Consider the following 56,798-nt stretch of genomic DNA (forward strand, 5'->3'; position numbering starts at 1 on the left):
CGCCGAGGTCACCGTCGACCTGGTGCACCGCGAGGTACGCGCCCAGGGCATCAAGGCCGCATTCGAGCTGGACGAGAACGCCCGTTGGCGACTGCTGGAGGGCCTGGACGACATCAGCCTCACCCTCCGGGAGGAAGACTCCATCGCCGCCTACGAAGCGAACAGGCCGTCCTTCAAGCCGCGTACAGTAGTGGCCTGACCTCGGGGTTTTCTGGCTGAAAGACATCTTGCATACGATGCGCTCCTTGCCACTTGGCAAGGGGCGCATCGTCTTGTTGAGTGGCGTGTTGAGGCCCCGTGAAGCGACAACTCACCGCAGATGGCACAATTAGCGCATGGAACGCGACGGCCAACTGGAGCTCTACGGTCTCGTCGCCGACCGTCTCAAGGCCGCACACACACGAGTGCGGACACTGCAAGTCCCGGAGGGCGTACGGATGGCGCTGACCCGGAAGCTGCTCGTCATCACGGCTGCGGCAAAACACGATCTCGCCGGCGCGGCGCGGCGTCTGGAGCGCTTCATGAACGACCTCGACGAAGGGCGTTATCCCGAAGACGTGGATGCCGACGGAACTCCGTGACGGTCGAGTTCGTTGCGGCACAAGGGTGATTAGCCCGTTTCGTGTTTGATTTGCGGTATATATCTGCCTAACGTGCGAAAAAGCTTGAACACATACGTTCCAGCAATGTCTCCGAAGGGGAAGACGTGAACAAGGCGCAGCTCGTAGAAGCCATTGCCGACAAGCTCGGCGGACGTCAGAACGCCGCGGACGCGGTCGACGCGGTCCTGGACGCCATCGTCCGTGCCGTGGTCGGCGGCGACCGCGTTTCGGTCACCGGATTCGGCTCGTTCGAGAAGGTCGACCGCCCGGCCCGTTACGCCCGTAACCCGCAGACGGGTGAGCGGGTGCGGGTGAAGAAGACCTCCGTGCCGCGTTTCCGCGCCGGACAGGGCTTCAAGGACCTGGTCAGCGGCTCGAAGAAGCTCCCGAAGAACGACGTGGCCGTCAAGAAGGCCCCGAAGGGCAGCCTTTCGGGCGGCGCTTCCACCCGTACGACCGCCAAGGCCGCGGCCAAGAAGGCCACCGCCAAGAAGTCGGCGGCGAAGAAGACCACGGCCGCCAAGAAGACCACCACCGCCAAGAAGGCGACGCCGGCGAAGAAGACGACCGCCGCCAAGAAGGCCACCACGGCCAAGAAGGCGACGCCGGCGAAGAAGACCGCCACGGCCAAGAAGGCCACGCCGGCCAAGAAGGCCACCACGGCGAAGAAGACCACGGCCAAGAAGACCGCCCCCGCCAAGAAGACCACGGCGAAGAAGGCCCCGGCCAAGAAGGCCACCGCCCGCAAGACCACCGCCAAGAAGACCACCGCCCGCAAGCGCTGACCGTCCGGCGGCGAACCTCGCGACGGGCCGGGCTCCCCTGGGGAGCCCGGCCCGCGGTGCGTTGCCCGGCCCCCTCCCGATTAGGCTCTGACCATGCAGGCCACCGCATACACCTACGACGCCGACAGCCGCACGGGCAGCGTGCTGCTCGACGACGGCACCCCGCTGCCCTTCGACACCGCCGCCTTCGACGCGGGCGGCCTGCGGCTGCTCCGGCCCGGCCAGCGGGTCCGCATCGACGTGACCGGCGAGGGCGGCGACCGCCGCATCACCCTCATCACCCTCCAGACGTTCTGAGAGGCGCTCCGGGCCCCCTCAGGCCCCCGGAGCACCCAGCGCCGCGATTCCCGCCGAGATGGCCGCCGTATGGCGGGCCGTCCGCGCCCCCACGCCCAATTCCAGCGCCACCCGCAGATCCTCCGGAGTGTCCACGTCCTGCCGCACGGACCGCACGTCGGACAAAGTGATCTCCTGAGCGCCGGAAGCCGCGTGCCGGGCCCGTGAGGCGCCGCCGAAAGCCGGGGACAATTCCGCCCCCGGCGCCGCGGTCAGCAGCGTCGTCCCTATTTCCGCCGCATCCGCGAGAAATGCACGCGGAAATTGCGCGGCCGCGGCGAGCACCCGTTCCAGTTCCGCCGGACGCAGCGCCGGGAGATCCGCATTGAGCGCCGCCACCGCCGCACCGGGACGGTACGCCCGTACGGTGTGCGCCCCGTACGCGATTGCGGGATTCAGCCCCGCCGCCGGTACATCGGCCACGATGCGCGCCCCGAGGCCCGCGAGCGCCTCACCGGCCTGCGGATCATCCGTGACAACCACCACATCGCGCACCACCGGACATTCCAGCGCCGCGGCCACCGTGTCCAGGGCGAACGCCAGTGCCAGCCGGGGCCGGAAGCGCGCGTCCGCCGCGGCGGACAGCCTGCTCTTGGCCCGCACCAGCGGTTTCAGAGGCACCACCAGGCTCCACACCGCATCCGCTCCTTCTTCTCGCATCGGCAGCATTGTCACCCGCTGCCGCCGCCCGCAGCAGGGCGCGGGGATACGGTGTCCTCGACAGACCGGGTACCGGGGGCGACACTTGTGCGGCTGCCGGGTCGCCGCAGCTCAGCAGGTCCCATTAGGAGGGTGTCCGAGTGTCCCGCCACAGAATCGGCTTCTGGTACCGCCTCGCAGCGGTCATCGCAAAACCGCCGCTCGTGGTGCTGTTCAAGCGGGACTGGCAGGGAATGGAGCACATTCCCGCCGAGGGCGGATTCATTACCGCGGTCAACCACAACTCGTATCTCGACCCGCTCTCCTACGCGCACTATCAGTACAACAGCGGACGCGTCCCGCGATTCCTCGCCAAGAGCGGCCTCTTCAAGGGCGGCTTCGTCGGCGCCATCATGCGCGGCACGGGACAGATCCCGGTCTACCGCGAATCCACCGACGCGGCCACCGCGTTCCGCGCCGCCGTGGACGCCATCAACCGCGGCGAATGCGTCGCCTTCTACCCCGAAGGCACCCTCACCCGGGACCCCGACATGTGGCCCATGCAGGGCAAGACCGGCGCCGCCCGCGTCGCACTGCTCACCAAGGCGCCCGTCATCCCGGTCGCCCAGTGGGGCGCCAACGAAGCGATGCCGCCGTACGCCAAGGAGAAGAAGCTCCGCCTCTTCCCGCGCAAGACGCTGCGCGTGAAGGCGGGCCCGCCGGTCGACCTGGCCGAGTTCTACGGCCAGGAGCCCACCGCCGAGGTGCTGCGCGCCGTCACCGACCGCATCATGGCCTCGGTGACCGCCATCCTGGCCGAGGTCCGCGACGAACCCGCGCCGGCCGAGCCGTACGACCACCGCAAGGCCCGCGCCGAACAGCGCCGGAAGAACCAGCAGATGCGGCGGCGGGACAAGACGCCCGGCGCCACTCAGGAGGATGAAGGCAAGTGACGCGCTGCGCCGTCTACGGCACGGGGTCGTGGGGCACCGCATTCGCGATGGTGCTGGCCGACGCGGGCTGCGAGGTGACCCTGTGGGGCCGCCGCGCCGAGCTCGCCGAGGCCATCAACACCGGCCGCACCAACCCCGACTACCTCCCGGGCGTGGAGCTGCCGCAGACCGTACGGGCCACCACCGATCCCGCCGAGGCCGCCGCCGGCGCGGAGTTCACCGTCCTCGCCGTACCGTCCCAGACGCTGCGCACCAACCTCGCGGACTGGGCGCCGCTGCTGCCCTCCGACACCGTCCTGGTGTCCCTGATGAAGGGCATCGAGCTCGGTACGGCCAAGCGGATGAGCGAGGTCATCGAAGAGGTCGCCAAGGTGCCCGCCGAGCGGGTGGCCGTGCTGACCGGCCCGAACCTCGCCAAGGAGATCGCCGCCCGGCAGCCCGCCGCCGCCGTCGTCGCCTGCACCGACGAGGCCGTCGCCACCCGCCTGCAGGCCGCCTGCCACACCCCGTACTTCCGCCCGTACACCACCACCGACGTGGTGGGCGCGGAGCTGGGCGGCGCGGTGAAGAACGTCATCGGCCTCGCGGTGGGCATCGCGGGCGGCATGGGCCTCGGCGACAACGCCAAGGCATCCCTCATCACCCGCGGCCTCGCGGAAACCATGCGGCTGGGGCTCGCGCTGGGGGCCGACCCGGCCACGTTCGCGGGGCTGGCGGGCATGGGCGACCTGGTCGCCACCTGCTCCTCGCCGCTCTCCCGGAACAACACCTTCGGCCAGAACCTCGGCCGCGGCATGAGCCTCGAAGAGACCATCGCCGTCACCAAGCAGACCGCCGAGGGCGTGAAGTCCTGCGAATCGGTGCTGGACCTGGCCCGCCGGCACGGCGTCGAGATGCCCATCACGGAGACGGTCGTGAGCATCGTCCACGACGCGAAGCCGCCGCTGGTGGCCCTGAAGGAACTGATGTCGCGGTCGGCGAAGCCGGAGCGGCACTGAACGGGCGGTTGTCCACAGGCTCCCGACGGCCGCAAGCCGTGAACCGCCCGTTGTCCACAGGCCCCGACGGCGATGAGCCGTAGGCGTTACCTTCGCGGCATGCCGCTTCTGGGCGGCATGTGTGGTGGAGGTGGGGGAGGGGCCTTGGCCACGGTACGGAAGTTCCCCGAAGTTCTCCCGCTGGTCTGGGGAGAGGGAGGGGCCCTGCCCAGGAACGCGGGGGCGTGGCCCATTGAAGCGCCCCACACCCCCCAAGACATTCGCATCCGCCGTACCAACAGGTAGTCTCGGTCCGATATGAGCAGCGAGACCTCCTCCCAGAAGCCCCGCGTCGCCGTCGTGTTCGGCGGGCGCAGCTCCGAGCACGCCATCTCCGTGGTCACCGCGGGCGCCGTCCTGAGCGCCATCGACCGTGAGAAGTACGACGTGCTGCCGATCGGCATCACGACGGACGGCCGCTGGGCGCTGACCGCCGACGAGCCGGAGCGGATGGCCATCACGGACCGGAAGCTGCCGAGCGTGGCGGAGCTGGCCGAGTCCGCCGACGGCGCCGTGGTCCTGCCGGTCGACCCCACCAGCCGTGAGGTCGTCTACAGCGAGCCCGGCCAGGTACCGAAGGCGCTCGGCGACGTCGACGTGGTCTTCCCCGTCCTGCACGGCCCGTACGGCGAGGACGGCACCCTCCAGGGCCTCCTGGAGCTGTCCGGCGTGCCCTACGTGGGCTCCGGCGTGCTCTCCTCGGCCGTCGGCCAGGACAAGGACTACATGAAGCGGGTGTTCGCCTCCTTCGGGCTGCCGGTCGGCCCGTACGAGGTCATCCGCCCGCGCGAGTGGGAGCAGACCGGTCCGAATGGAGAAAAGGGCGCGGCGGCGCGCAAGAAGATCGTGGACTTCGCCGGTGAGCACGGCTGGCCGCTGTTCGTGAAGCCCGCCCGCGCCGGCTCCTCCATGGGCATCTCCAAGGTGGACGACCTCGCCGGGCTGGACGAGGCCATCGAGGAGGCCCGCCGCCACGACCCGAAGATCCTGGTCGAGTCGCTGCTGAGCGGCCGGGAGATCGAGTGCGGCGTGCTGGAGTTCGAGGACGGCCCGCGGGCCAGCGTCCCGGCCGAGATCCCGCCGGTCACCGCGCACGACTTCTACGACTTCGAGGCCAAGTACATCGACTCCGCCACCGGACTGGTGCCCGCGCCGCTCACCGAGGAGCAGACCGCGCGCGTCCAGGAGCTGGCCGTCGAGGCGTTCGAGGCGGCGTCCTGCGAGGGCCTGGTGCGCGCCGACTTCTTCCTGCAGGACAACGGCGAGTTCGTCATCAACGAGATCAACACGCTGCCGGGCTTCACGCCCATTTCGATGTACCCGCGGATGTGGCAGGAGTCCGGGGTGAGCTACGCCGAGCTGGTGGACCGGCTCATCCAGGCGGCGCTGCGGCGCTCCACGGGCCTGCGCTGAGCCCGGCCGGGCGGACGGTCGGGGCGTGTCCTACACGACCCCGACCGGGACGGTCTTCTTCACCGCCGACGCCAGGTCGGTGAGTACATCGACCTCGGGCGCGTACTTCCCCGGTACGGTCACCTCGACGTGCGCGCGGCGCAGCACGGTCGTGAAGCGGTAGCCGTCGTCCTGTTTCTCGAAGAGCCACTCGACGCCGTTGATTTCCGCGGCGTCCTGCAGCGGGTTGTAATGTTCATTACCAGGCTTCAGTACGTCGGGCTCCGGCACGCCGCAGCGCAGCTGTACGGCGGGCTCGCCCCACACGGCGGTGAAGTCGGAGACGGGATCGGCGGTCCGCCGCTTCAGACCGTCCACGGCGTCGGGCAGTTTCCCGTGCAGCGCCCGGCAGAGCCGGGCCTGCTCCCCCTTCGGGGCGGGAACCGCCACGCTCGCCGAATCGTCGGACGGGGCACAGCCCGCCACTGCGATCAGTACGGCGAGCAGCGGCGGAGCGAGCGACCGGCCTGGCGAGGATTTCACCCGGCCGAGCATACGGGGGACTAGATATGAACCACCGGGCAGGTCAGCGTGCGCGTGATGCCGTCCACTTGCTGGACTTTGGCGACCACCATGCGGCCCAGATCATCGACCGTGTCAGCCTGGGCACGCACGATCACGTCGTAGGGACCGGTCACGTCCTCGGCCTGGATCACACCGGGCAGTTTGGCGATCACTTCGGCGACCGCGGACGCCTTGCCGACCTCGGTCTGGATCAGGATGTACGCCTGTACCACGGGACCTCCAGGGCGGCTTCGAGGATCATGTGGGAAGAAGGGACGCCACGGTACCGCGTCGCCGAGCGGAGCGGGGAGACCCGCGCGGCGGACGCGGTGAACAGTTCGCGGCCGCCGGCGCGGAACGCGTCACCCGGAGCGCGGCCGTCCGGGAAGGCGGCGCAGGCCGTGCGCGACGCGTCAGTGGAGTACGGAAGGTCCGTACGCATGGGAAGGGCAACAGCATGAAGGGCACCGTCGGCGAGTTGGGGGAGTTCGGCCTCATCAGAGAGCTGACCTCGCGGCTCACCTCCACCCCGGCCGTACGCATCGGACCGGGCGACGACGCCGCCGTGGTCACCGCGCCGGACCGCCGGGTCGTGGCCAGTACGGACGTACTCCTCGAAGGGCGGCACTTCCGCCGCGACTGGTCCACCGCCTACGACGTCGGCCGCAAGGCCGCGGCCCAGAACCTCGCCGACATCGCCGCCATGGGCGCGGTCCCCACCGCCATCCTGCTCGGCCTCGTGGTGCCCGCCGAACTCCCCGCCACGTGGGCGACGGAACTGATGGACGGGCTGCGGGACGAGTGCCAGGTGGCGGGCGCCGCAGTGGTCGGCGGCGACGTCGTACGCGGCGAGATCATCACCGTCGCCATCACCGCCCTCGGCGACCTGCGCAACGCCGAGCCGGTCACCCGGGGCGGCGCCCAGCCCGGCGACGTCGTCGCGGTCACCGGCTGGCTCGGCTGGTCGGCGGCGGGCCACGCCGTCCTCACCCGCGGCTTCCGCTCCCCGCGCGCCTTCGTGGAGGCGCACCGCAGGCCGGAGCCGCCGTACCACGCGGGCCCCGCGGCCGCCGGGCTCGGCGCGACCGCCATGACGGACGTCAGCGACGGCCTGGTCGCCGACCTCGGGCACATCGCCGAGGCCAGCAAGGTCCGTATCGACCTGCAGTCCCAGAAGATCGACGTGCCCTCGCAGATGGCCGACATCGGTACGGCGTGCGGCGTGGACCCGCTGCAGTGGGTGCTCTCCGGCGGCGAGGACCACGCGATCGTCGCGACCTTCCCGCCGGACGTGAAGCTCCCCGCCCGCTGGAAGGTCATCGGCGAGGTCCTCAACCCCTCCGCGCTGCCCCAGGTCACGGTGGACGGCGCGCCCTGGACCAAGGGCGGCTGGGACCACTTCGGCGACGACGACGTGGTCGGCTAGCCCGGGGCCGACATGGCCGGCCGGATTCGGCGGTCGATTAGATTCGGGGCATGCACACACCACCCCGCGTCCTGACCGTCGCAGGCTCCGACTCCGGTGGCGGCGCCGGCATCCAGGCCGACCTGAAGACGATGCTGGCGCTCGGCACGCACGGCATGAGCGTGCTGACCGCCGTCACCGCGCAGAACTCCCTGGGCGTCCAGGGCGCCTGGGAGCTGCCCGTCGAGGCGGTGACGGCGCAGTTCCGCAGTGTCGTGGACGACATCGGCGTCCAGGCGGTCAAGACGGGGATGCTCTCCTCGCCCGAGCTCGTCGAGACGGTGGCCGGGCTGCTCGCGGACCTGGACGCCCCTGTGGTCATCGACCCGGTCGGCGTTTCCAAGCACGGCGACTCGCTGCTCGCCGCCACGGCCCTGGACGCGGTCCGTACGAAGCTGCTGCCGACCGCGACCGTCGCGACCCCCAACCTGGACGAGGTGGCCCGGCTCACGGGCGTACAGGTCCGGGAAGAGGCCGATATGCGGGGGGCGGCCGCGGCGATCCTGGCCCACGGCCCGCGCTGGGCGCTGATCAAGGGCGGCCATCTGGCGTCCTCGGAGGAGGCGGTGGATCTCCTCACCGACGGTGATCAGGAGTACTGGCTGCGCGCCCCGCGCCACGACAACCGGCACACGCACGGCACGGGCTGCACGCTCGCCAGCGCGATCGCCGCCCGGCTCGCGCACGGCGACACCGTCCCGGAGGCCGTGGCGGCGGCGAAGGAGTACGTCACGGGCGCGATCGCGGCCGGCTTCCGGCTGGGCGGCGGCATCGGTCCCGTCGATCACGGGTGGCGGCTGCGCTGAGTACTGCCGCGGGGGCGGCCCCTCGTGGGTACGCCCCCGCCCGTGCGGCCCCCGGGCACCGAAAAGAACGACAGAAAAGCCGGCCCACCCTGAGGTGGACCGGCTTCAAGGCAACCGGCAGAGGCTGCGCCACGACGTAACGTCAGCGCGCGACCTTGCCGGCCTTGATGCACGAGGTGCAGACGTTGAGCCGCTTCGGCGTGCGCCCGATCACAGCGCGCACCGTCTGGATGTTGGGGTTCCAACGACGGTTGGTGCGGCGGTGCGAGTGAGAAACGCTCTTGCCGAAGCCCGGCCCCTTGCCGCAGACGTCGCAGTTGGCAGCCACGGGTCACTCCAAAGACTTCAGATGCACTTACGGTAATTCCCAGCGCGCCGAGTGCATTGAACGACAAGCGGTGCCGGGAGGGGAAAAACCCGATTCGCATCGGGCAACCGGAGCAGCATACAACGACCGCTCCCGCCCTACGAAACTACCATGACCGCCCGGGGGGCCCGGCCCGAGCACCCGTCCCGTCCGCCGCTACCCTGCGGTGCACTGCCTGCCCCGACCGGGGAGGACAGGACATACGGCGACCGAGGAGGACGCACGGTGCCCCGAGGACGCACGGTGCCGCACACGCTCGACGCTGCCGCGGTCCGCGCATGGTGCGAGCTGTCCCTGGAGGCACTCGGCCGGGACCGCGAGCGGATCGACGCGATCAACGTCTACCCCGTCGCGGACGGTGACACCGGCACCAACCTCTACCTGACCGTGGAGTCCGCCGCCCGCGCGGTCGACGCCGCCTTCGACGGGCACGCCGCCTCCGGTACCGCGCCGCCCGGCCTCGCCGACGCCATCGGGGCGATGGCGCACGGCGCGCTCATCGGGGCGCGCGGCAACTCCGGCACCATCCTGGCGCAGCTGCTGCGCGGCATGACGGAGGTGCTGGCGCCGGACCCGGGGCCGGACCCGGGGGACGGTACGGCGGAGCGTGACGGAGGGCACGGTCCGGCCGCGGTACTGGCGCGAGCGCTGCGGCGGGCCGCGGCGTCCACGTACGAGGCGGTGGCGCACCCCGTGGAGGGCACGGTCCTCACCGTGGCGACGGCGGCCGCCGAGGCCGCCGAGGGCGCCGTGCCGGGCGGTGACGTGGTGGCGGTGGCCCGCGCGGCCCACGAGGGCGCCAGGAAGGCGCTGGAGGCCACCCCGGGGCAGCTCGCGGTCCTCGGCAGGGCCGGCGTGGTCGACGCGGGCGGCTGGGGCCTGGTCGCCGTCCTGGGCGCGCTCGCGGACGCGCTGTCCGGGGAGCGCACGGCAGCGGCCGGAGGCGTACGGATCGCCGTGGGCGCCCCCGCCTCCCGGGGCGGCACGGAGCCCGCCACGGTCGTCACCGAGGCCGGCGGCTGCGGCCCCGACGAGCACGCGGCGGCCGACGGCCCCGCCTTCGAGGTGATCTACCTCCTGGAGGCCGGCGACGAGGCCGTGGCCCGGCTGCGCGCCCGGCTCGACGGGCTCGGCGACTCCCTGGTGGTGGTCGGCGGGGGCGGCCTGTGGAACGTCCATGTGCACGTGGACGACGCGGGCGCGGCCGTCGAGGCGGGCATCGAGGCGGGCCGCCCGTACCGGATCCGCATCACGCACTTCGCGGGCGCCGGGGCCGCCCGGGGCGCGGCCCCGGAGCGCGCGGAACGGGCCGTGGTCGCGGTGGTACCGGGAGACGGGCTGGCCGGGCTGTGCGCCGCGGCCGGCGCGACCGTGGTCTCCGTACGCGCCGGGGAGCCGCCCGCCAGCGGCGAGCTGGTCCAGGCGATCCGGCAGGCGCACGCCCGCGAGGTGGTGCTGCTGCCGAACGACGCCGACCTGCGGCACACGGCCGCCGCCGCGGCGGGGCAGGCCCGTACCGAAGGCGTGCGCGTCGCCGTGATCCCCACCCGGGCCGCGGTCCAGGGCATCGCGGCGCTGGCCGTCCATGAGTCCGGCCGTACGTTCGACGAGGATGTGGTGGCGATGACCTCGGCGGCGGGCGCCACCCGGTACGGCGAGCTGACGGTCGCCGAGCGGCAGTCCTGGACCATGGCCGGGGTCTGCCAGGCCGGGGACGTGCTGGGGCTGGTGGAGGGCGACGTCGCGGTGATCGGTACGGACCCGGCGGCCACCGCCCTCGACGTACTGGACCGGATGCTCTCGGCGGGCGGCGAGATGGTCACCCTCGTGCGCGGCGAGGGCTTCCCCGAGACCCTGGCCGACCGCCTCGAACGCCACGTACGCGAGCGCTATCTGGCCGTGGACACGGTGGTGTACGCCGGGGGCCAGCAGTCGTCGCTGCTGCTGATCGGCGTGGAGTAGCCGCCGGGGGAGGCCCGTTCGCCGGTCCTCCCGCCGGTTGTCAGTGGCGTGGTGTGCAATGGACCCGTGCTGGATGAACCACTGAAGAAGATCCTCGGCGGCACCACCGCGAAGGTGCTGGCCGAGCACCTCGGCCTGCACACGGTCGGCGATCTGCTGCACCACTACCCCCGCCGGTACGCCGAGCGCGGCGAGCTGACCACCCTCGCCGACCTCCCGCTCGACGAGCACGTCACGGTCGTCGCCCGGGTCGCCGACGCCCGGGTGCACACCTTCAACCACGGCCGTGGCCAGCGCCTGGAGGTCACGCTCACCGACGGCAGCGGCCGGCTCCAGCTCGTCTTCTTCGGCAAGGGCATCCACAAGCCGCGGCACGACCTCCTCCCCGGCCGCCGCGCGATGTTCGCGGGCAAGGTCTCGGTCTTCAACCGCAAGCTCCAGCTCGCCCACCCCGAGTACGAACTCCTCGCGGGCGAGGGCGGCGACGACGCCGTGGACGCCTTCGCGGGCCGGCTCCTGCCGATCTACCCGGCGGCCCAGAAGATGCCGTCCTGGAAGATCGCCAAGGCGGTGGACGCCGTACTGCCCAGCGCCCGGGAGGCGGTCGACCCGCTGCCGCCCACGCTCCGCGAGGGCCGCGGCCTGGTCCCGCTCCCCGAGGCCCTCCTCAAGATCCACCGGCCCGCCACCAAGGCCGACATCGCCGACGCCCGGGCCCGCCTCAAGTGGGACGAGGCGTTCGTCCTCCAGGTCGCCCTCGCCCGCCGCCGCTTCGCCGAGACCCAGCTCCCGGCCGTCCCCCGCCCGCTCACCGAGGACGGCCTCCTGGACGCCTTCGACGCCCGCCTCCCCTTCACCCTCACCGACGGCCAGCAGAAGGTCAGCCGCGAAATCTTCGACGACCTGGCCACGGACCACCCGATGCACCGGCTGCTGCAGGGGGAAGTTGGTTCGGGCAAGACGATGGTCGCGTTGCGGGCCATGCTTGCCGTGGTGGACACCGGTGGGCAGGCGGCGATGCTGGCGCCGACCGAGGTGTTGGCGCAGCAGCATCATCGGTCGATCACCGAGATGATGGGGGAGCTGGCCGAGGGCGGGATGCTCGGTGGGGCGGAGCGCGGTACGAAGGTTGTGCTGCTGACCGGGTCCATGGGGACCGCCGCGCGGAAGCAGGCACTGCTGGATCTCGTGACGGGCGAGGCCGGGCTGGTGATCGGCACGCATGCGCTGATCGAGGACAAGGTGCAGTTCCACGACCTGGGGCTGGTCGTGGTGGACGAGCAGCACCGGTTCGGCGTGGAGCAGCGGGACGCACTGCGCTCCAAGGGCAAGCAGCCGCCGCATCTGCTCGTGATGACTGCGACGCCCATTCCCCGGACGGTCGCGATGACGGTCTTCGGTGATCTGGAGACGTCCGTACTGGACCAGTTGCCGGCCGGGCGGTCGCCGATCGCCAGCCATGTGGTGCCGGCCAAGGACAAGCCGCACTTCCTGGCGCGTGCGTGGGAGCGGGTGCGGGAGGAGGTCGAGGGCGGGCATCAGGCGTACGTGGTGTGCCCGCGGATCGGTGACGAGGAGGAGCCGAAGGGCGCGAACGGCGCGAAGAAGAAGGCGCAGGGGGACGGGGAAGAGGCCGCGGAGGAGGCCGAGAAGCGGCCGCCGCTGGCCGTGCTGGACGTCGCCGAGCAGCTGGCCAAGGGGCCGCTCGCGGGGCTGCGCGTGGAGGTGCTGCACGGGCGGATGCAGCCGGACGACAAGGACGACGTGATGCGCCGGTTCGCCGCCGGTGAGGTGGATGTGCTGGTGGCGACGACCGTCATCGAGGTGGGCGTGAACGTACCGAACGCCACGGCGATGGTGATCATGGATGCCGACCGGTTCGGGGTCTCGCAGCTGCACCAGTTGCGCGGGCGGGTGGGCCGCGGCTCGGCGCCCGGCCTGTGCCTGCTGGTGACGGAGATGTCCGAGGCGAGCCCGGCGCGGGCCCGGCTGGGCGCCGTGGCGAGCACGCTGGACGGCTTCGAGCTGTCCCGGATCGACCTGGAGCAGCGGCGCGAGGGCGACGTCCTGGGGCAGGCGCAGTCCGGAGTGCGCTCCAGCCTCCGGATGCTCGCGGTCATCGAGGACGAGGACGTGATCGAGGCGGCCCGCGAGGAGGCGACGGCGACCGTGGCGAACGACCCGGAGCTGGCCGGACTGCCCGAGCTGCGGGTCGCGTTGGACGCCCTGCTGGACACCGACCGGGAGAGCTACCTGGACAAGGGGTGAGGGCGGGGCACGGGCGCTCCCGTGCGGGGGCCGATTGTCAGACCCCGCTGGGAGGATGGACACAGTCCGGGCCGATCCGGGAGTGGTTGGCCGCAGTTGGACCATTGGGGGGCTGTGTCATGGCATTCCGGCATCTGAACGAACTCCCGCTCGGCGACAAGATCTTCCGCATCGAGCTCGCCAGCGACGACGACGCGACCGTCACGCTCACTCTCACGGGCTGGCACGAGGACGCCCCCGAGACCCTCCTCGCCTCCGGCGCCCTCACCCTGCCCCTGACCGAGGTCCCGGCCCTGCGGATCGCGCTGAACCGCGCCCTGCGCGCCCTCGCGCTGGTCGCCGACGTGGCCGAGCCGATACCGGACCGCGATGTGCTGCGCGAGCTGTTCCCCGGGCACGGCGCGCCCTGGGTGCCGCAGCACGAGGAGGACCTGACGCGCCGGTTCCACGCGGGCGAGACCATCGCGCGGATCGCCGCCCGCTTCGGCCGCACGCCCGATTCGGTACGGACGAAGCTGCGCGAGCTCGGCCACGACCCGCGCCGCCCCGAGTACTGCCCGCCGGACGGCTGCCTGTCCTGGTCGCGGTACGCCTCGCCCGCTCTGGTGGGCGCGGTCGAGGACGCCGAGCGCGGCTGACCGGCGGGGGACGCCATATCGTGGTGGTACGGAGCCGGACTCGGCCCCGCACCACCACCGAACCGCACAGCTGAGGACGAGAATCGTATGACCCGCGTGATCGCCGGCGTGGCCGGCGGCCGGCGCCTGGCCGTGCCGCCCGGTACGGGCACTCGCCCGACCTCCGACCGGGCGCGCGAGGGCCTGTTCTCCACCTGGGAGGCGCTGGACGGCCCGCTGACCGGCGCCCGGGTGCTGGATCTGTACGGCGGCTCGGGCGCGGTCGGCCTGGAGGCGCTCTCCCGGGGCGCCGCGGCCGTACTGCTCGCCGAGGCCGACCCGAAGGCCGCCCGCACGATCCGCGAGAACATCCGCAGCCTCGGCCTCCCGGGCGCCGAATTCCGCGCCGCGAAGGCCGAACAGGTCGTCGCGGGGCCGGTCTCCGGCGAGCCGTACGACCTCGTCTTCCTGGACCCGCCGTACGCCGTCACCGACGACGATCTTCGCGAGATCCTCCTCACACTCCGCTCCCAGGGCTGGATCACGGGCGACGCGCTCGCCACCGTGGAGCGCAGCACCAGGGGCGGAGAATTCCGCTGGCCCGACGGATTCACGGGCCTGCGCTCCCGCCGCTACGGCGAGGCCACGCTTTGGTACGGTCGCGCCGCTTCGACGTGCGAGGACGCCGGTGGGGACGCCGGCGACCGCCCTGACGGGAACGCCACGTCGGCAAGCGAGTCATGACCGGATCGGAGAGCGAGGAACCTCAAGTGCGCCGTGCCGTCTGTCCGGGGTCGTTCGACCCCATCACCAACGGGCATCTGGACATCATCGCCCGGGCCTCCAAGCTCTACGACGTGGTCCACGTCGCCGTGATGATCAACAAGTCCAAGCAGGGCCTGTTCACGGTCGAGGAGCGGATCGAGCTGATCCGCCGGGCGACCGCCGAGTACGGCAACGTCGAGGTCGAGGCGTTCCACGGCCTCCTCGTCGACTTCTGCAAGCAGCGTGACATTCCGGCCATCGTGAAGGGCCTGCGCGCGGTCAGCGACTTCGACTACGAGCTGCAGATGGCCCAGATGAACAACGGCCTCTCGGGCGTGGAGACCCTCTTCGTCCCGACCAACCCGACCTACAGCTTCCTCTCGTCCAGCCTGGTCAAGGAGGTCGCGGCCTGGGGCGGCGACGTCTCCCACCTGGTACCGGACTTCGTCTTCGAAGCCCTCACGGAGCGCCTCGGGGAGAAGTGACGCGGGAAGCGGTGGAGGGCCGTCCGGCTGACGGTACGTCAGTGGGTGTCGGCGCCCGGGCGGGTGGCCGTACAGTCGGTCCCGTTCCGTCGTTTCATCCCCCAGAGAGTGGCGAGCCCCAGTGGACGTGCAGAAGAAGCTCGACGAGATCGTCGAGACCGTCGGCCATGCCCGGTCCATGCCCATGTCGGCCTCCTGCGTGATCAACCGCGCGGAGCTGCTGGCGATGCTCGAAGAGGTGCGGGCCGCGCTCCCGGGGTCCCTCGCGCAGGCGCAGGAGCTGCTCGGCGGGCGCGAGCAGATGGTCGAGGACGCCCGCGCCGAGGCGGAGCGGATCATCGAGAGCGCGCACGCCCAGCGCGGCTCGCTGCTCTCCGAGACCGAGCTCGCCCGGCAGTCCCAGGAGGAGGCCGACCGCATCCTCGCGGAGGCCCGCCGGGAGGCCGAGGAGATCCGCGCCGAGGCCGACGACTACGTCGACAGCAAGCTCGCCAACTTCGAGGTCGTACTGACCAAGACCATCGGGTCCGTGGACCGGGGCCGCGAGAAACTGCTCGGCCGCGGCCCGGGCCTGGACGAGGCGGGCTACGCGGACACCGAGGCGCCCGAGCGCAGCGCCGACCCGGAGACACTGCGGCAGCGCGCTGACGCGTACGTGGACGCCAAGTTCGGCGCCTTCGAGGCCGTGCTGACCAAGACCCTGGAGGCGGTCGGGCGCGGCCGCCAGAAGCTCCTCGGAGCGCAGCCCAGCGACGAGCTCGCCGCGGCCTTCGCCGCGCACACGGACCCCGCGACGGGCCTGCCGCAGTCCGGCGACGCCGAGTACCTCGCCGACCTCGCCGCCGCCCAGGCGCCTGCCGCGCCCCAGGCACCGCAGGCACCCGCGGCGCGGCCCGGCGACCAGACGGCGGGACAGCCGACGGGACAGCCCTTCGTGCAGCCCGGCCCGGAGCCCGCGGCGCCGCAGCAGCAGGACTACTACGCCACGGCGGGCTACGGCCAGGACGCGTACGGCTACCAGCAGCCCCAGCAGTACGCCCAGCAGCAGGACCCCTACGGCTACGGCTGGCAGCAGCAGGCCCCGCAGCAGGGCTACGACCCCGCCGCGTACGTCCCGCAGCAGGCCCAGCAGTTCCCGCAGGGCGAGCAGCCCCAGCACCACGGGCAGCCCCAGCATCAGGGACAGCAGCCCGCCGCCCTGGACGAGACCAGCCTCTTCGACACCAGCATGATCGACCTCGACCAGCTCCGGCAGTACGAGCAGGGGCACTGACGCGCGCGAGGTCAGCGGTGCCGGGGGCACCGGGCGCGGATTGGGTCAATCGCGACCCGTCCAGTATCCTGGCTGTTCGGTCGCGCATACGTCCGCGATCTGTGCTGCCCGACGACCGCCCCGTGCGGCGCCGGCGGCCGTACCGCCGTAGAAAGCAGGAAGCCATCAACGCCCGCCTAGACCACCGTTCCCCGCTCGTGTTCGATACACGCGAGCTGGGCCGGCGTCCCGGTGCGATGAAGAAGGTGTCCCGCTCCGTCGAGGCCCCCTCGGACCTCGGCAACGAGGTCATCGGAGTGCCCCAGGGCGCGCCGGTGGAGCTCGACCTCCGCCTGGAGTCGGTCATGGACGGGGTGCTTGTCACAGGCACCGCCCGTGCATCCGTGACAGGGGAGTGCGTAAGGTGTCTGGAGCCGCTCGAGCGTGAGCTCGACGCGGACTTCCAGGAGATGTTCTCCTACCCCGACGCCGATGCCCGGGTCCGCGAAGCGGACGCAGGCGACGACGCCGAGGACGAGGAGGACACCCTCTTCCTCGAGGACGACCTGTTCGACCTCGAACCCGTGCTGCGCGATGCGGTGGTGCTCGCACTGCCGATGCAGCCGGTGTGCCAGGACGACTGTCCGGGCCTGTGCTCCGACTGCGGAGCCCGGCTCGCAGACGACCCGGACCACCACCACGATGCCGTCGACATCCGTTGGGCGGCACTGCAGGGACTCGCCGGATCCATCCAGGACGGCGAGAAGGACAACATGGGCGGCGCCGATGCGGGCGTCGACGAGAAGCAGGAGAAGTAGCCGTGGCTGTTCCGAAGCGGAAGATGTCGCGCAGCAACACGCGCCACCGCCGGTCGCAGTGGAAGGCTGCGGTCCCCACCCTGGTGGCATGCAGCAGCTGCCACGAGCCGAAGCAGCAGCACATCGCGTGCCCCGCTTGCGGCACCTACAACAAGCGCCAGGTCCTCGAGGTCTGAGCGGCTGGTGACGGGCTCTATGTCAGACGCTGATTCGTCGAAGAACTCCTCGAAGACTCCGTCTGCGGACACGGCCTCGTCCCACACGCTTCTGGAAGGGCGGCTCGGGTACAAGCTCGAGTCCGCCCTTCTGGTGCGTGCGCTGACGCACCGCAGTTACGCATACGAGAACGGCGGGCTGCCCACCAACGAACGGCTGGAGTTCCTCGGGGACTCCGTCCTGGGCCTGGTGGTCACCGACACGCTGTACCGCATCCACCCCGACCTGCCCGAAGGCCAGCTGGCCAAGCTGCGGGCCGCGGTGGTCAACTCGCGTGCGCTCGCCGAGGTGGGCCGCGGCCTGGACCTCGGTGCCTTCATCCGGCTCGGCCGGGGTGAAGAAGGTACCGGCGGCCGGGACAAGGCATCCATCCTCGCCGACACACTCGAAGCGGTCATCGGCGCGGTCTATCTGGACCAGGGCCTCGACGCGGCCTCCGAACTGGTACACCGCCTGTTCGACCCGCTGATCGAGAAGTCCTCCAGCCTCGGCGCCGGCCTGGACTGGAAGACCAGCCTCCAGGAACTGACCGCAACCGAAGGACTCGGGGTCCCGGAATACCTGGTCACGGAGACCGGCCCGGACCACGAGAAGACCTTCACTGCTGCCGCCCGCGTCGGTGGTGTCTCGTACGGCACCGGCACCGGCCGCAGCAAGAAGGAAGCCGAGCAGCAGGCGGCGGAGTCCGCCTGGCGGGAGATCCGCGCGGCGGCGGACGAGACGGCCAAGGCCGCCACGGAAGCCACTACGGAATCCGCCACGGAAGCCGCCACCGGCGGTCCCGCGAGCTGAATGCGCGCCGCGTGCCTCGCGCACGCGGGTCCCCGCCCGACCACCCCTTCACAGGGGCAGGACGGGCGGGGTTTCCTTTTCCCGGCGCCTGGAACCCGCTCGGTCACAGCGCCCCCACCGGACACACCGCCCTCCCGAGGAGATCCCTTGCCCGAGCTGCCCGAGGTCGAGGTCGTACGGCGCGGTCTGGAGCGCTGGGTCAGCGGCCGCACGATCGACACGGTGGAGGTCCTGCACCCGCGGGCGGTGCGCCGCCACACGGCGGGCGGCGCGGACTTCGCCGCACAGCTGGCCGGCCACCGCGTGGGCGAGGCCCGCCGCCGCGGCAAGTACCTGTGGCTGCCGCTCGCCGGCGACCTCTCGGTACTGGCCCACCTCGGCATGAGCGGCCAGCTCCTGGTCCAGCCGCAGGACGCGCCCGACGAGAAGCACCTCCGCGTCCGGATCCGCTTCACGGACGCGGCGAACGTACCGGACGCGTCCCCCGCGGCACCCGGTGTCGCACCGGCCGACGACCTGCCGTCGGACACGATCGACACCGAACTCCGCTTCGTCGACCAGCGCACCTTCGGCGGTCTCTCCCTCCACCCCACCGTCCCCGGCGACCCCGACGGCCTCCCCGACGTGATCGCCCACATCGCGCGCGACCCCCTCGACGCGGCCTTCGACGACGCCGCCTTCCACGACGCGCTGCGCCGCCGCCGTACGACGATCAAGCGCGCGCTCCTGGACCAGTCCCTGATCAGCGGCGTCGGCAACATCTACGCCGACGAGGCCCTCTGGCGCGCCAAGCTCCACTACGACCGCCCCACGGCCACCCTCACCCGCCCCCGCACCACCGAACTCCTCGGCCACATCCGCGACGTCATGACCGCGGCCCTCGCCGTGGGCGGCACCAGCTTCGACAGCCTCTACGTCAACGTCAACGGCGAATCCGGTTACTTCGAACGCTCCCTGGACGCCTACGGCCGCGAAGACGAACCCTGCCGCCGCTGCACCACCCCGATCCGCAGACGGCCGTGGATGAACCGGTCGAGCTATTACTGCCCTCGGTGCCAGAGGGTGCCGCGGGCGCGCTAGCCGCTCCGCTGGGCCTCGAAAGCCGGGCAAACGGCCCGGTGGGCGGGGCGGACCAGCTCACCGGGGAGAGGGGCGAGGCCGCCGAGCCGCACGGCCACGGGGTCGGCGTAACCCGGGACGGTCACCAGCCGCCAGCGGTGCTGCGAGAGCACCTCTTTCGCAGGGCGGTCTTCCGTGTCCAGGTAGACCCATCGGTCGTAGTTGGTCGGAAGATGCGCGAGTGCGGCTCGGCAGTCGGGACAGCTCGGTGGCTCCCACCACTCGAAGCTGTCCGGGCCGAGGTCGGCCCGGGGCGGGGCAGTGGCGCCATCGGCCTTGGCGAGCGCGTTGGCGCAGACGTTCCAGCACTCCTCGCAGAGGACCGCCATGAGCTTGATGCGACCGCGTTCGTGCACGGTTGGACCGGCTCTGTGGCAGGTCTGACAGGTCTTTTCCCCCATGAACCGGAGAGTGAACGCCGACGTTCACAGGGCGGCAGGGCGCAAGCGGGGGCGCGTGGGTGCGCAGTGCCTGGCGTTCAGAAGCCGAAGTCCTGGGTCCACCAAGGGCCGGTCGGGGACTGGGTGAGGCCTACGCCGAGGGTTCGGTAGGTGCAGTTGAGGATGTTGGCGCGGTGGCCGGGGCTGTTCATCCAGGAGTCCATGACGGCCTGGGGAGTGGCCTGGCCTCGGGCGATGTTCTCGCCGCCGAGGCCGGTGATGCCGGCGGTCTTCGCGCGGTCCCAGGGGGTGGCGCCGTCCGGGTCGGTGTGGGCGAAGAAGTCGCGGCGGGCCATGTCCTCGCTGAAGGTCTGCGCCAGGTCGGTGAGGCCCGGGTCCGGGGTGAGCGGGGCGCAGCCCGCCTTGTCGCGTTCCTTGTTGACGAGGGAGAGGACCTGGGAGGTGGCCGAGGAGGGGGCGGGGGGTGAGGCCGTCGCGCGGGGCTTGGAGGGGGTGGTGTCGTCGGTGCCGGGGCGGGTGGTCTCGGGGCGGTCGCCGTCCTTGCCGGACGTACCGGCGCGGGGGGTGCCGGACCCGGACGTGCCGTCGGGTGAGGTGCCGTTGCCGGGCGCGCCGGCCGTCGGGCCGGATGACGTGCCCGCGGAAGGTGATGCGCTGGGGGCTGTGCCGCCGGGTGCGTCCGGGCGGGGGGCGCCGCGGTCGGCCGGGAGCGGGGAGCGGGCGCCCTGGGTGGTGGTCACGTCCGGCAGTGCGCCGGTGCTGATGCGGCCACCGGGGCCCTCCGCGCTCCCCGGGTCGTACGGGCCGCTCCCCGGCAGCAGACCCGCCGACACGGCCACGGCCCCCATCGCCAGCGCAGCCGACACGCCCAGCAGGCCGGTCCGTACGGGAGTGGTGCGGAGGATGCCACCGGGGCGGAAGGGGCTGGTGGGACGAAAGGGGCCAGAGGGAACAGGGGCAGGGGGGCCGGGCACCCGGGCGGAGTGCTGGGCGCCGCCCGAAGAAGGGCCCGCGGAGCTCAGCGGAGCCGCCGGGCGGTGGGCGCGGTGGCGGCCCGTGGCGGGTTCGGCGGCCGGCGCTCCGGGTACGGGAGCGGTGCGTCGGTGGCGGCCCATCCCGTGACTTCCTTCCGTTCACGAATGTCGTATGTGAATCACCCGTACGAGTGACCGGTGATGCCGAGTGACAGTACGGCACGACGTATGGGGCCGAAGTGCTTGCTGAGCAATTGGCCGGTTAGCGTGCACACATGAACGAAGATGTCCGTCTGACGGCCTGGGTGCGCGGCCGTGTGCAAGGTGTCGGCTTCCGATGGTTCACCCGGGCCAACGCGCTGCGCATCGGGGGGCTCGTCGGCTTCGCAATCAACCGGGAGGACGGCCGCGTCCAGGTCGTCGCCGAGGGCCCCCGGGAGCGGTGCGAGGAGTTGCTGGAGTGGCTGCGGACCGGGGACACGCCCGGCCGGGTCGACGGTGTGAGTGAGATTTGGGACACGCCGCGAGGCGGGTACGACGGCTTCGCGATCCGCTGACGGAGGGCGCCGACCCGTCGCCCGGGCCGCCCGCGACCCGTTCCATGACGTGCGGCAGGAACCTGCTGGAGGCAGAAACCGCCTGGTGGTTGCCAATTCCGCCGACCCGTGGAAAGCTGCGGCAGTAAGGATGATCTCCACGCCCCGGGGCCGTTTCCGGAGCGCCGCCGCGAGTCTTCAGCAGGCGTGTGCGCTCACGAGCCCTTGGATACGGGCTGTGATCGTGTTGACCGTCAATCCATTTGGTGAGACTCTGGAATCCCCGCGCACCTTAGCTGTTTGGCATTGCGTAGACCAAAGAATGCCAGACACCGCGGGTGCGATTCCCTCACGACCCACCACCGCTTCGGTCGGTCACTCAGTGTGGAGGACCATCCATCATGGCAAAGGCGCTTCTCGGTTACGTCGGCGGCTCCGACCCCCGAGTCCTCGCCGAGATGCGACGGCTTCAGCAGCGCGTTCAGGATCTGGAATCCGAGCTTGTCAGGATCCAGGCGGAGAACGACGCGCTGTCCGCTGCCGCACGTCACGGCGACCGGCTGCTCGACAGCATCGACGTACCCCAGGCGGAGCCGGCGCTCACCTGACCCTCGCCCCAAGGGACGGTCGGGCTGAAACGACAGCCACTTGAGGCACCGCTCTATGAAGATTCAAGGGACGCTTCGGCGTCCCTTCGTCGTTCACGCCCCCGCTTCCCGGTGGCCTCTTACCGCTTACCGTCTGATGTGCCCTGCACGTTCCGTGGCGAAACCGAAAAGGGCCGGGCACAGCCGGAGGCGCCGTCCGTGGACCGCTCGTACGAGCGCTCTCGGCGCGGCGCGCCAGGACCGGTCGGGACGACCACGGTCATAGGCGCGCGAAAGGTAGAGTCCAACGGCGTGCACCTCAAGAGCCTGACCCTGCGAGGATTCAAGTCCTTCGCGTCCGCCACCACGCTGCGCTTCGAGCCCGGCATCACCTGCGTCGTGGGCCCCAACGGGTCCGGCAAGTCGAACGTGGTGGACGCGCTCTCCTGGGTCATGGGCGAGCAGGGCGCGAAGTCGCTGCGCGGCGGCAAGATGGAGGACGTCATCTTCGCCGGCACCACGGGCCGCCCGCCCCTGGGCCGCGCCGAGGTCTCCCTCACGATCGACAACTCCGACGGCGCGCTGCCCATCGACTACGCCGAGGTCACGATCACGCGGATCATGTTCCGCAACGGCGGCAGCGAGTACCAGCTCAACGGTGACACCTGCCGGCTGCTGGACATCCAGGAGCTGCTGTCGGACTCCGGTATCGGCCGCGAGATGCACGTCATCGTCGGGCAGGGCCAGCTCGACGGCGTACTGCACGCCGACCCGATGGGCCGCCGCGCCTTCATCGAGGAGGCGGCGGGCGTACTGAAGCACCGGAAGCGCAAGGAGAAGGCGCTGCGGAAGCTGGACGCGATGCAGGCGAACCTCGCGCGTGTCCAGGACCTCACCGACGAGCTGCGCCGCCAGCTCAAGCCGCTCGGCCGGCAGGCCGCCGTCGCCCGCCGCGCCGCCGTCATCCAGGCCGACCTGCGCGACGCCCGGCTGCGGCTGCTCGCCGACGACCTGGTCACGCTGCGCGAGGCGCTCCGTGCGGAGATCGCCGACGAGGCCGCGCTCAAGCAGCGCCGGGAGGCCACCGAGGCCGAGCTGAAGGAGGCGTTGCGGCGCGAGGCGGCCCTGGAGGAAGAGGTACGGACGCTGACGCCGCGGCTGCAGCGCGCCCAGCAGACCTGGTACGAGCTGTCGCAGCTCGCGGAGCGGGTACGCGGCACGATCTCGCTCGCCGACGCGCGGGTGAAGAGCGCGCAGACCGCGCCCCCCGAAGAGCGGCGCGGCCGCGACCCGGAGGAGATGGAGCGCGAGGCGGCCCGCATCCGGGAGCAGGAGGCGGAGCTGGAGGCCGCGCTGGAGGCGGCGACCCGGGCGCTGGACGACATGGTCGAGCACCGCGCCGAGCTGGAACGGCAGCTCCAGGACGAGGAGCGCCGGCTGCGGGACGCCGCGCGGGCCATCGCCGACCGGCGCGAGGGCCTGGCGCGGCTGCACGGCCAGGCCACCGCGGCCCGCGGCCGGGCCGCCTCGGCCCAGGCGGAGATCGACCGGCTGGCCGAGTCGCGGGACGCGGCGCAGGCCCGCGCGGAGGCGGCGCAGCAGGAGTACGAGCAGCTCAAGGCCGAGGTCGACGGGCTGGACGCGGGCGACGAGGAGCTGGCGGGGCAGCACGAGCGGGCCAAGGAGGAGCTGGCGGAGGCGGAGCGCGTACTGACCGCGGCCCGCGAGGCGCTGACCTCGGTGGAGCGCAAGCGCGCCGCGACGGCGGCGCGGCACGACGCGCTGGCGCTGGGGCTGCGCCGCAAGGACGGTACGGGTGCGCTGCTGGCCGCCGCCGACCGGCTGGGCGGGCTGCTGGGCCCGGCGGCCGAGCTGCTGACCGTACAGCAGGGGTACGAGATCCCGGTCGCGGCGGCGCTCGGCGCGGCGGCCGACGCGATCGCCGTCGCCGACCCGGCGACCGCGGCGGAGGCCATCCGGCTGCTGCGCAAGCAGGACGCGGGACGCGCGGTCCTCCTCCCGGCGACGGCGGCGGACCGCCCGCTGACCGGGACGGCGGGGGAGCGGTCCATGGTGGGGACGCTGGGCGATACGTCTCTGCATGACGGGGCGACAGGGGCAGCTGTACCGGGTGGAGCTGACGGTACGTCGGACAGTGAGCGGACCGCCGGGAGGCCCGAGGGCACCCCGTACAACGAAGCGCACACCGACAGCGAGAACCCCGCGATTCCGGGTGCGCGTACCGGTCCGGACGCCGGTCCCGAAGTACCCCATGACGACAGCCCCGTCGTTTCCGTACCGGCCGCGCGCACCCCCGACGGGCCGCCCGCTGCCGCTGAACTGGTCGACGGGCCCGCCGAGTTGCTGCCCGCCGTGCGGCGGCTGCTGCGCGATGTCGTCGTGGTGAGCACGTTGGAGGACGCCGAGGACCTGGTCGCCGCGCGGCCCGGCGTGATCGCCGTGACCGCCGAAGGCGACCTGCTCGGGGCGCACTTCGCGCAGGGCGGGTCGGCCGGGGCGCCGAGCCTGCTGGAGGTGCAGGCGTCCGTCGACGAGGCGGCGGCGGAGCTGGCGGAGCTGGCCGCGCGCTGCGAGGAGCTGGCGGAGGAGCAGCGGCTGGCCACCGAGCGGCGGGCCGAACGGGCCGCGCTGGTCGAGGAGCTGGCGGAGCGTCGGCGGGTGGCCGACCGCGAGAAGTCGCAGGTCGCCCAGGCACTGGGGCGGCTCGGCGGGCAGGCCAGAGGTGCCGCGGGCGAGGCCGAGCGGTCGGCGGCCGCGGTCGCCAAGGCCGAGGAGGCGCTGGCCCGGGCCACCGAGGAGGCCGAGGAGCTGGCGGAACGTCTCGCCGTGGCCGAGGAGGACCCGGGGGAGGAGGAGCCGGACACCGCCGTACGGGACCGGCTCGCCGCCGACGGGGCCAACGCCCGGCAGACCGAGATGGAGGCGCGCCTCCAGGTCCGTACGCACGAGGAGCGCGTGAAGGGGCTCGCGGGACGGGCGGACGGGCTGGACCGGGCGGCGCGCGCCGAACGCGACGCGCGGGCGCGGGCCGAGCAGCGGCGCGCCCGGCTGCGCCACGAGGCGCGGGTCGCCTCGGCGGTCGCCGACGGCGCGCGGCAGCTGCTCGCGCATGTCGAGGTCTCGCTCGTGCGGGCCGAGGAGGAGCGGGCCGCGGCCGAGCGGGCGAAGGCCGAGCGCGAGCAGGCGCTGGTCGCCGAGCGCAACCAGGGCCGCGAGCTGAAGGACGCGCTGGACAAGCTCACCGACTCGGTGCACCGAGGCGAGGTGCTGGGCGCCGAGAAGCGCATGAAGATCGAGCAGCTGGAGACCAAGGCACTGGAGGAGCTGGGCGTCGAGCCGGCCGGGCTGGTCGCCGAGTACGGCCCCGACCAGCTCGTACCGCCGTCACCTGCCGCCGAGGGCGAGGAACTGCCGGAGGACCCGGAGCATCCGCGGAACCAGCCGGTGCCGTTCGTGCGGGCCGAGCAGGAGAAGCGGCTGAAGGCCGCCGAGCGCGCGTACCAGCAGCTCGGCAAGGTGAATCCGCTGGCGCTGGAGGAGTTCGCGGCGCTGGAGGAGCGTCACAAGTTCCTCAGCGAGCAGCTGGAGGACCTGAAGAAGACCCGCGCGGACCTGCTGCAGGTCGTCAAGGAGGTCGACGAGCGGGTCGAGCAAGTGTTCACGGAGGCGTACTGGGACACCGCCCGCGAGTTCGAGGGCGTCTTCGCGCGGCTGTTCCCGGGCGGCGAGGGCCGGCTCGTCCTGACCGACCCGGACAACATGCTGACCACCGGCGTGGACGTGGAGGCGCGGCCGCCGGGCAAGAAGGTCAAGCGGCTCTCGCTGCTCTCGGGCGGCGAGCGGTCGCTGACCGCGGTGGCGCTGCTGGTGTCGATCTTCAAGGCGCGGCCGAGCCCGTTCTACGTGATGGACGAGGTCGAGGCGGCGCTGGACGACACCAACCTGCAGCGGCTGATCCGGATCATGGAGGAGCTGCAGGAGAGCTCCCAGCTGATCGTGATCACGCACCAGAAGCGGACCATGGAGGTCGCGGACGCGCTCTATGGCGTGTCCATGCAGGGCGACGGTGTATCGAAGGTCATCAGTCAGCGGCTGCACTGAGGCGCTGTGCATGGGTGGGGACACGGGTGGGAACACGCGTGTGGGCCGCCGACCTGCAGCGTTCGCGGCAGTGTTCACAACATGAACTCAACATGAAGCTGCTTGCCGACAGTGACGGGTTAAATCAATTCCGTACCCCCTATTGACTTAGAAACTTGAAGGCATAGTCTCTGCAACGTTGCTTTTACCTTCAAGTGGTGCGTGCCGCGTTCGCAGCCGCCCCTGGAGGGCCAGCCCCCGACGCCCGGCAGCGCAGCCGGGCCACTGGAGTACACGTTGACCAGCACCGCGCAGCCGACGATGGCGGAAGGCCGCAAGGCCAAGCCCGACCACCTCGGCCATGTCATCTTCATCACCGCGGCTGCCGCGATGGGCGGCTTCCTGTTCGGTTACGACAGCTCCGTGATCAACGGTGCCGTCGAGGCGATCCGGCACCGCTACGACGTCGGTTCCGCCGGGCTCGCCCAGGTGATCGCCATTGCCCTGATCGGCTGCGCCATCGGTGCCGCCGTCGCCGGCCGCATCGCCGACCGCATCGGCCGCATCCGCGTCATGCAGATCGCGGCCCTGCTCTTCACGGTCAGCGCCGTCGGTTCCGCGCTGCCCTTCGCGATCTGGGACCTGGCCCTCTGGCGGGTCATCGGCGGCTTCGGCATCGGCATGGCTTCGGTCATCGGCCCCGCCTACATCGCCGAGGTCGCGCCGCCCGCGTACCGCGGCCGGCTCGGCTCCTTCCAGCAGGCCGCGATCGTCATCGGCATCGCCGTCTCCCAGCTGGTCAACTGGGGCATCCTGAACCTCGCCGACGGCGACCAGCGCGGTGAGATCGCCGGCCTGGAAGCCTGGCAGTGGATGCTCGGCGTCATGGTCGTCCCGGCCGTGCTCTACGGCCTGCTCTCCTTCGCGATCCCCGAGTCGCCCCGCTTCCTGATCAGCGTCGGCCGGCACGACAAGGCCAAGGAGGTCCTCTCCGAGGTCGAGGGCCAGGCCGTCGACCTGGACCTCCGGGTGAACGAGATCGAGCTGGCGATGCGCAGCGAGCACAAGTCCACCTTCAAGGACCTGCTCGGCGGCAAGGCGGGCTTCCTGCCGATCGTCTGGATCGGCATCGGCCTCTCGGTCTTCCAGCAGCTGGTCGGCATCAACGTCGCGTTCTACTACTCCTCGACGCTGTGGCAGTCCGTCGGCATCGACCCGAGCAGCTCGTTCTTCTACAGCTTCACCACCTCGATCATCAACATCCTGGGCACCGTGATCGCGATGCTCTTCGTCGACCGGATCGGCCGCCGCCCGCTGGCGCTGATCGGTTCGGCCGGTATGGCGATCGCCCTCGCGCTGGAGGCATGGGCCTTCGCCGCGAAGACCGCCGGCGGCACGCTGCCGGCCACCGAGGGCACGGTGGCCCTGATCGCGGCCCACTTCTTCGTGCTCTTCTTCGCCCTCTCCTGGGGCGTGGTGGTCTGGGTCTTCCTCGGCGAGATGTTCCCCAACAAGATCCGTGCCGCGGCCCTGGGCGTCGCCGCGGCGGCCCAGTGGATCGCCAACTGGGCGATCACGGCGACCTTCCCGAGCCTGTCGGAGTGGAACCTCTCCGGTACGTACGTGATCTACATGATCTTCGCCCTGCTCTCGATCCCCTTCGTGCTCAAGTTCGTGAAGGAGACGAAGGGCAAGGCGTTGGAGGAGATGGGCTAACCCCCCCGCCAGCCTTTCTCCTCACCACGGATCTGCCCCGGCTCCCCGATGGAGCCGGGGCAGCCGCATGTCCGGCGCCGGGCGTACCGTTTCACCCCACCCTTCCCCCATGGGGGAATGCAGGCCCCCTGCTCAGCACAGTACTGGGGGCCACTGACAATGCGGCCGGACCCGATGCGCGTCCTCAGCCCAGCTGTGGCAGCACCCGCTCAGCAAAGAGGTGCAGTGACCGCCAGCCCTCGTCGACGGGCATACCGCCGCACAACGGATGCAGGATCAGCGAGTCCGACGCCTCCGCCTTGCCCGCGTACGCCACGCACTCCTCGGGCGCCAGCACCCGGTACACGCCCTCCCGGCGCAGCGTCGCCACGTCCGTTGCCGCCGACCGCACGGCCGAGCGGATGCCGGCGACCTGCCAGCCCGCGTACGTCCGCGCCTCGTACAGGAAGTGCTCCCCGTAGCGCGCCCAGGCCCGGTCCGGGTCCTCCGCGACGTGCAGCAGCGCCGTACTGGCCGGCGGCTCCATCACCCAGCCCTCGTGGCCGTGCTCGGCGCACTGCTGGTGGTAGTACGCGGTGAGCTCGGGCAGGTGCGCGCTGGGGAAGAACGGCAGTCCGAGGCGGGCCGCGCGCCGCGCCGCGGGGCGCGAGCCGCCGCCGACCAGAAGGAGCGGGTGCGGTTTCGTGGCCGGGCGCGGGGTGATGCGGACCGTGCGCCCCCGGTACGTGAACGGCTCGCCCGTCCAGGCGCGCAGCAGCGTCTCCAGCACCTCGTCCTGGAGCGCGCCGCGCCGCCGCCAGTCCACGCCGTGCGCCGCGTACTCCTCGGGCCGGTAGCCCAGGCCCGCGACGGTCACCAGCCGGCCGCCGCCCAGGAGGTCCAGTACGGCCAGGTCCTCGGCCAGCCGCAGCGGGTCGTGCAGCGGGGTGATCAGCGCGGAGACCGTGACGGCGATCCGGCGGGTGGCGCCGAGCACGGCGCCGGCGAAGGTCAGCGGCGAGGGCATCCAGCCGTTGTCGGTGGCGTGGTGCTCCTCGGTCTGCACCGTCGTGATGCCCAGGTCGTCGGCGTACTTCGCCATCGCGACGGCCGCCTGATAGCGCGCCGCCAGGCCCTCCGGGGTGGGGGCCGGGTCGACCAGATTGAAGCGCAGGACAGTGACGGGCATGACAACGTCCCCTTCGCCGCTGAGGTGGCGAAGGGGACGTTAGCTGATGCTGTGTCAGTTGTGGAGAGGGTGGACGCGGCGGGCGCCCGGGCGGTTACCGCCCGGCCGGTACCGGCTCCGGCTTCGCGTCACCTTCCGCGGGGACGTTCTCGCGCGGCGCGGGGAGCACCGCGAAGACCACGGCCGCGACGGCGATCGTGACGGCCCAGCCCAGGCCGTGCGTGCCGAGCCAGGTGCCGGCCAGCGGGCCGGTGAACCAGTCGACCTTGGTCAGGCACAGGCCGAGCGCCAGCGCGACCGTCCACGCGGTCATCGCCTGCCAGCAGAAGCCCGCCTTGTACCAGTACCGGCTGGTGCGGGAGATGTCCATGAGCGCCTCGGCGTCGTACTTCACCGTGCGCTTGGCGCGGCGCACCATGTCGATCGCGTACACGCCGATCCAGGCCGAGAAGGAGACGCCGAGCAGCGTCAGGAAGGCGATGAACTGGCTGATGAAGCTGGTCGCGACCAGCATCATGAAGCCGCCGCCGACCAGGCTGATGATCGCGTTGACGCTGACCGCGAGCGGCCGGGGCAGCTTGACGCCCATGGTCTGCGCCGTGAAGCCGGCGGAGTACATCGACAGGCTGTTGATCAGCAGCATGCCGATCACGGCGGTGAGCAGGTACGGGACGGCCAGCCAGGTCGGCAGGATGTCACCGAGGAACGCGACCGGGTCGCTGGCCTTGGCCAGGTCCGGGGTCTTGGACGTCATCACCGCGCCCATGAGGACCATCGGGACCATGACCAGGCCCGCGCCGGAGACGGTGGCGCCGACGATCTTCTTGCCCGAGGCCGAGCCGGGGAGGTAGCGGGTGAAGTCCGGGCCCGAGGGGACCCAGCTCAGGCCGCCGGCCGCGATGGTGCCGACGCCCGCGATCATCATCGCCGTCGTGCCGGCCTTCTGCGCGAAGACCTCGTGCCAGTCCATCTTCGCGATCAGGTAGACGAGCACCAGCACGCTGAAGACGCCGAAGAGGTACGTCGACCACTTGTTGCAGATGTTGAGGACCTTGCGGCCCATGCCGCTCACCAGGAACGTGACCGCGACGAAGACGAGCAGCGTGACGAGGGTGAGGACCTTGTTGGCCTCGACGCCGAGGAGCAGCTTGAGGATCGTCAGCAGGGCGAACGCGCCGGTCACGGCGTTGATCGTCTCCCAGCCGAAGCGGGCGACCCAGAGGATCATGCCGGGGAAGTAGTTGCCGCGGACGCCGAAGGTGGCGCGCGAGAGCATCAGGCCGGGCGCGCCGCCCCACTTGCCGGAGACCGACAGCAGACCGGTGAGGCCGAAGGAGACCGCCGCGGCGATCACCGCGACGACCAGCACCTGCCAGAAGTTGAGGCGGTTGAAGACCACGAGGGCGGCGCCCATGGTCAGCAGCAGCACGCTGATGTTGGCGGCGACGTAGGTCGGGAAGAGTTCCCGGACCCGTCCCTGGCGTTCGCTGTCGGGAACGGGCTCGATTCCGCGGGTCTCTACGGTTCCTTGGGTCTCGGGGGAGGCCGTGGTGTCCATGGTGCAGGTGTCTCTCGTGCGCTGGGGCAGGGGCACCCCCACAGGGGGCAGTCGGCAGCGGCGGTGATGCCTGGCTGCGGGGCGCGGTGGCCGTCGAGGACTCTACGCGCGTTGCGCGGCCATTCCCATCGTACTTTGCACCAACTTCCTCCCGTAAGGTCCGTTGGACCCTCCGACGAGTCACTCGCGTCACACTCTTCGTCGGAGAGCCCAGGACCTGGAAGGACGCACTGGTCAGGCGGTGGGCTCCGGCATCGGCCGGCGCTGGCCCACGCGGTAGTCGGCCCGGCGGAGGATCTCCTCGGCGTCGTCGACCGGCGGGTAGATCCAGCTCTCGTTGATGGCGCGTTTGCGCGCCTTGGCGTACGCGACCGGCACCTCGCGCAGCGCCCGGTCCCAGCCGCTGGTCAGCACGGCGCCCGCGCCGCCCAGATCGAGGCAGGTGCTATAAGGATCGGTGGTGAACGGCGCCCGGTCCAGCCCCAGCAGATCGGCCGCGGCATTGTGCCCCGCAAACTTTCCCTGCGGCGTCGCGTGCTGGCAGCTCTGCGTGACGGTGTGACCGTCCTCGGCGGGCGCGGCCGCGGTGTCCCCGGCGGCGTACACCTCCGGCACCCCGCGCACCCGCAGCCACTCGTCCACCGCCAGCCGCCCCAGGCCGTCGCGCTCGGCGGGGAGCTGCGCGGTGAGGCCGCTGGCCCGTACACCGGCCGTCCACACGGCGGTACGGGACGGGATCGCGCTGCCGTCGGAGAGGTGGACGGCCCGCTCGTCGACGCGCTCGATCGTGACGCCGAGCCGGCACACCACACCCAGCTCGTCCAGCGCCCGCTCGATCACCGGCCGGGCCGCCTCGCCGAGCCCGCGCCCGACGACCGTGTCCCGCTCCACCAGCACGACCTCGACCTCGTTCGCCATTCCGTGCGGCGCGGCGACCGCCCGCAGCCGGCCGGTCAGCTCGGCCGCGGCCTCCACGCCCGTGAACCCGGCGCCGGCCACCACCACGGTGAACCGGCCGGGGCCCGCGGGCGCGTCCGGCAGCGCCTGAAGGTGCTTCTCCAGGGCGACGGCCGCGTCCATCGTGTCGATGTCGTGCAGCAGCCGGGCGCCGGGGAAGCGCGGGCGGACCAGCGCGCTGCCGGTGGCCAGCACCAGCCGCCGGTACGGGAGCTCGGCGGGCCCCTCGGGGCCGTCGGCGGTGACCACCCGGCGGGCGGCGTCGATGGCGGTCGCGGTCGCGGCGATGCGCTGTACGCCGATGGGGCCCAGGACGCGGTCGAGCGGGACCCGGTACGCGGCCGGGTCCGCCTCGTACAGCCGGGGGCGGATCGTGAGGTCGGGGTCCGGGGTGAGCAGCGCGACCGTGGGGGAGGCGTCGTGGCTGCGCAGCAGGCGGGCGGCGCCCGCGGCGGCCCACATCCCGGCGAAGCCGCCGCCCACAATCAGGATGTCCGGCATCCGGATTCTCCTTCCAGTGCCCCGCGGCTCGGTTCCGCGGGGAGTGAATCCGGATAGTACACATCCAGATTAATCCTGGACAGTGGACAACCGCATTCGCCGAATCTGTGGCGTGCGGCCCCGGGGGCGGTGCGTGCCCGATACTGAGGGAGTTATGGAAATCGTCATCCTTGCTGTAGTCATCGCTGTGGTCGCGCTCGGCGCGATCAGCGGGCTCGTCGTCAGCAGCCGTCGGAAGAAGCAGCTGCCGCCGCCCCCGCCGACCACCCCGTCCGTCACCGCGCCCCCTGCGGAACCGCAGGTCGGTGAGGACGCCGAGACCCCCCGCGACGAGGAACGTCGCACCATCGAAGAAGTGGGCCTGCCGGACTCCGGCGCCACGCTCGTCGAGGAAGCGCCGGTCGCCGAGCCGGAGGCGCCCGCCGCGCCCCCGGTCGAGGTGCCGGAGCCGACCGCCGGCCGGCTCGTCCGGCTGCGCGCCCGGCTCTCCCGCTCGCAGAACACCCTGGGCAAGGGCCTGCTCACGCTGCTCTCCCGCGAGCACCTCGACGAGGACACCTGGGAGGAGATCGAGGACACGCTGCTCACCGCGGATGTCGGTGTGCAGCCCACGCAGGAGCTGGTCGAGCGGCTGCGCGAGCGCGTTAAGGTGCTCGGCACCCGCACCCCCGACGAGCTGCGCGCCCTGCTCCGCGAGGAGCTGCTCACCCTCATCGGCACCGAGGCCGACCGCTCCGTGCACACGGCGAACGGCATCGGCCCGAACGGCGAGGAGATCCCCGGCGTCGTCATGGTCGTCGGCGTCAACGGCACCGGCAAGACCACCACGACCGGCAAGCTCGCCCGCGTCCTGGTCGCCGACGGCAAGTCCGTCGTACTGGGCGCGGCCGACACCTTCCGCGCCGCCGCTGTCGACCAGCTGCAGACCTGGGGCGACCGGGTCGGCGCCCGCACCGTGCGCGGCCCCGAGGAGGGCGACCCGGCATCGGTCGCCTTCGACTCGGTGAAGGAAGGTATCTCCGAGGGCGCGGACGTCGTACTGATCGACACCGCCGGCCGGCTGCACACCAAGACCGGCCTGATGGACGAGCTGGGCAAGGTCAAGCGGGTCGTGGAGAAGCACGGCCCGGTCGGCGAGGTACTGCTCGTCCTGGACGCCACGACCGGTCAGAACGGCCTGGTGCAGGCCCGGGTCTTCGCCGAGGTCGTGGACATCACCGGCGTCGTGCTGACCAAGCTGGACGGCACGGCCAAGGGCGGCATCATCGTCGCCGTCCAGCGCGAGCTGGGCGTGCCGGTGAAGCTGGTGGGCCTCGGCGAGGGCGCGGACGACCTCGCGCCGTTCGAGCCCGAGGCGTTCGTCGACGCGCTGATCGGCGACTGATCGGAGCGTGGACGGGTTAGCAGCCCGCGTCCGGGTCCCGCGCAGGGTCCCGGCACCGATACGGAGACACCGAGCCCCGCCGCACACGGAGTGCGACGGGGCTCGGTGCTTGCGTCCGGCGGTACGGCACGGGGATGACGCGCCCCTCGACCGGACGCGGGGCGGTGGTTTTCGGGCGGGTGCGGTGCGCGAGGGGGAGGGCGGGCGGCTGGATCGGAGCGGGGGCGGGTGGATGGATGCGGCGCGGCTGACGTGTTGTCTTCCCCTCGCGGACCGCAACCATCAATTGAGCAACCCCTACGGCGACCAGCCACGTCCGCGAGAGCGGCGCCGGTTTAGGCGCAAGGCGCTCGCCGGTTCAGGCGCAAAGGCGGTGGCAGACGTACGCCAAGGTGCCCAGCAGCAGCTTCGCCTCCGGAGGATGGCCCACGCCGTCCAGCGTCGGCGGCCGCAGCCAGCGCATCGGGCCCAGCCCCGCGAGGTCGCACGGCGGCGCGACGATGTGGTCGCCCGGGCCCAGCGGCCGCAGGTCCAGCGAGGCGTCGTCCCAGCCCATGCGGTACAGCAGCGTCGGCATCCCGGCGGCGGCGCCCGGCGCGACGAAGAACAGCGCCCGTCCGGTCGGGGTGGTGGCCACCGGCCCCAGGGGAAGCCCCATCCGTTCGAGGCGCACCAGGGCCGTGCGCCCCGCGGCGGCCGGTACGTCCAGGATGTCGAAGCTGCGGCCGACCGGCAGCAGTACCGAGGCGCCCGGCGTCTCCGCCCAGACCGCCGCCGCCTTCTCCAGCGTCGCGCCGGCGGGCAGTACGTCGGCGAAGGGCAGTGGGTGGGCGCCGGGACTGGCGCAGCGCGCCGCCCCGCACGAGCAGGCGGCCCGTCCGTCGCCGCGCCGCACCGCGCGGGCGCCGGGCACGACGTCCCAGCCCCACAGCCCGGTGTACTCCGCCACCGCCGTGGTCTCGGCTGAGCGGACCCGCCGCCTGGCGCCGTGGCGAATGTCGCGAAACTCCCGGATGCCGCCGATCGTGAAGCCCATGCCCCCTCCAACGGGTCCCGCAGGTCAGTGGTTACGTGCCGGAGTGTTGCCGTGACGCTCCGTTGCCAGTCGCGGTCGTTGACGGGGTGACGGAGCGCTGTGGGTTGTGCGGCGTGACACGCGCGCCCTTGAGTGCTCCTCTCCGCCCAACCCTTCTCGACCTGTGTCAAGTCAATCGCGCGGAGCCGCGGAGGAGTTCATTCGAAGGGGTGGCGAATGGTGGCGTTTCCTGGATCGGCCTCGCGGGAGGCGTGATCGTAGGATTACTTTCGGTGCACGAACCGGGAGGGGTATCCGCCACATGGGTATGCCAAAGGCAAGCAGAGTGACCGCTTGGCGGCTTTCCGGCGGCCGGAATCCGTGGTCGGCTGGGGTCACTCCAGGACAGGCGTCGCGAAAGAGCGGCATCCTGTCGGAGGTTCGTGACAGGACGACAGATCCGGATGGGGGCGTTCGAGTTGGGCGGCAACGGCGGCACGTGCGCTGACAAGCGCCCGAACGAGCAGTTGGGTTCGTGGTTCGTGCGCAGCGGCTGGTCCAAGGGCGAGCTCGCCCGCCAGGTCAACCGCCGCGCCCGGCAGCTGGGCGCACACCACATCAGTACCGACACCTCGCGGGTCCGCCGCTGGCTGGACGGCGAGCAGCCCCGGGAGCCGATCCCGCGCATCCTGTCGGAGCTGTTCTCCGAGCGCTTCGGCTGCGTCGTGTCCATCGAGGACCTCGGCCTGCGCACGGCACACCAGTCCCCGTCGGTCTCCGGCGTGGACCTCCCCTGGGCCGGGCCCCAGACGGTCTCCCTCATCAGCGAGTTCTCGCGCAGCGACCTCATGCTCGCGCGGCGCGGCTTCCTCGGGACCTCGCTGGCGCTGTCCGCCGGGCCCGCCCTCATCGAGCCGATGCAGCGCTGGCTGGTGCCCACGCCCGCCGGGACCGCGGACGAGGCCGGGCCCGAGACCGGGCGCCGCCGCGGCGGCCGGCTCTCGCAGCCCGAGCTGGAGCTGCTGGAGTCCACGACCATGATGTTCCGGCAGTGGGACGCCCAGTGCGGCGGCGGACTGCGCCGCAAGGCCGTCGTCGGGCAGCTCCACGAAGTCACCGACCTGCTCCAGGAGTCGCACTCCGAAGCGGTCTCCAAGCGACTCTTCAAGGTCGCCGCCGAGCTCGCCGAGCTGGCGGGCTGGATGAGTTACGACATCGGCCTGCAGCCCACGGCGCAGAAGTACTTCGTCCTCGCGCTGCACGCGTCCAAGGAGGCCGGCGACAAGCCGCTCGGCTCGTACATCCTCTCCAGCATGAGCCGCCAGATGATCCACCTCGGGCGCCCCGACGACGCCCTGGAGCTGATCCATCTCGCCCAGTACGGCAGCCGCGAAATGGCCACGCCGCGCACGCAGGCCATGCTGTATGCGATGGAGGCCCGCGCGTACGCCGGCATGGGCCAGCCCAGCAAGGTCAAGCGGGCCGTCCGGATGGCGGAGGACACCTTCGCCGACGTGGAGCCCGGCGCGCGGCTGGAGCCGGACTGGATCCGCTTCTTCTCCGAGGCCGAGCTGAACGCCGAGAACGCCCACTCGTACCGTGACCTCGCCTACGTCGCCGGTCGCAGCCCCACGTACGCCTCGCTGGCGCACCCGGTCATGGAGCGTGCCGTCGAGCTCTTCGGCAAGGACCCCGAGCACCAGCGCTCGTACGCCCTCAATCTCATCGGCATGGCCACCGTCCACCTGCTGCAGCGCGAGCCCGAGCAGTGCGCGGACCTCGCCCACCAGGCCATACCGTTCGCGAAGCAGGTGCGCTCGGAGCGGGTCAACACCCGACTGCGCAAGACCGTGGACACCGCGGCCCGGGAGTACTCCGAGGTCGCCGAGGTGATCCAGCTGACCGAAGAACTGCAGCACCACCTGCCGGAGACCGCCGCGGAGGCGGTCTAGCGGGCAGGCCCCCGAAAACCCCGGCCGCGATCACGCCCCGTACAGCCCGACTCGGCTCCCCCATCGCCAGGTCTGAGGACGTGATCGCGGTCGGCTCCGGGTTTCGGTGGCCCCCACAGGCGTTCATCCGGGCGTAACACCGCTGTCGCCTTCGTCACTACCGCGAAACACCGGGGCGCTTCTCCGGAAACGGCGCTGCGCCAACCTCGTGGCGAAAGCCGGCCCATCAGCACCACACCCGCACGGGCCGCATCGACGACGAGGAGACGCCGATGCCCCCAGGCATCCTGACGAACGCAGTGAGCCTCTCGGCAGAAAAAGTCGAGCTGAGCCCGGCCAACACCGGATTCATGCTGATCGCCACCGCCCTGGTGATGGTGATGACCCCCGCGCTCGCGTTCTTCTACGGCGGCATGGTCCGCGTGAAGAGCGTCCTGAACATGCTGATGATGAGTTTCATCAGCCTCGGCCTGGTGACCGTCCTGTGGGTGCTGTACGGCTTCAGCCTCGCCTTCGGCACCGACCACGGCTCGCTCATCGGCTGGTCCGGTGACTACCTCGGCCTCAGCGGCATCGGCCTCACCGAGCTCTGGGACGGCTACAGCATCCCGGTCTACGTCTTCGCGGCCTTCCAGCTGATGTTCGCGATTCTCACCCCCGCGCTGATCAGCGGCGCCCTCGCGGACCGCGTGAAGTTCTCCGCCTGGGCCCTCTTCATCGTGCTGTGGGTGACGGTCGTGTACTTCCCCGTCGCCCACTGGGTGTGGGGCGCCGGCGGCTGGCTCTTCGAGCTCGGCGTGATCGACTTCGCGGGCGGTACGGCCGTCCACATCAACGCCGGTGCGGCAGCCCTGGGCGTTCTCTTCGTCGTCGGCAAGCGGATCGGCTTCAAGAAGGACCCGATGCGGCCGCACAGCCTGCCGCTGGTCATGCTCGGCGCGGGCCTGCTGTGGTTCGGCTGGTTCGGCTTCAACGCCGGCTCCTGGCTCGGCAACGACGACGGCGTGGGCGCGGTCGCCTTCCTGAACACCCAGGTCGCCACGGGTGCGGCGATGCTCGGCTGGCTCGCGTACGAGAAGCTGCGGCACGGTTCGTTCACGACGCTCGGCGCCGCGTCCGGTGCGGTGGCCGGTCTGGTCGCGATCACCCCGGCCTGCGGCTCGGTCAGCCCCCTCGGCTCCATCGCGATCGGCATCATCGCCGGCGTCCTGTGCGCCATGGCCGTCGGCCTCAAGTACAAGTTCAACTACGACGACTCCCTCGACGTCGTCGGCGTCCACCTCGTCGGCGGTGTCGTCGGCTCCCTGCTCATCGGCTTCTTCGCCACCGGCGGCGTGCAGAGCGACGCCAAGGGCCTCTTCTACGGCGGCGGCCTGGCCCAGCTCGGCAAGCAGTCCGTCGGCGTGGTCTGCGTCCTGCTCTACTCCCTCGTGATCAGCTTCATCCTTGCCAAGGTCGTCGACCTGGTGATGGGCTTCCGGGTCAGCGAGGACGAGGAGCTGGCGGGCGTGGACCAGGCCGCCCACGCGGAGACGGCGTACGACTACGGCGGCACCGGCGGCGGCACGTCCCTGACCCGTACGGCGGCGCCGGCCGCGGGCTCCGGCTCCGGTGACACTTCGGCTCAGGAAGCCCAGGGAGACACGGCTCCGGCCTCGCAGGCAGGAACATCGGATCGGGCCCAGGGCGGGACTCCGGGCAAGGCGAAGAAGGTGGACGCGTGAAGCTCATCACGGCAGTAATCAAGCCGCACCGGCTGGACGAGGTGAAGGAGGCCCTGCAGGCATTCGGCGTGCACGGCCTGACGGTCACCGAGGCCAGCGGATACGGCCGGCAGCGCGGCCACACGGAGGTGTACCGCGGCGCCGAGTACACCGTGGACCTCGTCCCCAAAATTCGCATCGAGGTGCTGGTCGAGGACGCCGACGCCGAACAGCTCGTCGAGGTCGTCGTGAAGGCGGCCCGCACCGGCAAGATCGGCGACGGCAAGGTCTGGAGCGTCCCGGTCGACGAGGCGGTCCGCGTCCGCACGGGGGAGCGGGGACCGGACGCGCTCTGAGCGCGAGGCGCGTACCGGCCGGTTGTATGGATGCGCCCGGCCGGTTCGTTCCGCGGGAGATGGTGCCCCCCTCGCCCTGCCCTGCTGGGCGAGGGGGAAGCGTTCGGTTTGGCGGGTGCGGTCTTGTGGGGCCCGGCGGGCCGGCTCCGGTACTGCCGGGGCGCCCGGGGGACGCGCCGGTCCACTCGGGTTGTACGTCGGCTTGTACGGAGTCGGCTTGTACGGAGGGGACCAACGGGCTCCGGGGACCCGGCCCGTCTTCGGTCCGTCCTGTCGGCGGTTGGGCTCTGGGGACCCAGCCGCCGACGGCCTTCAGAGGCCCGGCCCCACCCGGCGTCACCCCAGCCCGTCCGGCGTTTGAGGACACCTTTGCGGGGTCCGGGGCCGCTGCCCCGGTTTCGGGAAGGGGTGGGTCCGGGGCACAGAACTCCACGGCAGCGGCGACCACCGGCCACCAACGGCACCGGCCGTCCCCACAACGGCCCGCCGTAACACCCGGCAGCCGACGCCACACCAGAACGAACAAGGAGCGCGCGAGGTGACCGACAGCGTCGAGGAGACAACAGGCGTCGGCCGGACGGCCGGCACCGGCCCGGACACGCCCGCAGCAGGGACCCCGGCCGGTCCCGGCGGGGACCGCCCCGGCTCGGCCCGCGCCGGCGCAGCCGGCCCAGGCGGCGCGGACCACCCCACCGCCGACCGGCGCACCGCCGCCCCGGACTACCCCGCCGCCCGTCTGCACCTCCTCCAGGACGAGACCACGACCGGCCCCGAGCGCCGCGCCGCCCTCGCCCGCCTCACCGACCACTGGCTGGCCGGACTCTTCGAGCGCGCCGCGGCCCAGAGCGGCGTGACCGGCGCCGCCCTGGTCGCCGTCGGCGGCTACGGCCGCGGCGAGCTCTCCCCCCGCAGCGACCTCGACCTGCTCCTCCTCCACGACGGCAAGGCATCACCCCAAGAGGTCGCGGCCCTCGCCGACCACCTCTGGTATCCGCTCTGGGACCTGGGCCTCGACCTGGACCACTCCGTCCGCACGCTCGCCGAGGCCCGCCGCACCGCCCGTGACGACCTCAAGGCCCAGCTCGGCCTGCTCGACGCCCGCCACCTCGCCGGCAGCCCCGACCTCACCACGGCCCTGCGCACCGCGAGCTTCGCCGACTGGCGCGAAGCCGCCCCCAAGCGCCTCCCCGAGCTCCACGCGCTCTGCCTGGACCGCGCCGACCGGCAGGGCGAGCTCCAGTACCTCCTCGAGCCCGACCTGAAGGAGGCCAGAGGCGGCCTGCGCGACGTCACCGCCCTGCGCGCGGTGGCCGCCTCCTGGCTCGCCGACGCCCCCCGGGCCGGCCTGGAGGCCGCCCGCGGCTGCCTGCTGGACGTACGCGACGCCCTCCACCTGGTCACCGGCCGGGCCACCGACCGGCTCGCGCTCCAGGAGCAGGACCAGGTCGCGGCGGCCCTCGGTCTGCTCGACGCGGACACCCTGCTGCGTCAGGTGTACGAGTCGGCGCGCACGATCTCGTACGCGGGCGACGTCACCTGGCGCGAGGTCGGCCGCGTGCTGCGCGCCCGCTCCGTACGGCCCTCGCTGCGCGGGCTGATGAGCGGCAGGAGCGGGCGGACCGCGGGCAAGGGCGAGCGGTCGCCGCTGGCCGAGGGCGTCGTGGAGCACGACGGCGAGGTCGTACTGGCCCGCACGGCCCGCCCCGAACGCGACGCCGTGCTGCCCCTGCGCGCCGCGGCCGCAGCCGCCCAGGCGGGCCTGTCGCTGTCCCCGCACGCCGTCCGCCGGCTGGCCGCCGCAGCCCGCCCGCTGCCGGTGCCGTGGCCCGCCGAGGCCCGCGAGGAGCTGCTCACGCTGCTGGGCGCGGGCGCGCACACCGTGCCCGTATGGGAGGCGCTGGAGGCAGAGGGGATCATCACGCGGCTGCTGCCCGACTGGGAGCGCGTGCGTTGCCGCCCGCAGCGCAACGCCGTGCACCGCTGGACCGTCGACCGGCATCTCGTCGAGACGGCCGTACGCGCCTCCGCACTGACCCGCCGCGTCCACCGCCCCGACCTGCTGCTCATGGCGGCCCTCCTGCACGACATCGGCAAGGGCTGGCCCGGCGACCACTCGGTGTCCGGCGAGACCATCGCCCGCGACGTGGCCGCCCGGCTCGGCTTCGACGCCAAGGACACGGACGTCATCGCCACCCTCGTACGCCATCACCTCCTCCTCATCGAGACCGCCACCCGCCGTGACCTGGACGACCCGGCCACGGTCGCGGCGGTCGCTCAGGTGGTCCGCTCGGCCGGCACGCTGGAGCTGCTGCACGCCCTCACGGAGGCCGACGCGCTGGCCACCGGGCCCGCGGCCTGGAGCCGCTGGCGCGAGGGGCTGGTCGCCGACCTGGTCCGTCGGGTCGGCGGACTGCTGGCCGGCGAACCCGACGCGACCACGCCCACCCCGTGGGAGCCCACAGCGGAACAGGAACGCCTCGCCATCGAGGCGTGGCGCACGGGCGAACCGGTACTGGCCCTCCACACTCGGGTCGAGCCGCCGCCCATGGAGGCGCCGGAGCCACCGCCGAGCGGCGCCGCACCCCGGTCGGCCGGCGGAGACGCGCCGACCCGCACACCGGGCCCCGCAGGCCGCCCGGATCCGGTTGAGCACCCGGAACCCGCCGGGCCCCAGGAGTCCGGCGGGTCGCAGGAACCGGTCGGCGTCGAACTCCTCATCGCCGTGCCGGACCGCCCGGGGATCCTCCCCGCCACCGCCGGCGTACTCGCCGTGCACCGCCTCACCGTCCGCGCCGCCGACCTCCGCGTCATGCCCCTGCCGGACGAGCTGTCCGGAGCGGCCGAGCAGGGGAGGGACGGCAGGGCGGCCCCGCGCGCCGAAGCCGAGCCCCGGCCCGTAACGGGCACGGGCTCCGCGGCCGCCCGCCGCCCGATGCTGCTCCTCAGCTGGCGGGTGGCGGCCGAGTACGGATCGCTGCCGCAGGCGGTCCGGCTCCGCGCCGACCTCGTACGGGCCCTGGACGGCACGCTCGACATCCCGGCCCGCCTCGCCGAGCGCGAACGCGCCTACGCACGGCGCTCGCGCCGGCTCCAGGCGCCGCCGCCCCGGGTGACGGTGGCGCCCGGCGGTTCCCGCTCCGCCACCGTCATCGAGGTACGGGCCCAGGACGCCCAGGGACTGCTGTACCGGATCGGCCGCGCACTGGAGGACGCGGGCGTCACGGTCCGCAGCGCCCACGTCAGCACCCTCGGCGCCAACGCGGTGGACGCCTTCTACGTCACGGACCCCGACGGCTCCCCGCTCCCGCCCGACACCGCGACGGAGGTGGCCCAGGCGGTGGAGCGAGCGCTGAAGTGACCCACGGCACCGCCGCCACCACGCAGGACCACTGCGCACTCCCGGCGCTTCCGGGCGGCCGGGAGGAGCGTCGTGCTGCGCCCGGCGCACGCGGTGAGCCCGTCCCTCTACGTCTCTTCGGGTAGGCCCGGACGTTCTGTACCGTGGGGCGGATACTCTAGAAGCCGATTGACTCCACCCCCGACCCCGAGGATCGACGACCGCCGTGTTCGATACGCTTTCCGACCGCCTGGCGAGTACTTTCAAAAATCTCCGGGGCAAGGGGCGCCTCTCCGAGGCGGACATCGACGCCACCGCGCGCGAGATCCGGATCGCCCTGCTCGAAGCGGACGTCGCGCTGCCCGTCGTCCGGGCCTTCATCAAGCAGGTCAAGGAGCGCGCGCTCGGCTCCGAGGTCTCCCAGGCGCTGAACCCCGCCCAGCAGGTCATCAAGATCGTCAACGAGGAGCTCATCGGCATCCTCGGCGGCGAGACCCGTCGCCTCCGCTTCGCCAAGCAGCCGCCGACGGTCATCATGCTCGCCGGCCTCCAGGGCGCCGGTAAGACCACCCTGGCCGGCAAGCTGGGCCGCTGGCTCAAGGCGCAGGGCCACACCCCGATGCTGGTCGCCTGCGACCTCCAGCGCCCGAACGCCGTGAACCAGCTCTCCGTCGTCGCCGAGCGCGCCGACGTGGCGATCTTCGCCCCCGAGCCGGGCAACGGCGTCGGTGACCCGGTCAAGGTCGCCCAGGACTCCCTCGAGTACGCCCGCGACAAGCAGCACGACGTCGTGATCGTCGACACCGCCGGCCGCCTGGGCATCGACCAGGAGCTGATGCAGCAGGCCGCGGACATCCGTGACGCGGTCAAGCCGGACGAGGTCCTCTTCGTCGTCGACGCCATGATCGGCCAGGACGCGGTCAACACCGCCGAGGCGTTCCGCGACGGCGTCGGCTTCGACGGCGTGGTGCTCTCCAAGCTCGACGGCGACGCCCGCGGTGGTGCCGCGCTCTCCATCGCGCACGTCACCGGCAAGCAGATCATGTTCGCCTCCAACGGCGAGAAGCTGGACGACTTCGACGCGTTCCACCCGGACCGCATGGCGTCCCGCATCCTGGGCATGGGCGACATGCTGTCGCTCATCGAGAAGGCCGAGCAGACCTTCAGCCAGGCCGAGGCCGAGAAGATGGCGGCCAAGCTGCAGAAGGGCCCGAAGGAGTTCACGCTCGACGACTTCCTGGCCCAGATGGAGCAGGTCCGCAAGATGGGCTCCATCTCCAAGCTGCTCGGCATGCTGCCCGGCATGGCGCAGATGAAGGACCAGATCAACAACCTCGACGAGCGGGACGTGGACCGCACGGCCGCGATCATCAAGTCGATGACTCCGGGCGAGCGCCATGACCCGACGATCATCAACGGCTCGCGCCGCGCCCGTATCGCGCGCGGTTCGGGTGTCGACGTCAGCGCAGTGAAGAGCCTGGTCGAGCGCTTCTTCGACGCCCGCAAGATGATGTCGAAGATGGCCCAGGGCGGCGGCATGCCGGGGATGCCGGGCATGCCCGGGATGCCGGGAATGGGCGGCGGCGCCAAGAAGAAGCAGCAGAAGAAGGCCAAGGGCAAGCAGCGCAGCGGCAATCCCATGAAGCGCAAGGCCGAGGAGGAGGCCGCCGCGGCCCGCCGCGAGGCGGCCCAGAACGGCAATCCGCTCGGCCTCCCGCAGGGCGGCCAGGACGCCCCGCAGAACTTCGAACTCCCCGAGGAGTTCAAGAAGTTCATGGGCTGACACGCGACCGCCAGTCGCCTTCCGCCCCTACAGCCCCGCCCGGACCCTTCCGGCCGGGGCCGTACGCGTACGGGGACTCCTGTACGTGTCCGGCTCCTGCCCCCGTCAGTGCGTGCGGCTCTCGGGGCCCGCAGCCTCCGTGGCACAGGCCAGGCGCGAGGGGTGTGCGGGCTCTGCGCTGCGTATAGGACACTCCAGGGGCAGTGGAGTGCCGCTGGCGAGGCCGGCCGGGCTCAGGCCCAGCGCGATGGCCGCGGTGACGCCCACATCCGCCAGCGACGCGGCGTCCGGCAGCCGCTCGGCGGCCGCAGCGCCGGGACGGTGGATCAGCACCGGCACGAACTCCCTGGTGTGGAAGGCGTGCCCGATCGTCGGGTCGTTGCCGTGATCACCGGTGATGATCAGACGGTCCCCGGGCGCGGTGAGCAGCGGCAACAACGCCGCGATTCCCGCGTCCACCCGCCGCAGCACGGCCGCGTACCGTTCCGGATCCTGCTCGTGTCCGGCCAGATCGGTCTCCTGCACATTGCTGACCACCAGCACCGCCCCTTCCGGCCCCGCGCCCTGGCCCCGCCCGGCCGTCCGCACCGCGTCCAGCGTGTGCCCCAGCACCTCCCCGGTGTCGACCGCCGGCCGTCGCACCGCCCCATCGCAGGCCAGGATGTCGGCGGCCTTGCCGACGAGCGTGACGGCCACGCCCGCCCGGGCCGCGGCCTCGGGCAACTGCCGGGTGTGGTCCAGCGGCGCGCCCAGATGCTGCACCTCCAGCCCGCCGTTGCGGTAGAAGCCGCTGGCCGGGGTGTCCAGCCCGACCGTGCCGCCCTCCCCGTGACGTACGAACCCGGGCAGCGGCCCGTCGGCGTGGCCGCCCACCGCGATCACCCGGGCGACCGGCGCGACCGACCTGACCACCCGCGCCACGGCCAGCACCTGCACGAACGGTGTCTCACCCAGCCGCGCCGAGGCGTTCCAGTTGATACCCGGATCGGCCTCCAGGTTGTCGTGCACCAGCACCCGCCCGTCGACCACCACCAGCGGCTTGCCGTCGAGCAGTTCCGTACGGTGCCCGGCCGCCCGCAGCGCCGCGGTCACCTCCTGGAGGTGCTCGGCGAGCCGGGCCACCGTCACCCGGCTGAAGTCGGCGCCCATCATCGTCTGATGCCCCGCGTACGTGTCCGCGCCCGGATAGCCCAGCGCCGCCCGGCCGGCCGCGACCGGCAGCGAAGGGCGCGGCGCGAGATCCGGATGAGGATGCACGGAACCCAGCCCGAGCGCGCCGAGCGCGGGCAGCTCCAGGGGGCGGTCGGTCGTCGCACGGTGGTGGTCGAGGAGGTGGCCGAGGGTGTCGGCCCGCACGTCGCCGGGGCGCAGCGCGCCGGCATCGGGCATCGCGCCGATGCCGAAGCCGTCGACGACGAGGATGACGATCTTGCTCATGGCGGTTCCTGGCGTCCGAGTCGGATGAAGCAGGTACGGATTACGGAGGGAACGACGGGGGAGCGGGGCCGCCTGCCGGGCGGCGATGGCTGGTCAGTAGGGCCTTCCGAGCGGGTCGTAGAGGCCGCTGAGCTTCGGCGCGCCCGAGGACAGCCCGGCGACGACGGCCACGCTGCTGCGGGTGACGAAGATCTGGGTGCGGAAGGCCAGCACGGCGGTATCACCCACCCGCGCGTCCCCGGGAGCGAGCAGCCGGTAGTAATCGATGTTCGCGGCGGGGGCGTCCTCGACCCGCAGCCGCGCCCCGGTACGCGGGATCAGCGCCTCCCTGGCACCACCCCTGGCGTAGAACCCGCCGCCGTACAACGCGGGCCGGCCGTCGGCGAGCATATGGGCGACCTCGCTCACGTACACGTATGCGGGCTGCTCCGGCTGCGCGTGGTCCACCGCGTGCAGCGGGGTGGTGCCGGTGAGGGCGTGGCCGGGCTCCCCGTGCGTCGCGCCCAGCCGCGCCAGCAGCGGCAGGGTGGCCATCGATGTGGCGCTCGGCGCGCTCAGCTTGAGGTCCGTGTAACCACGGGCGGCGAGCCGCTCCACGGCGGCACGCGCCAACGCGAAGTTGGGCGTGGGCCGAGGCTCGCCCGTATCCGGATCACACAGCACACACGGGAACGCCGTGACACCGGCCACCCGGATCCCCGACAGCCGCTCGGCCTCTGTGATGAACGCGTCCAGGCCGTCCGGGCCGCCCGCACGTCCCGGGGCTTCCGAGCCGTCGGTAGCCCCACCGAGCCGTACTCCGCCCTCCTGCCCCGGGTAGACCGCACCGGCCGCGCCCTCCAGCCGGATCAGAACGTCCTGGACGAATCCGAGCCGGGTGGCGGCGTCCGAGACGGCCCGGGCGTTCGCCAGGTCGTAGACGGTGACGGTCTCCGGACGCCAGGCGAGCATCTCGGGCAGTGCGCGGGAAGGGATCTGGACGAGGTGGCCGAGGTTTCCGGCCTGGGCGCCCGCGGCGTGCAGGACGCGGGCCTCGGGCGGATCGATGGCCGTGAACCGCGGGATGTGCCGCGCGATGGCCGCGATCAGCTCCGGATTACGGCCGATCTGCTTGACCACGAACCACAGCGACAGACCGAGCCGGTCCGCCTCCCGGGCCAGCAGCTCGGCATTGGACTCGATGGCGTCCAGGTCCATGACGTACGTGTCCGGCGGAATGGCCCCGGAGTCGTGCAACTCCGCCGCGAACGTGACCAGTTCCGGATTGCGGTGGAGGACGGCGTCGAGGAACACGGTCAGCCCCCTGTCTCACGAAGGTCGCGCAGCGCTCGGCGCAAGATGTCGAGCACGAGATCCGCGCCGGCGCGCATGGGATTGATCCGCACGGTCCACTCCGCGAGCTCCGGCGCGTCCTCCAGGGACGAGCTCGACATGCGGTAGAACAACGGGGCGATCTCATAACGGGAATTGGAACCGACGGGATAGGGCGCAGCGCCGTACCGCGCCGCCACGGTGGGCAGTTCGCGAGCCACCGGCCGGTCCAGCCGCACCAGCAGACAGCGGTCCTGGGCATTGGCGATACGGACCTCGGCGACGCCCGGCACCTCACCCGCCGCCAGCCGCTCCGCCACCTCCGAGCCCACCGCTGACTGGAGCGACCACATCACCGGTACGTGGGTCAGCGCGCGCAACGCGTCGAGCGCTTGGTGCCCCTGGACCTGACCGCCTCCCGAGTAGTTGTCCGCGTGCACGCGCGACACCAGGTCGGCCGAGCCCACCACGGCCCCGACGCCCTCCGGACCGTGCAGCTTGAAGAGCGAGAAACAGGAGGCGTCGGCGCCCAGTTCGACCCCGCTCTCCGGGACCCGCATGACCGCGTAGTTGTCGTCGACGACCGTGCGCACCCCGGCCGCTCGGCACGCCGCCAGCACCTCACCGGGATCGTAGGAGTCGGCGAGCCGCTGCCGGGTGTGCTGCACGTACGCCCAGGTGAACCGGCCGCTGCCCAGCGCCTCCGCCAGTGCCGATCGGTCGTTGAAGTCCACCTCCGTCACCGCCACGCCCAGGCCGCGCAGGGTCACGGCGGTGGTTCGGTAGACCGGTGCGCGGTGGATGAGGAGAGGATCATCCGCGCCGAGCACCGCGGAGAGCGCGGCGCGGATCGCTCCGGTACCCGCTCCCTGGACGAGAGCGGCGTCCTCGGCCCCGAAGAAGTCGGCGAGTACGGCCTCCACTCGGGCGGTCGTACGCGGCCGGCCGAGCCCGGGGACGACTCCGGCGTCCGCCTCGAAGAGCTGCTCTCCTTCGAAGTGCCGCGCAACGTACTCCAGCAGTCGGTGCTGCCGCGCGACGGCGTCCGCCAGCGGCACGGTCGGCAAGGGAAAGGTCATCGGCAACGAGGTCACTCCGGAGCCGAGCCCGGCCCCCGGCCGCTGCCCGGCGGGCCGTTCCTGTACGGGCATCTCAGGCCACCTCCTCTGGGCGCGCTCCGGTGAGGAAGCGGATCGGATTGCGGCGGGTCATCAGGTCGATCAGGCCGTCGTCCACCCCTGCCGCCCGCAGCCGCGGCAGGAAGGACCGGAACAGATGGCCGTACCCCTGTCCGCCCTCGTCCCGCAGATAGCCGTGCCGGGAGATGTCGCCACTCAGCAGCACTCGGTCCGCATGCCCGGCCGCCACCAGCTCCAGCAGCAGCCGCAGTCGGGTCGCGTCGCTCTGGTAACTCTCCTTGCCGACCGTGTCGAAGGCGACGTACGCCCCCTGCTCCGCCAGCTCCCGGTGCACACCCGAGTCGTCCAACAGGTCCTGATGGCCGATGCAGATCCGCTGTGGCGGCAGCCCCTCGGCGGTGAGCAGCGCCAGCTGCGCGGGGCCGCCCCGGCCGAGCTGGGCGTGGGTGGCCACGGAGAGACCGGTGGCCACAGCGGCCCGCGCGGCGGCCTTCAGCGCACGGACCTCCGGCTCGCTGGGGCGGTCACCGTGGCTGCCGACCTCTCCGATGACGCCGGGGAGTATGCCCTCCGGACCGATGCCTTCGGTGATCTCCCGCACCAGCATGTCGGTCAGCTCCTCGACGCCGGCGTCGCCGACCTCGGAGGGGTGGAACGGCTCGTAGTACCAGCCGGTGGCCGCGACGACCGGGACACCGGAGTCCTTGGAGATGCGGACCAGTGCGGTCACGTCGCGGCCCATGCCCCGGCAGCTCAACTCGATGACCAGCGACAGCCCGGACTCCTCGCGCAGCACGGCGAGTTCGCTGGTGACCGCGCCGGCGTGCCGACCGTCGAGCACCGCTGCCCGGTCGGTGCCCCGGCGCAGATCGAGCGCCAGGTGCTCGTGTGCGAGTACGGGGCCCCGCAAGGCGTCGGGGGCGAGGGGACCGGTGACGGTCCGGATGTCGTGCATGGTGCTGCCTTGCCTTCTTCCTGCCGGAGGGCCGGTCCTGCTGGAGGTCGGTGGCTCGCCCCGTTCCCGTACGCCGCCGGTCGGGCCTGCGTACGGACCGCGTCAGCCCTTGACGGGGGTGAACAGGTCCAGCCAGTACAGGAGGTTGAGGATGACGCCGCCGACGATCACGGCGGCGGGCGCCGCGGCCATGCGGACCACGACCCGGCCCATCGCCTCGTTCAGCAGGTAGAGCCCGCCGACGAGGAGGATGCCGAGGCCGCCGCCCATGGCGTTGGCCGCCATCAGGGAGCCGAAGAGGATGGCCAGTTGCAGCGAGTCGCTGATCGCGCTGCGCAGGTGCTCGGAGGAGTCACGCACCGACGGCAGCCGCCCGAGTATCCGGCCGATCCACGAGAGCGCCAGCACTTCGACGGCGAAGACCAGGGCTCCGCATATCAGTGCCAGCCAGGGGTTCGGCAGGAGATAGCCGATCGGGTAGACCAGCGTGAAGCCGGCGATGCCGTAGGCGCCCGAGGCCAGCGCCGTGGTGGCGATCAGCGGGATGAAGCCGAAGGCGCGATAGAAGTCCACCTGGGCCGCGCCGCTGTAGTCGCCCTTGGCGACCAGGAAGCTGGTCGCCTCGCCACCGCCGAAGATGTGCATCTGGGCCAGCAGGCAGACCCCCGCACCCAGCACCATGAACAGTGGCAGATGCTTGCGCAGCCGGGTCGCGCTCGCACTGAACAACGAGGCCATCGGGTCGTCGCCGCCCGACGCGTCCTCCGCCGGTCCGTCGGCTCTTCCGTCCTGCTCGGCCCGCTCCGCCCTGCGCTGCCGCAGATCCTTGATCACGGCGAACGCGATCAGCATCAGCACGCCCACTGCCATGGCGACGGCTCCGGGGAAGACGTCCGGCCACAGCTTCATCGTGGCGACGACCAACGCCAGCTCCACCACGCCCGCGATACCGCCGCGCAGCTTGCCGAACTGCTTGCTGATCGCCAGTACCGGAAAGAGCGTGAAGAGGAAGAGAATCGGCGTCGCCATCTGCTGCATCGCCGTCAGGAAGTCGACCGGCAGATCGTGCGCGATGCTGTTGGCGCCGTTCAGGCCGAAGACGACGACCGCGCCCCACGCGGCACCGAGGATCGGCGCCAGCCACTTCTTCGGCGAGAGGATGCCGAGGACGTCGGTGGGCAGGAAGAGCAGCCAGGGGTTCAGCACCCCCGTGGACAGCGCCATCGGCGCGCCCAGTCCGAAGATGAAGCCCGCGGAGAGACCGAAGGACACGGCCGTGGTGGCGCTGCGGGTCGTGCGCCCCTGGATGAAGTCCAGCATGAAGGGGCGTACGCCGTCATTGAAGACGGCCAGGGCCAGATGCGAGATGAAGGCCGTCAGGGCGCAGAGGGCGATGACAGTCAGCTGCTGTGTCACCGACAGGCTGAGGTCTGTGCTGCCGGCGGCTGCGGCGACGATGTTCCCACTCACGGCTCACTCCTCACTGCCTCGACCGGGTCAGGCGTTGCGGGCCGCGATGACGCGGGCGATGACTGGGGCGACAGCGTCGATCTTGTCCATGCCGAAGCCGAAGACCTTCTTGCCGTCGCCGATGAGGGCACTCACCTCGTCCTCGGTGGGGACGGAGCGGCCGAAGGTGTGGCAGGCGGCGCTGCCCATGAGGCCCAGCAGGACACCGAGCGAGGCGCCGGCGCCGGTGTGGCAGGTGCCCAGGTAGTAGTCGGCCTGTCCGGCGCGCAGCTTCATCGCCGCGTCCATGTCGCTGGAGACAGCGACGTCGACGCCGTCCAGGGACAGCTTCTTCACTGTCTCGGCGACCTCGAGCTTGCCGACGCCGCCGGTGAGGATCTTCGTCATGGCACGTCCCTTCTGAGCGCGTTCTTGCGGAGTACGGCGAGATGCATCGCCAGGAAATTGATCTCGGAGTCGGGCAGCGCGGCGCCCAGTTCCTCCTCGGCGCGCAGGGATATGGCGCGGGCCCGCTCGACGGCCCCGGGATGGTCGGCGAGCTCCGCCGCGACGTTCTCGTCGGTGAGGAACTGCTCGATGGGTTCGCCGTTCAGCAGCCGGGCGAGGGCCATCACGAGGTGACTGGTCAGCAGGCCGGCGGTGTCCTCGGTGACGGGATGGCCTTCGGCCGCCAGGACGGTCAGCTCGTCCTCGACGAATCGCGTCACCTGCGGCGGCGCCTGCCCGCTGTCCCGGAAGAGCTGGAGGCGGAGGGCGAGTCGGTCCTCCATGGGTCGTCCTTTCCTCGCGATGCCTGCGGTGTGACAGATATCGACAGTAACCAGGATTCTGGATATTGACGAGAGTCGTGGGCACTCTTTTTCGAATGAGTGAAGGCGTTTCTGCGGTTGACGATCGTTTCGGACATGGCGAAGCCGACGCGCGCGGCCGCTGGGGCGGGTTGCGGGCGAGTTCCGTGATCGGTTTCCCGGCGAGGGGGATCGGCGGCGTCTAGGTTTCTCCGGGGTGCTGCCGCTCCCAAGGTCAGTACGAGGGCATGCGCTCGCCGCGCAGTACCTCCCCCTGCAGATCGGTGACGACGGACAGGTCCAGTCCGTCTCGTACCGCAGTCAGGGCAGCGGCGCCCTGCGCCCGTCCTATGAGCGCGGCGCTGGAGTTGCGCAGAGACAGATCGCGGGTGATTTCGTCGCCCAGCGGCAGTACGTCGACGTCCGGCCCGAGGTGGTCCTGGACCTCGTCGAGATTCCATACCGTGGCGTCCACCTCGCCGCGGGCGAACAGGTCCCGCAGTTGCATGTACGACGCCTCCACCCACTGGATGTCGTCGCGTCCGGCGAACACCCGACCGGCCAGCATTCGCAGGTCCTCGGACGCGGAGTCGATGGCTACTCGAAGCCCGGACGTTTCCGGATCCACGCCGTGCCGCAACAGCAGGCCGTGCGCGCCGACGTACGTGGCCGGGCCGAGATCGGCGACCAGCTCCAAGGGGAGCTCGTCGAGGAACCGGTCGGCGGCGAAGCGGGAGAGCACGACCAGGTCGACCTTGCTCTCCAGCAGGGCCTCGACGCGGGTGGCTGCGCCCCGCATGAACGTGATCGCGAACGGGGCGCCGGCGCCCTCGAAGGCCGTACGCAGGCCGGTGGCCAGCCCTTCGTACCGCCGTGAATAGGGGAGAGGCATGGCGGCGAGCAGCGTGCCGAGCCCCGACAGGCGCCACAGTATGGTCCGGTCGGCCCGCACGAGGAACGTCCCGAGATGACCGCGGGCGACCGTCTCGATCGCACCGGCCTCCTCCAGCAGCTGAAGGGCGGCCTGGACCGTGCCGTTGCCCACGCCGAGCTCCTCGGCGAAGTCGCGGACGCGCGGGAGGCGGGTGTCCTCGTCATGATTGAGCAACAGGGCCGCGAGCTGCCGGGCAGCCAGTCCGTTGCGAGTGAGGAGCCGCTCGTCCACGCTGTTCATGCAAATGACAATAACCAGGATTCTGGATTTTGCCAAGGGATTTTCACGGACGAGCGAATGCGCGAGTGCACGAGGCGGAGGCGCGTGGAGGTGCAGAGCTCACGGACGCGGACGTCAACGAATGACGTCCGCGTCGGCGCCCGAAGGCTGAGGACTGCCGCTGAGTGCGCTCAGCGCGTCCGGGCGATCAGGTAGCGGAAGACATTCGGCATCCAGACCGTGCCGTCCGCGCGCTGGTACGGATGCAGTGCCTCCGACAGCTCCTTCTCCACCTGCGCCGGATCGGCGACCTGCAGCGCCGCGTCGAACAGCCCCGTCGACAGCAGCCCGCGCATCGCACTCGGAAGATCGGCGTACCCGAACGGGCAGGCCACCCGGCCCGAACCGTCCGGCCGCAGCCCCGCACGCTCCGCGAGCTCCTCCAGGTCGTCCCGGCTGCTGGGCCGCCAGCCGGCCGCCGCGGGCGACGTCGTCCGGTCGAGCGGGAGGGACGGATCCGCGAGCCGTTGCGCCACTCGGAGCACGCCTGCCGTGGCGCATCGCTCGACCGGGCCCCAGCCGCCCAGTACCACCGGGCTGCCCCGCTCGGCGAGGGTCGTCGCCGTCTGCAAGGAGGACGCCAGCCCGTCCACGGTGCTGACACAGCCCACCGGGTGGAACGCCGTCACCAGATTGAAGCGGTGCCGTTGGGGAGAATCCATGCACTCCGGTCCGCCGTGCGCCAGGCACGCGGCCGATTCCCCGGAGCTCCCGCCCGCTTCGGGCCCCTGCTCCGGCGCCAGCCGCTCCCGGGCCAGCCGCAGCCGCGGTTCGTCCATGTCCACCCCGCTGACCTGCGCCCCACGGGCCGAGGCCATCAGCAGGGCGAGGCCGGAGCCGCAACCCAGTGCCAGCAGTCGGGTGTGCGGGCCGACATCCAGCCGTTGATAAACGGCCTCATACAGCGGCACCAGCATCCGTTCCTGGATTTCGGCCCAGTCGCGGGCGCGCGCCCCCGAACCGGAGCCGTCCGGTGCAGGGTGACCGGAAGGGCCGGAACGCTGGAGGCCGTGCTGTACGAGCGTGGGTGTCATGGAAAGCGCCCCTATCCGCCGAGAGCCCGAGCTTAGGAAAATGGTCTTCCGCCCCCGATTTGTTGCGCTGTACCCCCCGGTCCAGACAACCCCCCATCCATCCCAGAGTCCAGGGGTTGCGCCCGGTTGTCTACCGCGCGCCCCCGTTTGCGCCGTCCGGGCGCCGGCCGGCCGTCGGCGGACCCGGAGGCGCCACGGTCCGGCGCCCTTCACAGGCTTCGAGGCACCCCTCACCCGGGTGGCGTACAGCGCTTCGCACCCCTGGCCGTAGGGCGTCCGCAATACGTGGACGGGGCGGCTTCGGGCGGTGGCGGCCTCGCCGGTACGATCACCATGATCGCGCGGCCTGCTCTGAGGCCGCGCCGTTCCTTCGGGGCCCGCGGGACACGATGTACGCAGGCGCTGCGCAGCGTCCGCCCTTCAGGTGCGCCGGACGTACGCGTCGATACATACCGGCTCGGCACCCGGTGCGCGTCTCGTCCACAGAAAGACGCACCTGCCCTCCACGGGCCGCATGAGGCGAAACTGACTGGTACGTGCAAATTATTTGGGATGCCCCGGAATCGGAACACTGAGCGGTACCGGCTCGTTGTCACGACGTGAGCACGACACCTGTTCTCGCCGCCGAGCTGGCGCTCGCTTGGGCCGACATTCAACGGCACCATCCCGAGCTGCCGGATTTGGCCGCGCCCGAATCCCTGATCGGAGAGTCCTCGTCCGCCTGCGGCGCCGAACTCTCCTTCGAACGGCTGCTTCATGAGGCAGTGCACGGCATCGCCGCGTCCCGCGGCGTCCGCGACACCTCACGCGCCGGTCGCTACCACAACCGCCGATTCCTGGCGATCGCCGAGGAGCTGGGCCTGGACCACGCCGACGAGCCGCACCCCAGCAGCGGCTTCTCCCTGGTCACGCTCAACCCCGAAGCCAGAAGGCGGTACCGCCCCACCATCGAGCGGCTCGGCAGAGCTCTCAAGGCGCACACCGTCGCCACCGCGGCCGACAGCAGCCGCAGCTTCCGTGGCCCGGCCGCGCGGCACGGCTCCTCCGGTGGCGGCGTAAGGGTCAAGGCTGTCTGCGACTGCGGGCGCAACGTCCGGGTCGTCCCCTCCGTGCTCGCCCAGGCCCCCATCATGTGCGGCGGCTGCGGCAAGCCGTTCCGCATCCCCGAGGTGGCCGCGGTCGGCTGACCGGGGCGCAGGGCCGGCCGCCCGTCCGGTCGCGGCCGGCCGTACGCCGGGCGGCGGGAGACGGTCTGCCCTCCTGGTCAGCGGTCGGACGCCCGAGGTCGGCCGCCCCGTGCTCGTATGGCACAATGGCTAGCTGTACTCGACAGTCGCATAGGACCCCTCTCTCCTCCGGCTGACGCGTCCATCGGGCACTCGGGTACCGCAACCCCACGTGGCATCTCGTTGTGCCCAACCACGTCAACACCAGGAGACACCACTCCCGTGGCAGTCAAGATCAAGCTGAAGCGTCTGGGCAAGATCCGTTCGCCTCACTACCGCATCGTCGTTGCCGACTCCCGTACCCGCCGTGACGGCCGGGCCATCGAGGAGATCGGCCTGTACCACCCGGTGCAGAACCCCTCGCGCATCGAGGTCGACTCCGAGCGTGTCCAGTACTGGCTGGGTGTCGGCGCGCAGCCGACCGAGCCCGTCGCGGCCATCCTCAAGGTCACCGGTGACTGGCAGAAGTTCAAGGGTCTGCCCGCCCCGGCCCCGATGAAGGTTGCCGAGCCCAAGGCCGACAAGCGCGCCCTCTTCGAGGCCGCCGCCAAGGACGCCGGTGACGAGCCGAAGGGTGAGGCCATCACCCCCAAGGCCAAGAAGGCTGACAAGAAGGCGGACGAGGCCGAGGCCGAGACGGCCAAGTCCGAGTCGACCGAGGCCTGAGCATGCTCGAGGAGGCTCTTGAGCACCTCGTCAAAGGCATCGTCGACAATCCCGACGACGTGCAGGTAGCCTCGCGCAACCTGCGTCGCGGACGCGTCCTGGAGGTCCGGGTCCACCCGGACGACCTCGGCAAGGTGATCGGCCGTAACGGCCGCACCGCACGCGCTCTGCGTACTGTTGTGGGTGCCCTCGGCGGCCGCGGTATCCGCGTCGATCTCGTCGACGTGGACCAGGTCCGCTGAGCATCGGAACACCGGCACGGGCCGGGGAGGGCTCCAAGCCTTCCCCGGCCCGTGTTGTTCGTCTGTGACCACGGCCGGACGATGGATCCAGGCGGCGAATCCCGGACCGTAACCACAAGCCGCCCACTTATGACCCCCACCATCAATTGAGAAACCACAACGGTGAGCAACCCCGTCCGCGAGAGCGGCGGTGGTTCAGCCGCAAAGAGGTGCATTTTGCAGTTGGTTGTCGCGCGGATCGGGCGCGCCCATGGGATCAAGGGCGAGGTCACGGTGGAGGTGCGCACGGACGAGCCGGAGCTGCGGCTCGCCCCGGGCGCGGTCCTGACCACCGACCCCGCGTCCACCGGCCCGCTGACCATCGAGACCGGTCGCGTGCACAGCGGCCGTCTGCTGCTGCGCTTCGAGGGCGTGAAGGACCGCACGGCCGCCGAAGCGCTCCGCAACACTCTTCTGATCGCCGAGGTCGACCCCGAGGAACTTCCCGAGGACCCCGAGGAGTTCTACGACCACCAGCTCATCGATCTCGACGTGGTGACCGAGGGCGGCGTCGAGGTCGGCCGCATCATCGAGATCTCCCACCTGCCGTACCACGACCTGCTGATCGTGGAGCGCCCCGACGGGAGCCAGGTCATGATCCCGTTCGTTGCGGAGATCGTGCCGGAGATCGACCTCGAGGAGCAGCGAGCGGTGATCACCCCGCCGCCGGGGCTGCTGGACGACACTCAGGCGGAGGTCGCCTCCAGTCGGGACGCGGAGGCCGATGCAGCGCGCGGTGAGGGTGCCTGATCATGCGTCTCGACGTCGTCACGATCTTCCCCGAGTACCTCGAACCGCTGAACGTCTCGCTGGTCGGCAAGGCACGCGCCCGGGGGCAGCTGGACGTCCGCATCCACGACCTGCGTGAGTTCACCCACGACAAGCACAACACCGTGGACGACACTCCGTACGGCGGCGGCCCCGGCATGGTCATGAAGCCCGAGCCGTGGGGCGAGGCCCTGGACTCGGTCATTGCGTCGGGCGAGGGGGAGGAGCAGCCGGTCATCGTCGTTCCGACGCCCAGCGGCCGGCCCTTCACCCAGCAGCTCGCCGTCGAGCTCTCCGAGAAGCCGTGGCTGGTGTTCACGCCGGCCCGCTACGAAGGCATCGACCGCCGCGTCATCGAGGAGTACGGCGACCGGCTGGACGTCCGCGAGGTCTCCATCGGCGACTACGTGCTGGCCGGCGGCGAGGCGCCCGTCCTGGTCATGGTCGAGGCCATCGCCCGTCTCCTCCCAGGAGTGCTCGGCAACGCCGCGTCCCACCAGGACGACTCCTTCGCGCCCGGGGCGATGGCCGACCTCCTGGAGGGGCCGGTCTACACCAAGCCCCCGGAGTGGCGTGGCCGCGGCATTCCCGAGGTGCTGCTCAGCGGCCACCACGGGAAGATCGCCCGCTGGCGCCGCGACGAGGCTTTCCGCCGTACGGATCAGAACCGCCCGGACCTGATCGAACGCGCCGACCCCGCCGCCTTCGACAAGAAGGACCGCGAAACCCTCTCCATCCTGGGGTGGGCCCCGGGGGCGGACGGGCGATTTGGGCGGACGACCGAGGCCGTGGAAGAATAGGCCGCTGCTGTGCGTCCGGCGCGCGCCCCTGCCACAGGGGGAACGACGCCCGCCCGACGGACCGGCACCCGGACTCCTCGTCCGGACTTCCGAACCATCATCACGAATTCCGCTGATGACCTGTGGCATCAGCGAAGAAAGCAGTAGGTCATGCACCTTCTCGACTCCGTCGACGCCGGGTCGCTGCGCAGCGACGTCCCCGCCTTCCGCCCGGGTGACACCGTCAACGTCCACGTCCGCGTCATCGAGGGCAACCGCTCCCGTGTGCAGCAGTTCAAGGGCGTCGTCATCCGCCGTCAGGGCGCCGGCGTGCGCGAGACCTTCACGGTCCGCAAGGTCAGCTTCTCCGTCGGCGTCGAGCGCACCTTCCCGGTGCACACCCCGATCGTCGAGAAGATCGAGGTCGTGACCCGCGGTGACGTCCGTCGCGCCAAGCTGTAC

At 71.6% G+C, this 56,798-nt stretch carries 53 protein-coding genes and 1 pseudogene (1 of these 54 running past the window's edge); 35 read left to right on the forward strand and 19 right to left on the reverse strand.

The annotated features are described in order from the left end of the window. From IF04_RS0133905 to IF04_RS0133920, 4 genes and pseudogenes are all read left to right on the forward strand, one after another. Positions 1-199 (forward strand): annotated as a pseudogene (locus IF04_RS0133905) (3-isopropylmalate dehydratase small subunit); the annotation flags it as partial. A gap of 136 nt (positions 200-335) precedes the next feature. Beyond that, positions 336-581 carry an SCO5555 family protein gene (locus IF04_RS0133910; RefSeq protein ID WP_030267010.1) on the forward strand — a complete coding sequence of 82 codons (246 nt, stop codon included), beginning with the start codon at positions 336-338 and terminating at the stop codon, positions 579-581. Between the two features lie 125 nt (positions 582-706). Then, entirely contained in the window at positions 707-1,387 is a 681-nt protein-coding gene (locus IF04_RS0133915; RefSeq protein ID WP_030267013.1) for an HU family DNA-binding protein, read from the forward strand. 93 nt (positions 1,388-1,480) lie between these two features. Next, positions 1,481-1,684 (forward strand): hypothetical protein, encoded by a 204-nt coding sequence (locus IF04_RS0133920; RefSeq protein WP_030267017.1) that lies wholly within the window; start codon positions 1,481-1,483, stop codon positions 1,682-1,684. A gap of 18 nt (positions 1,685-1,702) precedes the next feature. Here the strand turns inward: IF04_RS0133920 and cofC are convergent, their stop codons facing one another. After that, positions 1,703-2,392 carry a 2-phospho-L-lactate guanylyltransferase gene (gene cofC / locus IF04_RS0133925; RefSeq protein ID WP_030267021.1) on the reverse strand — a complete coding sequence of 230 codons (690 nt, stop codon included), beginning with the start codon at positions 2,390-2,392 and terminating at the stop codon, positions 1,703-1,705. Positions 2,393-2,523: 131 nt separating this feature from the next. Between cofC and IF04_RS0133930 the strand changes: the two genes are divergently transcribed. The 3 genes from IF04_RS0133930 (at position 2,524) to IF04_RS0133940 (ending at position 5,765) form a co-directional block, all read left to right on the forward strand. Next, positions 2,524-3,315 carry a lysophospholipid acyltransferase family protein gene (locus tag IF04_RS0133930; protein ID WP_030267024.1) on the forward strand — a complete coding sequence of 264 codons (792 nt, stop codon included), beginning with the start codon at positions 2,524-2,526 and terminating at the stop codon, positions 3,313-3,315. Further along, positions 3,312-4,313 (forward strand): NAD(P)H-dependent glycerol-3-phosphate dehydrogenase, encoded by a 1,002-nt coding sequence (locus IF04_RS0133935; protein ID WP_030267028.1) that lies wholly within the window; start codon positions 3,312-3,314, stop codon positions 4,311-4,313. The genes IF04_RS0133930 and IF04_RS0133935 overlap by 4 nt, the downstream gene beginning before the upstream one ends. A 297-nt stretch (positions 4,314-4,610) precedes the next feature. Next, positions 4,611-5,765: a D-alanine--D-alanine ligase family protein gene (locus tag IF04_RS0133940; protein WP_030267032.1), complete on the forward strand. Its 1,155-nt coding sequence runs from the start codon at positions 4,611-4,613 to the stop codon at positions 5,763-5,765. A gap of 30 nt (positions 5,766-5,795) precedes the next feature. Here IF04_RS0133940 and IF04_RS0133945 read toward each other — a convergent pair whose 3' ends face one another. Then, entirely contained in the window at positions 5,796-6,299 is a 504-nt protein-coding gene (locus IF04_RS0133945; protein WP_030267034.1) for a DUF3515 domain-containing protein, read from the reverse strand. A gap of 8 nt (positions 6,300-6,307) precedes the next feature. Beyond that, positions 6,308-6,541 (reverse strand): Lrp/AsnC family transcriptional regulator, encoded by a 234-nt coding sequence (locus IF04_RS0133950; protein WP_030267036.1) that lies wholly within the window; start codon positions 6,539-6,541, stop codon positions 6,308-6,310. A gap of 224 nt (positions 6,542-6,765) precedes the next feature. On the opposite strand from IF04_RS0133950, the gene IF04_RS0133960 reads away from it, so the two are divergent. Together IF04_RS0133960 and thiD are read left to right on the forward strand one after the other, a co-directional pair. Then, positions 6,766-7,734, forward strand: coding sequence for a thiamine-phosphate kinase (locus tag IF04_RS0133960; protein ID WP_030267042.1), 969 nt, complete (start codon positions 6,766-6,768; stop codon positions 7,732-7,734). 50 nt (positions 7,735-7,784) lie between these two features. After that, a complete protein-coding gene (gene thiD, locus IF04_RS0133965) occupies positions 7,785-8,579 on the forward strand; it encodes a bifunctional hydroxymethylpyrimidine kinase/phosphomethylpyrimidine kinase (protein WP_030267045.1) in 795 nt (264 codons plus the stop codon). 142 nt (positions 8,580-8,721) lie between these two features. Here the strand turns inward: thiD and rpmB are convergent, their stop codons facing one another. Continuing rightward, entirely contained in the window at positions 8,722-8,907 is a 186-nt protein-coding gene (gene rpmB, locus IF04_RS0133970) for a 50S ribosomal protein L28 (RefSeq protein WP_030267048.1), read from the reverse strand. A 282-nt stretch (positions 8,908-9,189) separates the two neighbouring features. Between rpmB and IF04_RS0133975 the strand changes: the two genes are divergently transcribed. From IF04_RS0133975 to mutM, 10 genes are all read left to right on the forward strand, one after another. Further along, positions 9,190-10,908 carry a DAK2 domain-containing protein gene (locus tag IF04_RS0133975; RefSeq protein WP_030267050.1) on the forward strand — a complete coding sequence of 573 codons (1,719 nt, stop codon included), beginning with the start codon at positions 9,190-9,192 and terminating at the stop codon, positions 10,906-10,908. 66 nt (positions 10,909-10,974) lie between these two features. Continuing rightward, complete coding sequence (recG, locus tag IF04_RS0133980; RefSeq protein ID WP_030267052.1) at positions 10,975-13,176, forward strand: ATP-dependent DNA helicase RecG; 2,202 nt, start codon at positions 10,975-10,977, stop codon at positions 13,174-13,176. 119 nt (positions 13,177-13,295) lie between these two features. Further along, positions 13,296-13,814: a hypothetical protein gene (locus IF04_RS0133985; RefSeq protein WP_030267054.1), complete on the forward strand. Its 519-nt coding sequence runs from the start codon at positions 13,296-13,298 to the stop codon at positions 13,812-13,814. Positions 13,815-13,901: 87 nt separating this feature from the next. Continuing rightward, positions 13,902-14,537, forward strand: coding sequence for a 16S rRNA (guanine(966)-N(2))-methyltransferase RsmD (rsmD, locus tag IF04_RS0133990; protein ID WP_051831808.1), 636 nt, complete (start codon positions 13,902-13,904; stop codon positions 14,535-14,537). Positions 14,538-14,563: 26 nt separating this feature from the next. Next, a complete protein-coding gene (coaD, locus tag IF04_RS0133995; protein ID WP_037801125.1) occupies positions 14,564-15,043 on the forward strand; it encodes a pantetheine-phosphate adenylyltransferase in 480 nt (159 codons plus the stop codon). Between the two features lie 121 nt (positions 15,044-15,164). Beyond that, a complete protein-coding gene (locus tag IF04_RS0134000) occupies positions 15,165-16,316 on the forward strand; it encodes a F0F1 ATP synthase subunit B (RefSeq protein ID WP_030267062.1) in 1,152 nt (383 codons plus the stop codon). Between the two features lie 197 nt (positions 16,317-16,513). Continuing rightward, positions 16,514-17,113, forward strand: coding sequence for a YceD family protein (locus tag IF04_RS0134005; protein ID WP_245654596.1), 600 nt, complete (start codon positions 16,514-16,516; stop codon positions 17,111-17,113). Between the two features lie 2 nt (positions 17,114-17,115). After that, positions 17,116-17,289 carry a 50S ribosomal protein L32 gene (rpmF, locus tag IF04_RS0134010; RefSeq protein WP_030267069.1) on the forward strand — a complete coding sequence of 58 codons (174 nt, stop codon included), beginning with the start codon at positions 17,116-17,118 and terminating at the stop codon, positions 17,287-17,289. 19 nt (positions 17,290-17,308) lie between these two features. Further along, positions 17,309-18,121 (forward strand): ribonuclease III, encoded by an 813-nt coding sequence (rnc, locus tag IF04_RS0134015; protein ID WP_030267072.1) that lies wholly within the window; start codon positions 17,309-17,311, stop codon positions 18,119-18,121. Between the two features lie 147 nt (positions 18,122-18,268). Next, the gene (gene mutM, locus IF04_RS0134020; protein WP_030267074.1) at positions 18,269-19,201 is read left to right on the forward strand and encodes a bifunctional DNA-formamidopyrimidine glycosylase/DNA-(apurinic or apyrimidinic site) lyase; all 933 of its coding nucleotides are present in this window, start codon (positions 18,269-18,271) and stop codon (positions 19,199-19,201) included. Here mutM and IF04_RS38540 read toward each other — a convergent pair. Both IF04_RS38540 and IF04_RS0134030 read right to left on the reverse strand, forming a co-directional pair. Further along, positions 19,198-19,596, reverse strand: coding sequence for a DUF6083 domain-containing protein (locus IF04_RS38540; protein ID WP_245654597.1), 399 nt, complete (start codon positions 19,594-19,596; stop codon positions 19,198-19,200). The two genes, mutM and IF04_RS38540, sit on opposite strands and share 4 nt — an antisense overlap. Positions 19,597-19,718: 122 nt before the next feature. Next, positions 19,719-20,756, reverse strand: a complete 1,038-nt coding sequence (locus IF04_RS0134030) for a CAP domain-containing protein (protein WP_030267080.1) — start codon at positions 20,754-20,756, stop codon at positions 19,719-19,721. A gap of 134 nt (positions 20,757-20,890) precedes the next feature. Between IF04_RS0134030 and IF04_RS0134035 the strand changes: the two genes are divergently transcribed. The 4 genes from IF04_RS0134035 (at position 20,891) to IF04_RS0134050 (ending at position 27,555) form a co-directional block, all read left to right on the forward strand. Further along, complete coding sequence (locus IF04_RS0134035; RefSeq protein ID WP_030267085.1) at positions 20,891-21,172, forward strand: acylphosphatase; 282 nt, start codon at positions 20,891-20,893, stop codon at positions 21,170-21,172. A 380-nt stretch (positions 21,173-21,552) separates the two neighbouring features. Next, positions 21,553-21,759 carry a hypothetical protein gene (locus tag IF04_RS0134040; protein WP_030267089.1) on the forward strand — a complete coding sequence of 69 codons (207 nt, stop codon included), beginning with the start codon at positions 21,553-21,555 and terminating at the stop codon, positions 21,757-21,759. 291 nt (positions 21,760-22,050) lie between these two features. Continuing rightward, complete coding sequence (locus tag IF04_RS0134045) at positions 22,051-25,860, forward strand: AAA family ATPase (protein ID WP_030267092.1); 3,810 nt, start codon at positions 22,051-22,053, stop codon at positions 25,858-25,860. Positions 25,861-26,160: 300 nt separating this feature from the next. After that, positions 26,161-27,555: a sugar porter family MFS transporter gene (locus IF04_RS0134050; RefSeq protein ID WP_425428486.1), complete on the forward strand. Its 1,395-nt coding sequence runs from the start codon at positions 26,161-26,163 to the stop codon at positions 27,553-27,555. A gap of 184 nt (positions 27,556-27,739) precedes the next feature. Here the strand turns inward: IF04_RS0134050 and IF04_RS0134055 are convergent, their stop codons facing one another. The 3 genes from IF04_RS0134055 to IF04_RS0134065 all read right to left on the reverse strand — a co-directional run bounded on the left by IF04_RS0134055 (position 27,740) and on the right by IF04_RS0134065 (position 31,739). After that, on the reverse strand, positions 27,740-28,723 hold the full coding sequence (locus IF04_RS0134055; protein ID WP_030267097.1) for an LLM class flavin-dependent oxidoreductase: 984 nt from the start codon (positions 28,721-28,723) through the stop codon (positions 27,740-27,742). A 94-nt stretch (positions 28,724-28,817) separates the two neighbouring features. Beyond that, a complete protein-coding gene (locus IF04_RS0134060; RefSeq protein WP_030267099.1) occupies positions 28,818-30,281 on the reverse strand; it encodes a purine-cytosine permease family protein in 1,464 nt (487 codons plus the stop codon). Positions 30,282-30,515: 234 nt separating this feature from the next. Further along, on the reverse strand, positions 30,516-31,739 hold the full coding sequence (locus IF04_RS0134065) for an NAD(P)/FAD-dependent oxidoreductase (protein WP_030267102.1): 1,224 nt from the start codon (positions 31,737-31,739) through the stop codon (positions 30,516-30,518). Between the two features lie 154 nt (positions 31,740-31,893). Between IF04_RS0134065 and ftsY the strand changes: the two genes are divergently transcribed. Further along, entirely contained in the window at positions 31,894-33,123 is a 1,230-nt protein-coding gene (gene ftsY / locus IF04_RS0134070; RefSeq protein ID WP_030267106.1) for a signal recognition particle-docking protein FtsY, read from the forward strand. A gap of 358 nt (positions 33,124-33,481) precedes the next feature. On the opposite strand, the gene IF04_RS0134075 is transcribed toward ftsY, so the two are convergent. Next, on the reverse strand, positions 33,482-34,159 hold the full coding sequence (locus tag IF04_RS0134075) for a bifunctional DNA primase/polymerase (RefSeq protein WP_030267110.1): 678 nt from the start codon (positions 34,157-34,159) through the stop codon (positions 33,482-33,484). 443 nt (positions 34,160-34,602) lie between these two features. Between IF04_RS0134075 and nsdA the strand changes: the two genes are divergently transcribed. The 5 genes from nsdA to ffh all read left to right on the forward strand — a co-directional run bounded on the left by nsdA (position 34,603) and on the right by ffh (position 43,269). Next, entirely contained in the window at positions 34,603-36,090 is a 1,488-nt protein-coding gene (gene nsdA, locus IF04_RS0134080) for a transcriptional repressor NsdA (protein ID WP_425428487.1), read from the forward strand. 272 nt (positions 36,091-36,362) lie between these two features. Continuing rightward, positions 36,363-37,814, forward strand: a complete 1,452-nt coding sequence (locus IF04_RS0134085; protein ID WP_051831811.1) for an ammonium transporter — start codon at positions 36,363-36,365, stop codon at positions 37,812-37,814. Further along, positions 37,811-38,149 carry a P-II family nitrogen regulator gene (locus IF04_RS0134090; protein ID WP_030267115.1) on the forward strand — a complete coding sequence of 113 codons (339 nt, stop codon included), beginning with the start codon at positions 37,811-37,813 and terminating at the stop codon, positions 38,147-38,149. The genes IF04_RS0134085 and IF04_RS0134090 overlap by 4 nt, the downstream gene beginning before the upstream one ends. Before the next feature lie 736 nt (positions 38,150-38,885). Next, positions 38,886-41,507 carry a [protein-PII] uridylyltransferase gene (locus IF04_RS0134095; RefSeq protein ID WP_051831815.1) on the forward strand — a complete coding sequence of 874 codons (2,622 nt, stop codon included), beginning with the start codon at positions 38,886-38,888 and terminating at the stop codon, positions 41,505-41,507. Positions 41,508-41,712: 205 nt separating this feature from the next. Continuing rightward, the gene (ffh, locus tag IF04_RS0134100; protein WP_030267117.1) at positions 41,713-43,269 is read left to right on the forward strand and encodes a signal recognition particle protein; all 1,557 of its coding nucleotides are present in this window, start codon (positions 41,713-41,715) and stop codon (positions 43,267-43,269) included. 105 nt (positions 43,270-43,374) lie between these two features. Here the strand turns inward: ffh and IF04_RS0134105 are convergent, their stop codons facing one another. The 9 genes from IF04_RS0134105 to IF04_RS0134145 form a co-directional block, all read right to left on the reverse strand. Beyond that, positions 43,375-44,706: a phosphopentomutase gene (locus IF04_RS0134105; RefSeq protein WP_078601163.1), complete on the reverse strand. Its 1,332-nt coding sequence runs from the start codon at positions 44,704-44,706 to the stop codon at positions 43,375-43,377. A gap of 93 nt (positions 44,707-44,799) precedes the next feature. Then, positions 44,800-45,999, reverse strand: a complete 1,200-nt coding sequence (locus IF04_RS0134110) for an alanine racemase (RefSeq protein WP_030267120.1) — start codon at positions 45,997-45,999, stop codon at positions 44,800-44,802. A 2-nt stretch (positions 46,000-46,001) separates the two neighbouring features. Beyond that, positions 46,002-47,096 (reverse strand): aminotransferase class V-fold PLP-dependent enzyme, encoded by a 1,095-nt coding sequence (locus IF04_RS0134115; RefSeq protein ID WP_030267123.1) that lies wholly within the window; start codon positions 47,094-47,096, stop codon positions 46,002-46,004. Between the two features lie 73 nt (positions 47,097-47,169). Beyond that, entirely contained in the window at positions 47,170-48,111 is a 942-nt protein-coding gene (locus IF04_RS0134120; RefSeq protein WP_030267127.1) for a phosphotriesterase family protein, read from the reverse strand. Positions 48,112-48,213: 102 nt separating this feature from the next. Further along, positions 48,214-49,581 carry a YhfT family protein gene (locus tag IF04_RS0134125; protein ID WP_245654598.1) on the reverse strand — a complete coding sequence of 456 codons (1,368 nt, stop codon included), beginning with the start codon at positions 49,579-49,581 and terminating at the stop codon, positions 48,214-48,216. A 27-nt stretch (positions 49,582-49,608) separates the two neighbouring features. After that, a complete protein-coding gene (locus IF04_RS0134130) occupies positions 49,609-49,968 on the reverse strand; it encodes a DUF2620 domain-containing protein (RefSeq protein ID WP_030267134.1) in 360 nt (119 codons plus the stop codon). After that, positions 49,965-50,351, reverse strand: coding sequence for a PRD domain-containing protein (locus tag IF04_RS0134135; RefSeq protein ID WP_030267138.1), 387 nt, complete (start codon positions 50,349-50,351; stop codon positions 49,965-49,967). Before IF04_RS0134135 ends, IF04_RS0134130 begins: the two co-directional genes overlap by 4 nt. 253 nt (positions 50,352-50,604) lie before the next feature. Continuing rightward, the gene (yhfZ, locus tag IF04_RS0134140; RefSeq protein ID WP_030267141.1) at positions 50,605-51,543 is read right to left on the reverse strand and encodes a GntR family transcriptional regulator YhfZ; all 939 of its coding nucleotides are present in this window, start codon (positions 51,541-51,543) and stop codon (positions 50,605-50,607) included. 170 nt (positions 51,544-51,713) lie between these two features. Next, positions 51,714-52,616 (reverse strand): class I SAM-dependent methyltransferase, encoded by a 903-nt coding sequence (locus IF04_RS0134145; RefSeq protein WP_078601165.1) that lies wholly within the window; start codon positions 52,614-52,616, stop codon positions 51,714-51,716. A 599-nt stretch (positions 52,617-53,215) separates the two neighbouring features. Here IF04_RS0134145 and IF04_RS0134150 point away from each other — a divergent pair. From IF04_RS0134150 to rplS, 6 genes are all read left to right on the forward strand, one after another. Continuing rightward, positions 53,216-53,803: a hypothetical protein gene (locus IF04_RS0134150; protein ID WP_030267146.1), complete on the forward strand. Its 588-nt coding sequence runs from the start codon at positions 53,216-53,218 to the stop codon at positions 53,801-53,803. Between the two features lie 261 nt (positions 53,804-54,064). Next, a complete protein-coding gene (gene rpsP, locus IF04_RS0134155) occupies positions 54,065-54,508 on the forward strand; it encodes a 30S ribosomal protein S16 (RefSeq protein WP_030267147.1) in 444 nt (147 codons plus the stop codon). 2 nt (positions 54,509-54,510) lie between these two features. Then, positions 54,511-54,750 carry an RNA-binding protein gene (locus IF04_RS0134160; RefSeq protein WP_030267150.1) on the forward strand — a complete coding sequence of 80 codons (240 nt, stop codon included), beginning with the start codon at positions 54,511-54,513 and terminating at the stop codon, positions 54,748-54,750. Between the two features lie 216 nt (positions 54,751-54,966). Then, positions 54,967-55,539 carry a ribosome maturation factor RimM gene (rimM, locus tag IF04_RS0134165; protein WP_030267153.1) on the forward strand — a complete coding sequence of 191 codons (573 nt, stop codon included), beginning with the start codon at positions 54,967-54,969 and terminating at the stop codon, positions 55,537-55,539. Positions 55,540-55,541: 2 nt separating this feature from the next. Next, positions 55,542-56,357 carry a tRNA (guanosine(37)-N1)-methyltransferase TrmD gene (gene trmD, locus IF04_RS0134170; protein WP_030267156.1) on the forward strand — a complete coding sequence of 272 codons (816 nt, stop codon included), beginning with the start codon at positions 55,542-55,544 and terminating at the stop codon, positions 56,355-56,357. Positions 56,358-56,507: 150 nt separating this feature from the next. Then, positions 56,508-56,798, forward strand: partial view of a 50S ribosomal protein L19 gene (gene rplS, locus IF04_RS0134175; protein WP_030267158.1) — the 5' portion only. It continues 57 nt past the right edge of the window; the window shows 291 of its 348 coding nt (coding positions 1-291); it begins with the start codon at positions 56,508-56,510; its stop codon lies off the right edge, out of view.

Source organism: Streptomyces violens (assembly GCF_000717745.1).
Classification (GTDB): domain Bacteria; phylum Actinomycetota; class Actinomycetes; order Streptomycetales; family Streptomycetaceae; genus Streptomyces; species Streptomyces violens.

Excerpts from the sequence above, each read along its gene's own strand:
- IF04_RS0133910 (WP_030267010.1), top strand. The coding sequence starts at position 336 with ATGGAACGCGACGGCCAACTGGAGCTCTACGGTCTCGTCGCCGACCGT.
- IF04_RS0133920 (WP_030267017.1), top strand. The coding sequence starts at position 1,481 with ATGCAGGCCACCGCATACACCTACGACGCCGACAGCCGCACGGGCAGC.
- cofC (WP_030267021.1), bottom strand. The coding sequence starts at position 2,392 with ATGCTGCCGATGCGAGAAGAAGGAGCGGATGCGGTGTGGAGCCTGGTG.
- IF04_RS0133940 (WP_030267032.1), top strand. The coding sequence starts at position 4,611 with ATGAGCAGCGAGACCTCCTCCCAGAAGCCCCGCGTCGCCGTCGTGTTC.
- IF04_RS0133945 (WP_030267034.1), bottom strand. The coding sequence starts at position 6,299 with ATGCTCGGCCGGGTGAAATCCTCGCCAGGCCGGTCGCTCGCTCCGCCG.
- IF04_RS0133960 (WP_030267042.1), top strand. The coding sequence starts at position 6,766 with ATGAAGGGCACCGTCGGCGAGTTGGGGGAGTTCGGCCTCATCAGAGAG.
- thiD (WP_030267045.1), top strand. The coding sequence starts at position 7,785 with ATGCACACACCACCCCGCGTCCTGACCGTCGCAGGCTCCGACTCCGGT.
- IF04_RS0133985 (WP_030267054.1), top strand. The coding sequence starts at position 13,296 with ATGGCATTCCGGCATCTGAACGAACTCCCGCTCGGCGACAAGATCTTC.
- rsmD (WP_051831808.1), top strand. The coding sequence starts at position 13,902 with ATGACCCGCGTGATCGCCGGCGTGGCCGGCGGCCGGCGCCTGGCCGTG.
- rnc (WP_030267072.1), top strand. The coding sequence starts at position 17,309 with ATGTCAGACGCTGATTCGTCGAAGAACTCCTCGAAGACTCCGTCTGCG.
- IF04_RS0134030 (WP_030267080.1), bottom strand. The coding sequence starts at position 20,756 with ATGGGCCGCCACCGACGCACCGCTCCCGTACCCGGAGCGCCGGCCGCC.
- IF04_RS0134035 (WP_030267085.1), top strand. The coding sequence starts at position 20,891 with ATGAACGAAGATGTCCGTCTGACGGCCTGGGTGCGCGGCCGTGTGCAA.
- IF04_RS0134040 (WP_030267089.1), top strand. The coding sequence starts at position 21,553 with ATGGCAAAGGCGCTTCTCGGTTACGTCGGCGGCTCCGACCCCCGAGTC.
- IF04_RS0134050 (WP_425428486.1), top strand. The coding sequence starts at position 26,161 with ATGGCGGAAGGCCGCAAGGCCAAGCCCGACCACCTCGGCCATGTCATC.
- IF04_RS0134055 (WP_030267097.1), bottom strand. The coding sequence starts at position 28,723 with ATGCCCGTCACTGTCCTGCGCTTCAATCTGGTCGACCCGGCCCCCACC.
- IF04_RS0134060 (WP_030267099.1), bottom strand. The coding sequence starts at position 30,281 with ATGGACACCACGGCCTCCCCCGAGACCCAAGGAACCGTAGAGACCCGC.
- IF04_RS0134065 (WP_030267102.1), bottom strand. The coding sequence starts at position 31,739 with ATGCCGGACATCCTGATTGTGGGCGGCGGCTTCGCCGGGATGTGGGCC.
- ftsY (WP_030267106.1), top strand. The coding sequence starts at position 31,894 with ATGGAAATCGTCATCCTTGCTGTAGTCATCGCTGTGGTCGCGCTCGGC.
- IF04_RS0134075 (WP_030267110.1), bottom strand. The coding sequence starts at position 34,159 with ATGGGCTTCACGATCGGCGGCATCCGGGAGTTTCGCGACATTCGCCAC.
- nsdA (WP_425428487.1), top strand. The coding sequence starts at position 34,603 with ATGGGGGCGTTCGAGTTGGGCGGCAACGGCGGCACGTGCGCTGACAAG.
- IF04_RS0134085 (WP_051831811.1), top strand. The coding sequence starts at position 36,363 with ATGCCCCCAGGCATCCTGACGAACGCAGTGAGCCTCTCGGCAGAAAAA.
- IF04_RS0134105 (WP_078601163.1), bottom strand. The coding sequence starts at position 44,706 with ATGAGCAAGATCGTCATCCTCGTCGTCGACGGCTTCGGCATCGGCGCG.
- IF04_RS0134115 (WP_030267123.1), bottom strand. The coding sequence starts at position 47,096 with ATGACCTTTCCCTTGCCGACCGTGCCGCTGGCGGACGCCGTCGCGCGG.
- IF04_RS0134120 (WP_030267127.1), bottom strand. The coding sequence starts at position 48,111 with ATGCACGACATCCGGACCGTCACCGGTCCCCTCGCCCCCGACGCCTTG.
- IF04_RS0134130 (WP_030267134.1), bottom strand. The coding sequence starts at position 49,968 with ATGACGAAGATCCTCACCGGCGGCGTCGGCAAGCTCGAGGTCGCCGAG.
- IF04_RS0134135 (WP_030267138.1), bottom strand. The coding sequence starts at position 50,351 with ATGGAGGACCGACTCGCCCTCCGCCTCCAGCTCTTCCGGGACAGCGGG.
- yhfZ (WP_030267141.1), bottom strand. The coding sequence starts at position 51,543 with ATGAACAGCGTGGACGAGCGGCTCCTCACTCGCAACGGACTGGCTGCC.
- IF04_RS0134145 (WP_078601165.1), bottom strand. The coding sequence starts at position 52,616 with ATGACACCCACGCTCGTACAGCACGGCCTCCAGCGTTCCGGCCCTTCC.
- IF04_RS0134160 (WP_030267150.1), top strand. The coding sequence starts at position 54,511 with ATGCTCGAGGAGGCTCTTGAGCACCTCGTCAAAGGCATCGTCGACAAT.
- trmD (WP_030267156.1), top strand. The coding sequence starts at position 55,542 with ATGCGTCTCGACGTCGTCACGATCTTCCCCGAGTACCTCGAACCGCTG.